General features: G+C 67.0%; 54 protein-coding genes, 1 tRNA gene and 1 pseudogene (1 of these 56 running past the window's edge). 23 read left to right on the top strand and 33 right to left on the bottom strand.

Annotated features, from left to right (window positions below):
- Positions 1–185 carry the 3' end of a pyridoxamine 5'-phosphate oxidase family protein gene (locus ACIA76_RS34390; RefSeq protein WP_397158012.1) on the top strand. 325 nt of this gene lie to the left of the window's left edge, so only the last 185 of its 510 coding nucleotides appear in the window; its start codon lies beyond the left edge, outside the window; its stop codon occupies positions 183–185.
- 36 nt (positions 186–221) lie between these two features.
- Here the strand turns inward: ACIA76_RS34390 and uvrA are convergent, their stop codons facing one another.
- Positions 222–3,158: an excinuclease ABC subunit UvrA gene (gene uvrA / locus ACIA76_RS34385; protein ID WP_397158010.1), complete on the bottom strand. Its 2,937-nt coding sequence runs from the start codon at positions 3,156–3,158 to the stop codon at positions 222–224.
- 403 nt (positions 3,159–3,561) lie between these two features.
- Here uvrA and ACIA76_RS34380 point away from each other — a divergent pair, with 403 nt between their 5' ends.
- Together ACIA76_RS34380 and ACIA76_RS34375 are read left to right on the top strand one after the other, a co-directional pair.
- Complete coding sequence (locus tag ACIA76_RS34380) at positions 3,562–4,902, top strand: diguanylate cyclase domain-containing protein (RefSeq protein WP_397158007.1); 1,341 nt, start codon at positions 3,562–3,564, stop codon at positions 4,900–4,902.
- Positions 4,903–5,272: 370 nt separating this feature from the next.
- On the top strand, positions 5,273–7,576 hold the full coding sequence (locus ACIA76_RS34375) for a HelD family protein (RefSeq protein ID WP_397158005.1): 2,304 nt from the start codon (positions 5,273–5,275) through the stop codon (positions 7,574–7,576).
- A gap of 272 nt (positions 7,577–7,848) precedes the next feature.
- Here ACIA76_RS34375 and ACIA76_RS34370 read toward each other — a convergent pair whose 3' ends face one another.
- The 3 genes from ACIA76_RS34370 to ACIA76_RS34360 all read right to left on the bottom strand — a co-directional run bounded on the left by ACIA76_RS34370 (position 7,849) and on the right by ACIA76_RS34360 (position 10,041).
- Entirely contained in the window at positions 7,849–8,301 is a 453-nt protein-coding gene (locus ACIA76_RS34370) for a universal stress protein (protein ID WP_397158003.1), read from the bottom strand.
- A gap of 394 nt (positions 8,302–8,695) precedes the next feature.
- The gene (locus ACIA76_RS34365; protein ID WP_397158248.1) at positions 8,696–9,112 is read right to left on the bottom strand and encodes a DoxX family protein; all 417 of its coding nucleotides are present in this window, start codon (positions 9,110–9,112) and stop codon (positions 8,696–8,698) included.
- Between the two features lie 56 nt (positions 9,113–9,168).
- Positions 9,169–10,041, bottom strand: a complete 873-nt coding sequence (locus ACIA76_RS34360) for a helix-turn-helix domain-containing protein (protein WP_397158001.1) — start codon at positions 10,039–10,041, stop codon at positions 9,169–9,171.
- Positions 10,042–10,108: 67 nt separating this feature from the next.
- Here ACIA76_RS34360 and ACIA76_RS34355 point away from each other — a divergent pair, with 67 nt between their 5' ends.
- On the top strand, positions 10,109–10,582 hold the full coding sequence (locus tag ACIA76_RS34355; RefSeq protein ID WP_397157999.1) for a VOC family protein: 474 nt from the start codon (positions 10,109–10,111) through the stop codon (positions 10,580–10,582).
- Positions 10,583–10,602: 20 nt separating this feature from the next.
- Here the strand turns inward: ACIA76_RS34355 and uvrB are convergent, their stop codons facing one another.
- Positions 10,603–12,774: an excinuclease ABC subunit UvrB gene (gene uvrB, locus ACIA76_RS34350; protein WP_397157997.1), complete on the bottom strand. Its 2,172-nt coding sequence runs from the start codon at positions 12,772–12,774 to the stop codon at positions 10,603–10,605.
- A gap of 875 nt (positions 12,775–13,649) precedes the next feature.
- Here uvrB and ACIA76_RS34345 point away from each other — a divergent pair.
- Both ACIA76_RS34345 and ACIA76_RS34340 read left to right on the top strand, forming a co-directional pair.
- The gene (locus ACIA76_RS34345; RefSeq protein WP_397157995.1) at positions 13,650–14,213 is read left to right on the top strand and encodes a hypothetical protein; all 564 of its coding nucleotides are present in this window, start codon (positions 13,650–13,652) and stop codon (positions 14,211–14,213) included.
- 134 nt (positions 14,214–14,347) lie between these two features.
- Entirely contained in the window at positions 14,348–14,893 is a 546-nt protein-coding gene (locus ACIA76_RS34340) for a DUF402 domain-containing protein (protein ID WP_397157993.1), read from the top strand.
- On the opposite strand, the gene coaE is transcribed toward ACIA76_RS34340, so the two are convergent.
- On the bottom strand, positions 14,883–16,073 hold the full coding sequence (gene coaE / locus ACIA76_RS34335; protein ID WP_397157991.1) for a dephospho-CoA kinase: 1,191 nt from the start codon (positions 16,071–16,073) through the stop codon (positions 14,883–14,885). The genes ACIA76_RS34340 and coaE overlap by 11 nt on opposite strands.
- 291 nt (positions 16,074–16,364) lie before the next feature.
- Between coaE and ACIA76_RS34330 the strand changes: the two genes are divergently transcribed.
- Positions 16,365–16,574: a hypothetical protein gene (locus tag ACIA76_RS34330; protein ID WP_397157989.1), complete on the top strand. Its 210-nt coding sequence runs from the start codon at positions 16,365–16,367 to the stop codon at positions 16,572–16,574.
- Positions 16,575–16,741: 167 nt separating this feature from the next.
- Positions 16,742–18,439 carry an FAD-dependent oxidoreductase gene (locus ACIA76_RS34325; RefSeq protein WP_397157987.1) on the top strand — a complete coding sequence of 566 codons (1,698 nt, stop codon included), beginning with the start codon at positions 16,742–16,744 and terminating at the stop codon, positions 18,437–18,439.
- Positions 18,440–18,445: 6 nt separating this feature from the next.
- On the opposite strand, the gene ACIA76_RS34320 is transcribed toward ACIA76_RS34325, so the two are convergent.
- Positions 18,446–19,975 (bottom strand): phospholipase C, encoded by a 1,530-nt coding sequence (locus ACIA76_RS34320; protein ID WP_397157985.1) that lies wholly within the window; start codon positions 19,973–19,975, stop codon positions 18,446–18,448.
- A gap of 160 nt (positions 19,976–20,135) precedes the next feature.
- Positions 20,136–21,611 carry a 30S ribosomal protein S1 gene (gene rpsA / locus ACIA76_RS34315; protein WP_397157983.1) on the bottom strand — a complete coding sequence of 492 codons (1,476 nt, stop codon included), beginning with the start codon at positions 21,609–21,611 and terminating at the stop codon, positions 20,136–20,138.
- A gap of 266 nt (positions 21,612–21,877) precedes the next feature.
- On the opposite strand from rpsA, the gene ACIA76_RS34310 reads away from it, so the two are divergent.
- Positions 21,878–22,759, top strand: a complete 882-nt coding sequence (locus ACIA76_RS34310; RefSeq protein WP_397157981.1) for a class I SAM-dependent methyltransferase — start codon at positions 21,878–21,880, stop codon at positions 22,757–22,759.
- Here the strand turns inward: ACIA76_RS34310 and ACIA76_RS34305 are convergent.
- The 4 genes from ACIA76_RS34305 to ACIA76_RS34290 form a co-directional block, all read right to left on the bottom strand.
- Positions 22,746–23,471, bottom strand: a complete 726-nt coding sequence (locus ACIA76_RS34305; RefSeq protein ID WP_397157979.1) for a hypothetical protein — start codon at positions 23,469–23,471, stop codon at positions 22,746–22,748. The two genes, ACIA76_RS34310 and ACIA76_RS34305, sit on opposite strands and share 14 nt — an antisense overlap.
- A gap of 109 nt (positions 23,472–23,580) precedes the next feature.
- Positions 23,581–23,748, bottom strand: coding sequence for a hypothetical protein (locus tag ACIA76_RS34300; RefSeq protein WP_397157977.1), 168 nt, complete (start codon positions 23,746–23,748; stop codon positions 23,581–23,583).
- Complete coding sequence (locus tag ACIA76_RS34295) at positions 23,748–24,629, bottom strand: SPFH domain-containing protein (RefSeq protein WP_397157975.1); 882 nt, start codon at positions 24,627–24,629, stop codon at positions 23,748–23,750. The genes ACIA76_RS34300 and ACIA76_RS34295 overlap by 1 nt, the downstream gene beginning before the upstream one ends.
- Positions 24,630–24,860: 231 nt before the next feature.
- Positions 24,861–25,388, bottom strand: a complete 528-nt coding sequence (locus ACIA76_RS34290; protein WP_397157973.1) for a BBE domain-containing protein — start codon at positions 25,386–25,388, stop codon at positions 24,861–24,863.
- On the opposite strand from ACIA76_RS34290, the gene ACIA76_RS34285 reads away from it, so the two are divergent.
- Positions 25,291–25,521, top strand: a complete 231-nt coding sequence (locus ACIA76_RS34285; protein WP_397157971.1) for a LysR substrate-binding domain-containing protein — start codon at positions 25,291–25,293, stop codon at positions 25,519–25,521. The two genes, ACIA76_RS34290 and ACIA76_RS34285, sit on opposite strands and share 98 nt — an antisense overlap.
- 39 nt (positions 25,522–25,560) lie before the next feature.
- On the opposite strand, the gene ACIA76_RS34280 is transcribed toward ACIA76_RS34285, so the two are convergent.
- The 4 genes from ACIA76_RS34280 to ACIA76_RS34265 form a co-directional block, all read right to left on the bottom strand.
- Positions 25,561–26,325, bottom strand: a complete 765-nt coding sequence (locus ACIA76_RS34280) for an amino acid ABC transporter ATP-binding protein (protein ID WP_397157969.1) — start codon at positions 26,323–26,325, stop codon at positions 25,561–25,563.
- On the bottom strand, positions 26,322–27,251 hold the full coding sequence (locus ACIA76_RS34275; protein WP_397157967.1) for an amino acid ABC transporter permease: 930 nt from the start codon (positions 27,249–27,251) through the stop codon (positions 26,322–26,324). The genes ACIA76_RS34280 and ACIA76_RS34275 overlap by 4 nt, the downstream gene beginning before the upstream one ends.
- A gap of 6 nt (positions 27,252–27,257) precedes the next feature.
- A complete protein-coding gene (locus ACIA76_RS34270; protein ID WP_397157965.1) occupies positions 27,258–28,166 on the bottom strand; it encodes an ABC transporter substrate-binding protein in 909 nt (302 codons plus the stop codon).
- A 150-nt stretch (positions 28,167–28,316) separates the two neighbouring features.
- Positions 28,317–29,369, bottom strand: a complete 1,053-nt coding sequence (locus ACIA76_RS34265) for an isocitrate/isopropylmalate dehydrogenase family protein (protein WP_397158246.1) — start codon at positions 29,367–29,369, stop codon at positions 28,317–28,319.
- A gap of 112 nt (positions 29,370–29,481) precedes the next feature.
- Between ACIA76_RS34265 and ACIA76_RS34260 the strand changes: the two genes are divergently transcribed.
- Positions 29,482–30,003: a 2'-5' RNA ligase family protein gene (locus tag ACIA76_RS34260; RefSeq protein ID WP_397158244.1), complete on the top strand. Its 522-nt coding sequence runs from the start codon at positions 29,482–29,484 to the stop codon at positions 30,001–30,003.
- Positions 30,004–30,049: 46 nt separating this feature from the next.
- Entirely contained in the window at positions 30,050–30,415 is a 366-nt protein-coding gene (gene trxA, locus ACIA76_RS34255) for a thioredoxin (RefSeq protein ID WP_397157963.1), read from the top strand.
- Between the two features lie 57 nt (positions 30,416–30,472).
- Here the strand turns inward: trxA and ACIA76_RS34250 are convergent, their stop codons facing one another.
- A complete protein-coding gene (locus tag ACIA76_RS34250; RefSeq protein WP_397157961.1) occupies positions 30,473–30,910 on the bottom strand; it encodes an alpha-isopropylmalate synthase regulatory domain-containing protein in 438 nt (145 codons plus the stop codon).
- Positions 30,911–31,400: 490 nt separating this feature from the next.
- Between ACIA76_RS34250 and ACIA76_RS34245 the strand changes: the two genes are divergently transcribed.
- Positions 31,401–31,778 (top strand): four-helix bundle copper-binding protein, encoded by a 378-nt coding sequence (locus ACIA76_RS34245; protein WP_397157959.1) that lies wholly within the window; start codon positions 31,401–31,403, stop codon positions 31,776–31,778.
- A 1-nt stretch (position 31,779) separates the two neighbouring features.
- On the opposite strand, the gene ACIA76_RS34240 is transcribed toward ACIA76_RS34245, so the two are convergent.
- On the bottom strand, positions 31,780–32,424 hold the full coding sequence (locus tag ACIA76_RS34240) for a class I SAM-dependent methyltransferase (protein WP_397157957.1): 645 nt from the start codon (positions 32,422–32,424) through the stop codon (positions 31,780–31,782).
- Positions 32,425–32,584: 160 nt separating this feature from the next.
- On the opposite strand from ACIA76_RS34240, the gene ACIA76_RS34235 reads away from it, so the two are divergent.
- From ACIA76_RS34235 to ACIA76_RS34220, 4 genes are all read left to right on the top strand, one after another.
- Positions 32,585–32,998: a hypothetical protein gene (locus tag ACIA76_RS34235; RefSeq protein WP_397157955.1), complete on the top strand. Its 414-nt coding sequence runs from the start codon at positions 32,585–32,587 to the stop codon at positions 32,996–32,998.
- 10 nt (positions 32,999–33,008) lie between these two features.
- The gene (locus ACIA76_RS34230; protein ID WP_397157953.1) at positions 33,009–34,247 is read left to right on the top strand and encodes a sensor histidine kinase; all 1,239 of its coding nucleotides are present in this window, start codon (positions 33,009–33,011) and stop codon (positions 34,245–34,247) included.
- Positions 34,248–34,267: 20 nt separating this feature from the next.
- Entirely contained in the window at positions 34,268–34,918 is a 651-nt protein-coding gene (locus ACIA76_RS34225; RefSeq protein ID WP_397157951.1) for a response regulator, read from the top strand.
- A gap of 115 nt (positions 34,919–35,033) precedes the next feature.
- The gene (locus tag ACIA76_RS34220; protein WP_251918375.1) at positions 35,034–35,180 is read left to right on the top strand and encodes a DUF1059 domain-containing protein; all 147 of its coding nucleotides are present in this window, start codon (positions 35,034–35,036) and stop codon (positions 35,178–35,180) included.
- Here the strand turns inward: ACIA76_RS34220 and ACIA76_RS34215 are convergent.
- The gene (locus tag ACIA76_RS34215) at positions 35,177–35,743 is read right to left on the bottom strand and encodes a hypothetical protein (protein WP_397157949.1); all 567 of its coding nucleotides are present in this window, start codon (positions 35,741–35,743) and stop codon (positions 35,177–35,179) included. The genes ACIA76_RS34220 and ACIA76_RS34215 overlap by 4 nt on opposite strands.
- A gap of 349 nt (positions 35,744–36,092) precedes the next feature.
- On the opposite strand from ACIA76_RS34215, the gene ACIA76_RS34210 reads away from it, so the two are divergent.
- Positions 36,093–37,784 carry an SH3 domain-containing protein gene (locus ACIA76_RS34210; RefSeq protein WP_397157947.1) on the top strand — a complete coding sequence of 564 codons (1,692 nt, stop codon included), beginning with the start codon at positions 36,093–36,095 and terminating at the stop codon, positions 37,782–37,784.
- 15 nt (positions 37,785–37,799) lie between these two features.
- On the opposite strand, the gene polA is transcribed toward ACIA76_RS34210, so the two are convergent.
- The 8 genes and pseudogenes from polA to ACIA76_RS34170 all read right to left on the bottom strand — a co-directional run bounded on the left by polA (position 37,800) and on the right by ACIA76_RS34170 (position 49,168).
- Entirely contained in the window at positions 37,800–40,535 is a 2,736-nt protein-coding gene (polA, locus tag ACIA76_RS34205) for a DNA polymerase I (protein ID WP_397157945.1), read from the bottom strand.
- Positions 40,536–40,589: 54 nt separating this feature from the next.
- A complete protein-coding gene (locus tag ACIA76_RS34200; RefSeq protein WP_397157943.1) occupies positions 40,590–42,572 on the bottom strand; it encodes an ArnT family glycosyltransferase in 1,983 nt (660 codons plus the stop codon).
- A 159-nt stretch (positions 42,573–42,731) separates the two neighbouring features.
- Positions 42,732–43,427, bottom strand: coding sequence for an ABC transporter ATP-binding protein (locus tag ACIA76_RS34195; protein WP_397158242.1), 696 nt, complete (start codon positions 43,425–43,427; stop codon positions 42,732–42,734).
- A 132-nt stretch (positions 43,428–43,559) separates the two neighbouring features.
- A pseudogene (locus ACIA76_RS34190) lies at positions 43,560–44,507 on the bottom strand (ABC transporter ATP-binding protein); the annotation flags it as partial.
- Entirely contained in the window at positions 44,504–45,925 is a 1,422-nt protein-coding gene (locus ACIA76_RS34185; RefSeq protein ID WP_397157941.1) for a branched-chain amino acid ABC transporter permease, read from the bottom strand. The gene ACIA76_RS34185 and the pseudogene ACIA76_RS34190, both read right to left, overlap by 4 nt.
- Positions 45,922–46,959 (bottom strand): branched-chain amino acid ABC transporter permease, encoded by a 1,038-nt coding sequence (locus tag ACIA76_RS34180; protein ID WP_397157939.1) that lies wholly within the window; start codon positions 46,957–46,959, stop codon positions 45,922–45,924. The genes ACIA76_RS34185 and ACIA76_RS34180 overlap by 4 nt, the downstream gene beginning before the upstream one ends.
- A 99-nt stretch (positions 46,960–47,058) precedes the next feature.
- Entirely contained in the window at positions 47,059–48,303 is a 1,245-nt protein-coding gene (locus tag ACIA76_RS34175; RefSeq protein WP_397157937.1) for a branched-chain amino acid ABC transporter substrate-binding protein, read from the bottom strand.
- 250 nt (positions 48,304–48,553) lie between these two features.
- Positions 48,554–49,168, bottom strand: coding sequence for an ANTAR domain-containing response regulator (locus tag ACIA76_RS34170; RefSeq protein WP_397157935.1), 615 nt, complete (start codon positions 49,166–49,168; stop codon positions 48,554–48,556).
- Positions 49,169–49,372: 204 nt separating this feature from the next.
- Here ACIA76_RS34170 and ACIA76_RS34165 point away from each other — a divergent pair.
- Positions 49,373–49,459: transfer RNA gene (locus ACIA76_RS34165), tRNA-Leu, on the top strand.
- Between the two features lie 42 nt (positions 49,460–49,501).
- Here the strand turns inward: ACIA76_RS34165 and ACIA76_RS34160 are convergent.
- Complete coding sequence (locus tag ACIA76_RS34160) at positions 49,502–50,179, bottom strand: hypothetical protein (protein ID WP_397157933.1); 678 nt, start codon at positions 50,177–50,179, stop codon at positions 49,502–49,504.
- Positions 50,180–50,280: 101 nt separating this feature from the next.
- Between ACIA76_RS34160 and bla the strand changes: the two genes are divergently transcribed.
- From bla to ACIA76_RS34140, 4 genes are all read left to right on the top strand, one after another.
- The gene (bla, locus tag ACIA76_RS34155) at positions 50,281–51,189 is read left to right on the top strand and encodes a class A beta-lactamase (RefSeq protein ID WP_397157931.1); all 909 of its coding nucleotides are present in this window, start codon (positions 50,281–50,283) and stop codon (positions 51,187–51,189) included.
- 71 nt (positions 51,190–51,260) lie between these two features.
- On the top strand, positions 51,261–51,773 hold the full coding sequence (locus ACIA76_RS34150; protein ID WP_397157930.1) for a monooxygenase family protein: 513 nt from the start codon (positions 51,261–51,263) through the stop codon (positions 51,771–51,773).
- 154 nt (positions 51,774–51,927) lie between these two features.
- Positions 51,928–52,557, top strand: a complete 630-nt coding sequence (locus ACIA76_RS34145; RefSeq protein ID WP_397157928.1) for a low molecular weight phosphatase family protein — start codon at positions 51,928–51,930, stop codon at positions 52,555–52,557.
- A gap of 118 nt (positions 52,558–52,675) precedes the next feature.
- Positions 52,676–53,077, top strand: coding sequence for a hypothetical protein (locus ACIA76_RS34140; protein ID WP_397157926.1), 402 nt, complete (start codon positions 52,676–52,678; stop codon positions 53,075–53,077).
- Here ACIA76_RS34140 and ACIA76_RS34135 read toward each other — a convergent pair.
- From ACIA76_RS34135 to ACIA76_RS34115, 5 genes are all read right to left on the bottom strand, one after another.
- Entirely contained in the window at positions 53,074–53,976 is a 903-nt protein-coding gene (locus ACIA76_RS34135; protein ID WP_397157924.1) for an acyl-CoA thioesterase, read from the bottom strand. The two genes, ACIA76_RS34140 and ACIA76_RS34135, sit on opposite strands and share 4 nt — an antisense overlap.
- A 1-nt stretch (position 53,977) precedes the next feature.
- Entirely contained in the window at positions 53,978–55,399 is a 1,422-nt protein-coding gene (gene pyk / locus ACIA76_RS34130; RefSeq protein ID WP_397157922.1) for a pyruvate kinase, read from the bottom strand.
- An 80-nt stretch (positions 55,400–55,479) separates the two neighbouring features.
- Entirely contained in the window at positions 55,480–56,148 is a 669-nt protein-coding gene (locus tag ACIA76_RS34125; protein WP_397157920.1) for an amino acid ABC transporter permease, read from the bottom strand.
- A 21-nt stretch (positions 56,149–56,169) separates the two neighbouring features.
- Positions 56,170–56,928, bottom strand: coding sequence for an amino acid ABC transporter substrate-binding protein (locus tag ACIA76_RS34120; RefSeq protein WP_397157919.1), 759 nt, complete (start codon positions 56,926–56,928; stop codon positions 56,170–56,172).
- A gap of 188 nt (positions 56,929–57,116) precedes the next feature.
- The gene (locus ACIA76_RS34115; protein ID WP_397157917.1) at positions 57,117–57,527 is read right to left on the bottom strand and encodes an NINE protein; all 411 of its coding nucleotides are present in this window, start codon (positions 57,525–57,527) and stop codon (positions 57,117–57,119) included.
- Between the last annotated feature and the right edge of the window lie 144 nt (positions 57,528–57,671).

Below are 57,671 nucleotides of genomic sequence, written 5' to 3'. Positions count from 1 at the left end.
GGGTCGCGGCCCGGTATCGCGAACTCGGCTGGCCCGCCACCGTCGAGGACGGCGCCTTCACCGCCCCGTACAGCGCACCGAGCGCCGGGACGCCACCCTGGCAGCTGTATTTCGTCACGCCGAGCACCGCCGTGGGTGTCGCGACCGCCGAACCCTACGGCGCCACCCGCTGGCGGCTGGGCTGACGCTCGCTATCCGGGGCGACGCCGCCGCGTCCGCTCTCAGCCGACGGCGACCTTACTTCTGGCCGTGGGCTTCTTGGCCTTGGTGGTCTTCTTGGCCGGTTTCGGGTCCGTCGCGGGCTTGGCGGCCAGGACCTCGCGGAGGAATTGGCCGGTGTAGCTGTTCGCCACGGCCGCAATGTCTTCCGGGGCGCCCTCGGCGATGACCGAGCCGCCGCCGGAGCCGCCCTCGGGGCCCATATCGATCACCCAGTCGGAGGTCTTGATGACGTCCAGGTTGTGTTCGATGACGATGACCGTATTGCCCTTCTCCACCAATCCGTTGATGACGCCGAGCAGTTTGCGGATGTCCTCGAAGTGCAGGCCCGTGGTCGGCTCGTCGAGGATGTAGACCGTGCGGCCGGTGGACCGCTTCTGCAGTTCGGCCGCGAGCTTGACGCGCTGCGCCTCACCGCCGGACAGGGTCGGCGCGCTCTGGCCCAGGCGGACATAGCCCAGGCCGACGTCGACCAGGGTCCTGAGATAGCGGTGGATCGAGGTGACCGGCTCGAAGAACTCGGCCGCCTCCTCGATGGGCATATCCAGCACCTCGGCGATGGTCTTGCCCTTGTAGTGCACCTCCAGCGTCTCCCGGTTGTAGCGGGCGCCGTGGCAGACCTCGCAGGGCACATACACATCCGGCAGGAAGTTCATCTCGATCTTCAACGTGCCATCACCCGAACACGCCTCGCAGCGGCCGCCTTTCACGTTGAAGGAGAACCGGCCCGGCTGATAGCCGCGCACCTTCGCCTCGGTGGTCGCGGCGAACAGGGTGCGGATCTTGTCGAAGACGCCGGTGTAGGTGGCCGGATTCGAGCGCGGGGTGCGGCCGATCGGCGACTGGTCCACCTGCACCAGCTTGTCCAGCTGGTCGAGACCGTTGATGCGGGTGTGCCGGCCCGGCACCTGGCGGGCGCCGTTGAGCTTGTTGGCCAGCACCGTCGCCAGGATGTCGTTGACGAGCGTGGACTTGCCCGAACCGGAGACGCCCGTCACCGAGGTGAGCACGCCCAGCGGGAAACTCACATCGATGCCCTGCAGATTGTGTTCGTTCGCGCCGACGACGGTGAGCTGCTTCTTCTTGTTCACCGGCCGCCGCACCAGCGGCACCTCGATCCGCTCGCGGCCCGAAAGGTACGCGCCCGTCAGCGAATTGCGGTCGGCCAGCAGACCCGGATAGGGACCGCTGTAGACCACCTGACCGCCGTGCTCACCGGCGAGCGGGCCGATGTCGACCACCCAGTCCGAGGCGTGGATGGTGTCCTCGTCGTGCTCGACCACGATCAGCGTATTGCCCAGATCCCGCAGCCGCGTGAGGGTTTCGATGAGGCGGCGGTTATCGCGCTGATGCAGGCCGATGGACGGCTCGTCGAGCACGTACAGCACGCCGACCAGGCCCGAGCCGATCTGGGTGGCCAGCCGGATGCGCTGCGCCTCACCGCCGGACAGCGTCGCCGCGGCGCGCGAGAGCGTCAGATACTCGAGGCCCACATCGAGCAGGAAGCCCAGCCGGGCCTGAATCTCCTTGAGCACCTGGCCCGCGATCGCCGACTCCCGCTCCCCCAGCGCGAGCGAGTTCAGGAACTTCGAGCAGTCGCGGATGGAGAAGTCACAGACCTCGGCGATGGATCGGCGGCCGCCCTCGGCATTCAATGTGACCGCGAGGATCTCCGGGCGCAGCCGAGCGCCGTCGCAGACCGGGCACGGCACATCGCGCATATACCCGTCGTAATGCTCCTTCATCTGCTCGGATTCGGTGTTCTCCATGCGCCGCTGCAGGAACGGCATCACGCCCTCGAAATCGGCGTAGTAGGACCGTTTGCGGCCGTAGCGGTTGGTGTAGGACACGTGCACCTGATCGGAGCTGCCCTCGAGTACCGCCTTACGGGCCTTGAGCGGCAACTCGTTCCACGGGGTGTCCATGGAGAAGCCCACGGCCTCGGCCAGGCCCGACAGCAGCCGGGTGAAGTATTCGGCCGTCTGCCCGCGCGACCACGGCGCGATCGCGCCGTCGGTCAGGCTCAGCTCCGGATCGGGCACCACCAGATCCGGATCGACCTCCTTGCGGATGCCCAGGCCCGTGCAGTCGGGGCAGGCGCCGTAGGGCGAGTTGAACGAGAACGACCGGGGTTCCAGATCCTCGATATCGAGCGGATGTCCGTTGGGGCAGGCCAACTTCTCGGAGAAGCGGCGCTCCCGGTCGTGGGCGTGCTCGTCGCGGTCGACGAAGTCCAGCACCACGATGCCGTCGGCCAGCCGCAGCGCGGTCTCGATCGAATCGGTCAGGCGCTGTTTGGAACTCGGTTTCACGGTGAGGCGGTCGACCACCACCTCGATATCGTGCTTCTCCTGCTTCTTCAGCTTCGGCGGCTCGGCGAGCGGATACACCACGCCGTCCACCCGCACGCGCGAATAGCCCTGGGTGTTCAACTGGTCGAACAGGTCGACGAATTCGCCCTTGCGCGTGCGCACCACGGGCGCGAGCACCTGAAACTTGGTGCCCTCCTCCATCGCCAGCACCTGGTCCACGATCTGCTGCGGGGTCTGTTTGGCGATCAGCTCACCGCAGACCGGACAGTGCGGCGTGCCCGCGCGGGCGTAGAGCAGGCGCAGATAGTCGTAGACCTCGGTGATGGTGCCGACCGTCGAGCGCGGATTGCGGTTGGTCGACTTCTGATCGATCGACACCGCCGGGGACAGGCCCTCGATGAAGTCCACATCGGGCTTGTCCATCTGACCGAGGAACTGCCGGGCGTATGCCGACAGCGATTCGACATACCGGCGTTGTCCCTCGGCGAAGATGGTGTCGAACGCGAGGCTCGACTTGCCGGACCCGGACAGCCCGGTGAAGACGATGAGGCTGTCGCGGGGCAGGTCGATATCCACCCCCTTGAGGTTGTGCTCCCGCGCTCCGCGCACCGTCAGGCGATCCGCCACAGGCCGTCCCTTCTCGCTCGTCTTCGACGTCCAGATTCATCCCCACCGCCATGCTAGGCACACCCACCGACAAGAATCGGCGGACGGCTGTTCGACCAGGCATGTAACAGGATTTCGGCTGTCGCCGACGGATTGCCGATCGCGCGACGGCGACCGCCCGTCCAGCCTACGTTCTCCGACACGGAAACCGCATGCGGCCGACACGCTCGCCGAAGGAGCGCGAAATCCGCCCTCCGGCACGATGATCGACTTGGGCGAATTCTCCGCTATCTCCGTATTGCCCGGCGCTTGTAATGACCGTCGACCCGGATGCGATGAATTGGCACAACTGTGACCCACACAACAGTGACGGCAGGATCCCCAGCGCCACCGACGCAAGTCTCAACGATCAGGGGGTACGCGAGTGATAGCAGGTGACGATCGGCCCGATGCCCTGGCCGATGCCGAACAGCTTGCCCAGCGGTACCGCACGCTGGTCGAGCACAGCCCCGACGGCGTGCTCGTGCACGAGGGCGGCGTCATCGTCTACGCCAATCCGGCAATGGTTCGGCTACTGGCCGTCGGCACCATCGACGGTCTCGTCGGGCAGCCCCTGATTCGATTCGTCCATCCGGATTGGGTGCCGGATATGCTCACGCGCATCGACCGGCTCACGGCCTCCGGCGACGCCCTGGAACCGGCCGAGCTGACCCTGCTACGCGCCGACGGGCAGACCGTCGAGGTGGAAACCGTTCCGGTGCTCACGGTCTGGCAGGACCGGATGGCCTATCAGGTGGTCATCCACGATCTCACCGCGCAGCGCCGCGCCGAGGCTGCCCAGCGGCGCGCCGAACAGCATTACGCCACGGTCGTCTCGCAGCTCGAGGAGGGCGTGGTGGTGATCGATCGGAACGGGCGCATCGAATCGATCAACCCGGCGGCCCGGCGGATCTTCGGCCACCCCGACGACGAGTTGATCGGACTCCCGCTCGACGCGCTCGCACTGGCACTGCTGGACACGCATGCCCAGCCACTGCCGCCCGCGCGGCATCCGCTGGCGCGCACGCTGGCCACCGGCGAGACCATCTCGCGTCACGTCTTCGGCATCGATCGCCCCGATGGGCAGCGTCGCTGGCTGTCGGCGTCGAGCCGGTTGCTCAATCCCGAGGATCCGGCCTCCTCGGCGGTGGCATCGTTCAACGACATCACCGAATATCGGGCCAGCCGAAGGCAATTGGAATATCAGGCCTCCCATGATCCGCTGACCGGGCTGGCCAATCGGTCGCTGGTGCTGTCGCAGCTGGCGGCCGCGCTGGGCACCCCCGCGGCGCAACCGGTCACGACGGTGCTGTTCATCGACCTGGACGGTTTCAAGGGCATCAACGACACGCTCGGACACGCCGTCGGCGATACGGTGCTGCAGATCGTCGCGCAGCGGTTGCAGCGCGGGCTGCGGCCCGCGGATGTGGTGGGCCGCATCGGCGGCGACGAATTCCTGGCGCTGCTCTCGGGGCGGGCCCTGCCGGTCGATCTGGACGCCCTCGTGACCCGGCTGCGCGCCGCGATGTCCGAACCGATCATCGCCCGCGGCCATCGCATCCATGTGGCCGCCTCGATCGGGGTCACCCCGCTGCGGCCCGGCGACACCCGGACACCGGAGGCCGTGCTGCACGATGCGGATCGGGCGATGTACCGTGCGAAACCGGCCGCCCATCGCGAGGGCGGCGCCCTGGAGCGGCGGCCGAACAGCACCCACGCGTCCTGAAGGACTGGCCGATGATCCTGCCGCAACGCGACCCCGGAATTCGAGGCGGCCCGCACCGCGGCCGATACGATCATCGCGAACGTGCCCGGTTTCCGACGGCCGCGGGCGCCACACCCGATCGAGACTCCGAACACATCTGTGCCCCTCGCGCCAAGGGATCGGCGCGCGGAGCACACCGAAGGCTTTCGCGGCTCACCGCAGCTACGCACCTTTTCCGATCCTCGCGCGCGACATCGCCGTGCGCGAGGCGACACCGCCGGGTCCACCTGCGATTACGGCGAGCACGCCGAACCCTGACTAGACTCGAAAACTCTGTTTTCTGCTCGCGCGCGGCCACGTCCGGCCGGCCGTGGTGACAAGGAGTTCCGTTTTGCCCGACCGCCTCACCGAGGACAGACAGGCGACCGATCACGCGGCCGAACTCGACCGCGAGCAGGTCTACCTCACGCAGCTCTATCAGCGGCTCGACGAGATGCGCGCCTATGCCCAGCGACGGCTCCGCGAGGTGCTTCTCGATACCGGGGGCACCCCGCAGGCGCGCAGCGAACGCGAGTCGTTCACCCAGCTCTACTCCGAGGATCTGTCCAAATACGACGCCGCCGAACACGGCCTGTGCTTCGGGCGAATCGACCTGTCGGAGAACGAGACCGAGGAGCAACGCTACATCGGCCGCCTCGGCATCCTCGACGAGGACCACGACTACGCGACCCTGCTGCTGGACTGGCGCGCGCCCATGGCCCGGCCGTTCTATCTGGCGACCACCGCCCAGCCCGACGGGGTGACCCGGCGTCGGCATATCCGCTCACGCAATCGCGCGGTCACCGCGATCAACGACGAATACCTGAGCCTGGAGGCCGCGCGCCGGGCCGGAGCCATCGACTCCGACGAGGGCGGAGTGGGCAGCGAGAGCGCGCTACTGGCCGCGCTGAACGCCGCCCGCACCGGGCAGATGAGCGACATCGTCGAGACCATCCAGAGCGAACAGGACGCGATCATCCGCTCCGAGCACAAGAGCGTGCTCGTGGTCCAGGGCGGACCGGGCACGGGCAAGACGGCCGTGGCGCTGCATCGGGCGGCGTATCTGCTGTACACCTATCGTCAGCAGCTGGACAAGGCCGGCGTGCTGATCATCGGGCCCAACTCCACCTTCCTCGACTACATCGGCCAGGTACTGCCCTCCCTCGGTGAGACCGGGGTGCTGCTGTCGACGATCGGCAATCTGTATCCGGGAGTCCAAGCGACGCTGGAGGATTCGCTGCGCGCGGGCGAGCTGAAGGGCTCGCTCGAGATGATCGAGGTGTTGAAGAAGGGCGTCCGCGATTGGCAGCAGGCGCCGAGCGAACCGATCCGGCTGCGCTTCGACGGCTACGACCTGTCGCTGGATCGCAGGATCGCCACCCGCGCACGCGGGCGGGCCCGCTCGTCGCGGCGTGCGCACAACCTCGCGCGGCCGGTGTTCGCCGCGTCGGTGGTCGACGCGCTGACCGATCAGCTGGCCGAGACGATGGGTCGCGACCTCTCCGGCGGCCGGAATCTGCTGAGCCAGGCCGATCTCACCGAGATCCGCGACGAGATGCGCGCCGACGCCGAGATCCAGCGCGCGATCGCGGGCCTGTGGCCGATCCTCACCCCGCAGGAGGTGCTGGCCGGGCTGTGGGCCGATCCGAAGCGGCTGGCCCGCGCGGGCGATCAGCTCTCCGCCGCGGATCGCCAGGAGCTGTTCCGGCCCGATGACGGGCATTTCAGCGCCGCGGATACGCCGCTGCTGGACGAGCTGGCCGAACTACTGGGCGTCGACGACACCGAGGAGCGCGAGCGGTCCCGGCGGCGCTGGCGCGCCCAGCTGGCCGAGGCGCAGGATGCGCTGGACATCCTCACCGGCTCCGCGCCGCAGGACATCGAGGACGAGCTGGATCCGGAAATCCTCATGGCCTACGACCTGATCGACGCGGGCCAGCTGGCCGAACGGCAGCAGGTGCGGGCCCGCCAGACCACCGCCGAACGCGCCGCGGGCGACCGCACCTGGACCTACGGGCATGTGATCGTCGATGAGGCACAGGAGCTTTCGGAGATGGCGTGGCGAATGGTCATGCGGCGTATCCCGAATCGCTGGGTCACCGTGGTCGGCGATGTGGCGCAGACCGGCGATCCGGCGGGCGCCTCGTCCTGGCAGCACATGCTGGAACCGTATGTGGCCAAACGCTGGAAGCTCACCGAGCTGACCGTCAACTACCGCACCCCCGCCGAGATCATGACCGTCGCCGCGGATGTGCTCGCGGCCATCGACCCGGCCGCCACCGTACCCCGCTCGGTGCGCGAATCGGGCTATCCCCCACAGGCTTTACGCGTCGAGCCGGTCGACCGCCCCGAACAGATCGCCAAGCTGGTGGCCGAGGAATCCGACCGCCCCGGCATCACCGCGGTCCTCGCCCCCCACGCCCTGATCCACGAATTCACCGACCAGGCAGGCGATTCCGTGCAGGTCCTCACGGTGACAGAGGTCAAGGGCCTGGAATTCGACGCCGTGATCCTGGTCGAACCACAGACGATCCTGAACGAGTCCCCACGGGGCCTCAACGACCTGTACGTAGCACTCACGCGCGCGACGCAACGACTCTCGGTCGTACACAGCGAAGACCTACCGGAGGTACTGAGCGCACTGCAGACGAACTGAGGGCGGTCGTCGCCTCAGGACCGAACCACCGGCCCTCATGCTCCCGCGTCCGGCCTCGAGGCTCTGTCCCCTCGTATCCCCCGGCCGCCCGGCCACTCAGGGCCCGCCCCTTACGTTCTCGTCGCCCAGCCCTAAGCCTGGCCTTCACGCCCCGAGCAGCCCTAAGCCCCTGGCCCTCATGTCCCCCGTCCAGCCCAGGCCTGGGCCCTGATGCTCCTCGTCGCCCCGCCCCCCCGGCCGGGCGACGAGGATATCCGTCGGGACGAACGAGGTCAGCGGACGGTGTGGACGACCAGGACGTCGATGCGGGATTTGCGGGCCACATCCGAGGGGACCGAGCCGAGGAGGCGGCCGGTGAGGGTGTTGAGGCCGCGGTTGCCTACCACCAGCAGGTCGGCCTCGATGTCCTTGACGAGGGTCAGCAGGGATTCGACCGGCTCGCCGACGACGGCGCGCTCGATGATGTTGGTGGCGCCGGCGGCGGTCGCGCGGTCACGGCCCGTCCGCAGGATTTCGTGCGTGGGCGCCGAGCCGCGGACCTGGTAGGCATCGTCCTTGAGCACATCGGCCGCGGCGGCGACATCCCGATCATCGGTCGGGTAGTACGCGCAGACGATGTACAGGGTGGCGCCGGCATCGCCGGCCAGTGCCGCGGCCTTGTCGACGGCGACGTACGACGAGTCCGAGCCATCGGTACCGACGACAATGGTCCGATAGGCGGTCATCTGTCCTCCAAACGTCCAAAAGGGTCGGATGCCGACGCGATTTGCCCGTGACTACGGGTACCGCGTGGCAACTGCGCTAGACGATAACCTTTACGGGGCCGGAAATATCCCGAATCGCAGCACATCACACTCGCGCGGGGAGTAACGAACAGCACACGTTCGCGGGGCGAATGCCATAAAGGGCCTCGGCTACCAGCGCCGATTCGCCGCCTCCGGCGGATACGAGATCTCCGCCACTGAACCGAACGGTCTTGTGTCACTGGGACTTTCGTCACAGCACGGACATTCGGATGCGAACCGCACGGCCGCCCCGCGAGGGCGGAACGGCCGGGTCGGTTCGTGGTTCGCCCGAATATCACCCGCGTATTGCCGTGAATATCGGTGCGATCTCGGCTCAGCCCAGGTGGAAAAGCGGACCGGTGATGGTGAGGCCGAGGTCACTGTTGTGGGCGAAGAAGGCGAACAACATGAGCGCCGCGCCGCCGAGGGCGACATCCTTGTTGAAATGCACCATCTCGCCCTGTTTGGCCTGTGCGTCGGACTCCTTCCAGAACGCGTGCATGAGGAAGGCCGCGGGCAGCACGAATACGAGCAGAATCAGCGAACCCAGATCGGCCCAGACGCCGAGCAGCACGCTCAGACCGCCGACGATCAGCATCACGCCGCTGACGAGCACGCCGGCCTTGGCCGCGGGCACGCCTTTACTCGCGGTATAGGCCGCCATGGCATCGGTCTGGGTCAGATGACCGAAACCCGAACCGAGGAACAACAGAGCGAACAAGATCCGCCCGATGAGCACTACAACATCCATCACCAACGCCTCCTCGCTTGTCGGCAGAACGGCCTACCAGGCCGGTAGTACAGAATTCAACCGGACATTAGCGAGCTACGGGCGTATTCCAGCGGCGCCATTCCGACTTCCTTGGCGAACTCGCGGGAGAAGTGGGCCTGATCGAAGTAGCCGAGACCTACGGCGAGGGCGGCCAGATCGCCGGTCCGGCCGTCGGCCAGCAGTTGGGCGCCGTCCTGGAGGCGATAGCGGCGCAGCACCCATTTCGGCCCGGCGCCGACATAGCGTCGGAACAGGCGTTGCAGCGTGCGGATCGGGAGGTCGAAACGCTCGGTGACCTGGTCGACCCGGGTGAGGTCGCGGTCGGATTCCATGGCCGCGATGATGCGCAGCACCAGGCGATAGGACTCGTCGACGGGCGTATGCCGGGCGGCCTCGGCGAAGAACTCCTCGACGATATCGCGGCGTTCCTCGTCGGTGGTCGCGGACAGCACCTTCTCGGCCAATCCCACCGCATCCGGCAGCACCGCGGTCAATTCGGCCGCCGAATCGCGCAACGATCCGACGTCCAGCCCCGTGAACGCGCCGAAGCCGCCGGGGCGGAACTTCACGCCGAAGGTCTCCCCCAGACCGGACAGCTCGCGGATGTATTTGACCGTGCTGACACCGTTGACCCAGCCGCCGACGCGGGTATGGGTCCGCTCGAAGGTGAGGTTGACGCTCGGGAACGACAGCACCTCGGCCCGGTAGTCGGATTGTCCGCGCAGATCCCAGGCGACCGACCAGTACCACTCGATGAACCGCGCGGTCTCCCCGCGGGCCGGCAGTCGCCCGAGTGTGCGATGCCGCGCCTGTTCCCGGGGATGCAGGATACCCTTGGCCACCTCCGGGGGCGGGACCGGAATCAGTTCGGGCGCAAGGCTTTTCGCCCGGTCTTCAGCGTCGGGCACGACCGCTCCGGCGGGCCTGTCGCGTTCTTACAAGACCCGGGGCGGACATCCGGCAAGGGTGGTCACCATGACGAACACAGTGAATCCGATCGCCGAGGGCTACCACTCCATCACCTGCTTTCTCGCGGTCGCCGACGCCAACAAGGCCATCGAGTTCTACGGCGCCGTCTTCGGTGCGGAGGTATTGAGCCGCAACGACCTTCCCGACGGCCAGGCCGCCCACGCCGAGCTGAGGATCGGCGATTCGACCATCCAGGTCGGCATGCCGGTCGCCGAACACGGCCTGCGCGCCCCCGCCGCGGACTGGGTCCACACGAGCGTCGTGCACTACTGCCCCGACGTCGACGCCGTGGTGACCCTCGCCCGCGAGCACGGCGCCCGCCGCGTCGAGGATCCCGCCACCTTCGTCACCGGCGACCGCTTCGGCGCGGTCATGGACCCTTTCGGCCACCGCTGGATCGTGATGACCCGGGTGGCGGACATCTCCCGCGCAGAGGCCGAGCGCCGGGTGAACGAATGGATGGCCGAACAGCAGGCGTGAGGGGGAGATCCCGGCGCGGGTCATTTCAGCCCTGCGGCGTCCATGCCGCGTAGCTCCTTCTTCAGGTCGGCGATTTCGTCCCGGAGGCGGCCGGCGAGTTCGAATTGAAGTTCGCGGGCCGCGTTCATCATCTGGGCGGTCATCTCCTTGACCAGGTCGGCCAGTTCGGCGCGGGGCATGGATTTGATATCGCGGCCCTCGTAGACCCCGGCGCTCACGGCCCGGCCGGGTTCACCCTGGGCGCGGCGGCCGCGGCTGGCGTTGCGGCCCGAGCCGCCGACCTCCACCTCGGTCTCGTCGGCCTCGCGGTAGACCTGGTCCAGGATGTCGGCGATCTTCTTGCGCAACGGTTTCGGGTCGATGCCGCGGGCCTCGTTGTAGGCGACCTGTTTGGCCCGGCGCCGCTCGGTCTCCTCGATGGCCTGGCGCATCGAGTCGGTGACCTTGTCGGCGTACATGTGCACCTCGCCGGAGACGTTGCGCGCGGCGCGGCCGATGGTCTGGATGAGGCTCGTCGCGCTGCGCAGGAAGCCCTCCTTATCGGCGTCGAGGATGGCCACCAGCGATACCTCGGGCAGGTCCAGACCCTCGCGCAGCAGGTTGATGCCGACCAGCACGTCGTAGTCGCCGAGTCGCAACTGCCGCAACAACTCCACCCGCCGCAGCGTGTCGATCTCCGAATGCAGATACCGCACCCGCACGCCCAGCCCGAGCAGATAGTCGGTGAGGTCCTCGGCCATCTTCTTGGTGAGGGTGGTGACCAGCACTCGCTCGTCGCGCTCGGCGCGCTGGCGGATCTCGTGTACCAGATCGTCGATCTGGCCCTTGGTCGGCTTCACCACCACATGCGGGTCGACCAGGCCGGTCGGGCGGATGACCTGTTCGACGAATTCGCCTCCGGTCTGGCCCAGTTCGTACGGGCCGGGGGTGGCCGACATATAAATGGTCTGGCCGATCCGGTCGGCGAACTCCTCCCAGGTGAGCGGGCGGTTGTCGACCGCGGACGGCAGCCGGAAGCCGTATTCGACCAGGTTGCGCTTGCGCGACATATCCCCCTCGTACATGCCGCCGATCTGCGGAACGGTCACATGCGATTCGTCGATGACCAACAGGAAGTCGTCGGGGAAGTAGTCGAGCAGCGTCGCCGGGGCCGATCCGGCGGGGCGGCCGTCGATATGGCGCGAGTAGTTCTCGATACCCGAACAGAATCCGACCTGGCGGATCATCTCCAGGTCGTATTGGGTGCGCATGCGCAGCCGCTGCGCCTCGAGCAGTTTGCCCTGCCGTTCCAGCTCGGCCAGCCGTTGCTCGAGCTCGATCTCGATATCGTGGACCGCGCGTTCCATCCGCTCCGGCCCGGCGACGTAGTGGGTCGCGGGGAAGATCCGCAGCATATCCACCTGGCGCACCACATCGCCGGTGAGCGGATGCAGATAGTAGAGCGCCTCGATCTCGTCGCCGAAGAATTCGATGCGGATCGCGAGTTCCTCATAGGACGGGATGATCTCGACGGTGTCGCCGCGCACCCGGAACGTGCCGCGGGTGAAGGCCATATCGTTGCGCGTGTACTGGACATCGACCAGCAAGCGCAGCAGCCGATCCCGATCGACCTCGGTCCCGACCTCGAGCGGAATCGAGCGGTCCATATAGGACTGCGGCGTGCCGAGGCCGTAGATGCACGACACCGACGCGACCACCACGACATCGCGGCGTGAGAGCAGGCTGTGGGTCGCCCGGTGGCGCAGCCGCTCGACGTCGTCGTTGATCGAGCTGTCCTTCTCGATGTAGGTGTCGGTCTGGGCGATATACGCCTCGGGCTGGTAGTAGTCGTAATAGGAGACGAAGTATTCGACCGCGTTGTGCGGCAGCATCTCCCGCAGCTCGTTGGCCAGCTGGGCGGCCAACGTCTTGTTCGGCGCCATGATCAGCGTCGGCCGCTGGACGCGCTCGATCAGCCAGGCCGCGGTGGCCGACTTACCGGTGCCGGTGGCGCCCAGCAGCACCACATCGCGCTCGCCCGTCCGCAGGCGGCGCTCCAGCTCGTCGATCGCCGCGGGCTGGTCGCCGGCCGGTTGATGCTCGCTGACCACCTCGAGCCGGCCGTCGGTTCGCTCGATATCACCGATGGGCCGGAACTCCGAATGCGCCAGCGGTGTGTCCCCCTCGGCGGGAACCTCGGTTGCGAAAGCCATACGACCACCCTAGGACGACCCACCGACAACAAACAGGAATGCGCCGCGACCCGACCGGCCAGCAGCGACGCGCCGGGACAGGGCCGTGACTCATCTCACTTCCCATGACCCGCCGGACCCGCGGCAGACCGTCCGGCGCGCCGCCCGCTCCGATCCGCCGCGCGCCTCGCCTCTCGTCCGTCCGGAGACCATCGCTACCGTCCGGCAACCCGCCCTCATCGGCCCCCTCAGAACCGATCGGCACACTTCGAGCCGACCGTCGTCGCGCGCCCGGCGAAATGCACGTCGCGACGAAAGGACCCGAAACTACTGCACAGGAAGGCCTTTCGCCACCCGCACGGAGCACACCGCCCATCGACGCACGCCGCCCCCGCCATCTACGCCGTCGTCAACCACCCTGGCGCACAGCCGAAATCGGCCTCTCCGCCACCATGGCGATTATCGCGATCGCATAGCCGGGCGCCTGGCGACACACCGCACGACCACCCGAATTCGATCAGCACGCACCGTGGCGCGGCAGCGCCCGGGCAATACGGAATCAATGGTTCGGAACAAGGTTGCCGGGCCGGTCGAGCACAGTCGCGGCTACAGCGGGCGAACCGGAAACGATCATCCGTCCAGTGTCCGAATTGTCTGGTGACACAACGACCCTCGTTCGCGATAGCGATTCTGCGGCAGGACAATTCCGGACTGTTCACGTTCACACGCAGGGGGTTGCTGGGGTGTACTCTGACACGGTCCGAGATTCGGCAAGAATCGAGAAGGGCGATGTCATGGCCGGTTTTCACATATCACTTCTCGCGGTACCCGCACTCGCCGGACTCGTGGAACGCGCCCGAGCCTCGCGAAGCACCGCGCCCGATGGAGTAGTACCCATGTTTTCGAAGCGCCCGAGCACCACCGGTTCCAACTCCACCATTTCCGAGGCGACGAGAACCCCACACCGGCCGCGCGTCGAATACTTCGATCTCGCCGATCTCACCAAGACCGACGCGCGCGGCTTCGTCCGCTCGATGGAGAGCCACCGCGCCGAACCGTTCGGTTTGTATCTGGTCTGCGCCGCGGACATTCCGCCGAATCGCTACACCGAGATCTGGCTGCTGCCCGAGCTGTCCATCCAGGTGACGATGCATCACGTCAACGCCGGCCACGATCGCGATCCGGTCTATCACATCTACGTCGGGGAATTCGCCCGGATCGAGCCGAAGCGGTGGCGGGGCTGCTATCACTACATCGATATCGTCGCCCGCAACGGCCGCGTCCCGGAACTGCGCGGGGTCGATGAGCTGTTCGCCGCGCACGCCGCCGGTCACGTCGACGCCGCAACCGCCCAGCAAGCCTTCGAACGCGCGACCGCCGTCGTCGACGGGATCGCCTCGCACGACCACAACTTCGAGCGCTGGCTGACCACTAAGGGAATCGCGCTCAGCTGGCTGTGAACCGGCCGCTCCCGGCCCGGGCCGAGTGCGCGGGGTGGCCGCCGCATCGCAATGGCGCATAATCTCAGGAAAACCTGTGACCAGGGCCGTGCGGCGCAATCCCGTGGCCTGTTGCACCACGAGAGGCGGTGTGGATGACGCGGGCACAAACGGGCCGGGATCGAACGGTCGACCTGCATCGACCGAAGATCGAGTACTTCAACGTCGCCGATCTGACCAATGTCGACCCGAAGGGTTTCGTCCGCGCCGTGGAGCGCTATCGGGTCGAGCCGTGGGGCCTGTACATGGGCCGCTCCGCCGATCACGTCGAGTTCCACTACCTCGAGTCGTGGCTGCTGCCGGCGCTGGGTATCCGCGCGTCGGTGTTCCATGCCAATCCCGGATACGAGCGTCGCCAGGACTACTACGTCGACATCGGCGAATTCGCCGAGGTGGAGCCGGGTCGGTGGCGCTCGATCGACCTGTATCTCGACCTCAGCGTGCGCAACGATCACGACGCCGAACTGCTCGACATCGATGAGCTGCTCGCCGCGCACGCGGCCGGATACCTCGACCTCGCCGTGGCCGAACAGGCCGTCGCCACCGCCACCGCCACCATCGACGGAATCGCCTCCCACGGGCGCAGTTTCGACCGCTGGCTCGCCTCGCGCGGGATCGAGCTGACCTGGCTCAGGAGCTGAGCCGCGCCCATTCGCCCACGCGCGGATAGGCCTCGTCGAACCACGGCGTCTTGATATCGAGATAGGTCTGGATGGCCGCCTCGCCGGTCAGGCCCGCCGCGGCGGCCTCGGCCTTCTGCTTCACCGCCAGATACTCCTCCCGCGCGCCCGGTTCGGCGCGCAGCCAGTCCCGGAAGGCGAGCGCGAATCGCTGATTGGGCCAACCGTCCACGCGCACATGGACATTCGCCCGGCGACCCGGATCGGTGGCGACGTGGATCCGCTTACCCCACTGCGCGGGATCGGTTCCGGGCTTGGGATCGTCGTGGTCGTACTCCACGATGCGGACGAATCCGGCCTGCTCCAACGGTTCCCGCAGTGCGTCGGCGATTCCGAGATCGGCCACGGTGATCTGAATATCGATGATGTCCTTGGCGGGCAGCCCCGGCACCGCCGTCGACCCGATGTGATCGATGCGCCGCGCCGACTCCCCGCAGGCGACGGCCAGCCGAGCGATCAACCGCTGGGCCGCGGCCGCCCAGCCGGGGTCCGCCGCGACCAGGCGCACCTCACCGCGCGCGGGGCGGGTCCGGGTGCGCAGATTGCGCTCGAACGGCACCAGGCGCTCGTCCCACAGCGCCCGCACCCGGGGTTCCAGCGCCTCGGCGGCGCCGTTGTTGTCCAGGAGCACATCCGCGGCCGCGCGACGCTGTTCGTCGGTGGCCTGCGCCCCGATCCGGGCCAGCGCCTCCGCGCGGGAGACACCACGGAATTCCTCGAGGCGGCGCACTCGGGTCTCGACCTCGGCGGCGACCACGACCACGAGATTCATGAAGGCACCGAGTCCGTTTTCGACCAGAAGTGGAACATCCTGCACCACAATCGAATCGGCGGGGGCGGCGGCGATCAACTCGGCGCTGCGCCTACCCACCAACGGGTGCGTGATGGAATTCAGCGTCTTGCGGGACTCGTCATCGGCAAATGCCTTGGCGGCCAGCGCGGGCCGGTCCAGACTGCCGTCGGCGGCCAGAATTCCGGTACCGAAGGCCTCGACCAGCGCCGCCAGCCCCTCGGTGCCGGGTGCGACCACCTCGCGCGCGATGACATCGCTGTCGACGAGTACCGCGCCCCGCTCCACCAGCAGTCGCGCCACCGTCGACTTGCCCGCACCCATTCCTCCGGTGAGACCGATTCGCAACATTCGACCAGTCTCGCATCCCGGGCCCGGCCTCGCTCGGCGCACCCCATGCCGGGGCAATCAGGCTAGTTACCCACAGCGCCAATGACTCTCACCCGATTCCCAGCAAATTACCCATTCCGTGACTCGTGCGATATCAATTCGAAACGTTATCGCCCCTATCCGGACCGTAGGTACACAACTCTCCGACACGCCGGGGCCGAAGTTTCGCAAAATACGAAGCTCCACACTTTTGTTCCGCTACTGTTTCGCCGCAGGCGATCCAGGCCGTCTCGAGCTAGCAAAGGAACACCATTGGGCACCACACACATCCAGAAGGGTCGCCACCGACTGGGTATACCGGGCAGGGTGCACTGCGTCCATCTCCCCGCCGTCGCGGCGGCATTGGCCGAATATCGACGCCCCTGGCTCGCCGCACTGCTCAGCCCCGCCCGGCACAGCTTCGCCACCATGCGCAGGCGCACCCTCATCCCCGCCCGCTGGGTTCCGGCCACCGCGAGCTGATTTCGATCGAATTCGGTTATCCGGTGCACAATCACCCATTTCCCCGCATTCCCGGATCCGTCGTTCGACACTGACTCCTACATCCATTGGTGCTCGCCCGTGCGAAACGGAGGGACGTAGTGGCGGGATGGCCGGAGCGGACGGGGAGACCGAACAGACGACAACTGTTGAGCGGTACCGCCGCCGGTGTGGCGGCACTGGCCCTCGAAATACCGCGGGCCGCGGCCGTGCCGACCGGGCGGCGAGTGGCCGTATTCGGCGGCGGTGTGGCCGGATTGACCGCGGCGCACGAATTGATCGAGCGCGGTTACGACGTCACGGTGTACGAGCCGGTGGCGCTCGGCGGCCGGGCGCGCAGCATCCCGGTGCCCGGCACCGGGGCCGACGGCCGGGCCGATCTGCCGGGTGAACACGGATTCCGCTTCTTCCCCGGCTGCTATCAACACGTGCCCGACACCATGGCTCGAATTCCCTTCCCGGGCAACGCCGACGGCGTAGCCGGCAATCTGGTCCCGGTATCGGTGACCACCCTGGGCTTTCCGGACCGCCCGCCCCTCACGGTGCCCATCGCGACGGCCGGGGCCGGGGCCATCGGCCCGGACGCGATTCGCCGGTCGCTCACGACCCTGCTGGCGTTCCTGCCCGGACTGCCGCCGCAGGAGCTGGCGTACTTCGCCGACCGGATGGTGATGTGGTACACGATGTGCGATGCGCGACGGTTCGGTCAGTGGGAGTACATCTCTTGGCCGGATGCCATTGGCGCACAGGGGAAATCCGAGATCTATCAGAACTATCTGGCGCGGGCGCCGCTGCAACTGATCGCGGCCGCGCGCCCGGAGCTCACCTCGGCGCGGGCCTGGATGACCGCGTCGGAGGTCCTGCTGCTCGCCGTGTCCGGGCTGGCGCCGGCCTACCGCGGCGGCCTGGATCGCATCCTCGCCGGACCGACCAGCGAGCAGTGGATCGATCCGTGGGTGGGGTATCTGCGTTCGCGCGGAGTGCGTTTCGTCTCCGATGCCGCCCTCACGCGATTGGTGCTCGAAGGCGCCCGGATCACGAGTGCGGACGTCGGCGGGCACCAGGTGGACGCCGAATGGTTCGTCTGCGCGATGCCCGCGAACCGGCTGGCACAGGTACTCGGCGACGACATCCTCACGGTGGATCCGCACTTGGCCGGGGTGCGGGAGTTGGTCATGGAGTCGATGATCGGCGTGCAGTTCTATCTGCGCCGCCCCAGCGCGCTGCCGCACGGGCATATCGCCGCGATGGGGACGCCGTGGGCGATCACGGCGATCGCACAGGCACCGATGTGGCGGGGCGATTTCGCATCCCGGTACGGCGACGGGTCGGTGGCCGATTGCCTGTCGGTGGATGTATCGGTCTGGGACGTGCCCGGAATCCTTTACGGCAAGCCCGCCCGGGCATGTTCGAAAGAGGAGTTCGCCCAAGAGGTTTGGGCGCAGCTCGAGCGATGGCTCGACAACGGCACCGAATGGCGGTGCGGGGAGGATGTGCATTCGTGGTTCGTCGATCCCGGCGCGCACTTCGACCCGGCGGGCGTCACCAACGACACTCCCCAATTCGTGAACACCGTCGGCGCCTGGTACCGAAAACCGCAGGCACGGTGCGGAATCGAGAACCTGTTCTTCTGCGGCGAACATGTCCGGACCACCTTCGACCTGGCGTCGATGGAGGCCGCGAACGAGGCGGGGCGGCGCGCGGCCAATGCCGTCCTCGACGCCGCCAGCGACGACGCCCCGCGCGCGCAGGTGTTCGCACTGTTCGAGCCGCCGCAATTCGATCCGCTCAAACGCATCGACGCCGACCGCTACCGGGCCGGATTACCGCATCTACTCGACAGGTGAAGCGGCTCAGACGATTCCGCTGGGCCGGCGGCGGCTACCGGGCTCCTGGGACGGCATATTGTTCGGCGGGACCGGATACGGGATGCCCTTGCCCAGCGAGCCCAGGGCGATATTCGGGCCGCATTGCGCCAGCGCCCCGACGGTGCGGCTGTTCGGATCGGTGACCCGCGGCGGCACGGCGTTCGGGGCGGAGGCGAAATCGAAGGCCGAGGTCATATCGCCGGTGACGCCGCGGCGCCACTTGGTCAGATTGGGGACCTCGACGCCGAAACGGCGCTCCAGCAAACGCAATTGGGACGTGTGGTCGAAGGTCTGCGAGGCGACCAGGCCGCCGCGGGAATACGGCGAGATGACGAAACACGGTACGCGATAACCCAATCCGATCGGCCCGGCGACGCCCTTGGCCGCGGATACGCGGTTCAGGTCCACGGTCAGGTATTCACCCGGTGTGCCCGGCGGTGCGGTGGGCGGGGTGACGTGATCGAAGAATCCGCCGTTCTCGTCGTAGCTGACGATCAGCGCGGTCTTCTCCCACACCTTCGGATTCGAGGTGAGGATGTCGAGCACCTGCATGATGCCGACCGCACCGAGTGCGGGCGGCAGCGCGGGATGTTCGCAATTGAACAGCGGCGGGATCACCCACGACACCGAGGGCAGCCGATCGGCGGCCACATCGGCGGCGAAGTCGTTGGGATACACCGGGGCCTTACCCCGTTTGGCCAATTCGGAATTCGGGTCGGCGGCCTGGGTGAAGCAACCGAGCATGCCGTCCAGGATCACCGACGAGATCGGGCCCACGTCGCGGTTGTTGTAGATCTTCCAGCTGACCCCGGCGTCGGACAGGTTCTCCGGATAGGTGCGCCAGCTGTAGGCGTTCTGCGGGATCAGCGTCGGCGTCTCGACCAGCGGGCCGCCGGCCCGGCCGTCGGGATCGATGGTCGCCGAGATCCAGTACAGGCGGTTCGGATCGGTCGGGCCGAGCACCGAGCAGTGGTAGTGATCGCAGAGGGTGAACGCGTCGGCCAGATCGTGGTGGACCGGGATGTCCTCGCGGGTGTAGTAACCCATTGCGGCGGGCCCGTTTCCGGCTCCGACGCTCGCGATCGACATCGGCATCCAGCGGTCGTTGCGCCCGCCGTTCCACGACTCGTGCATGCCCGCCCAGCTGTGGTCGGGATCGTTGATGCATTCACCGTCCAGGGTCGCGCCCTTGGTGGTGTCCAGGCGGAACGGTTCGATATACCCGTCCGGCGTCGGCCCGACCCCGGGCGCGTATCCGTACTGCCGCCACGCCGCCGACCGATCGTCGAATCCGCGTACGCCCGACAGGGTTCCGAAGTAGTGGTCGAAGGACCGATTCTCCTGCATCAGCAGCACGAAGTGCTCGATATCGCCGAGCCCGCCCATCCCGGCCGGATCGGCCGCATGCGCCCGCTCGATGATCGGATTCGCCCACGACGCCAGCGTCGCGGCCCCGCCGGCGGCCATCGCCTTCGCCAGAAAATCACGCCGGTTGATGCCGTCGAAGAGCCCCATGCAGCCGAACCTTCCGCAGGTATGTGAAACAGCCCAGTGTCAAGGCCGTGGCTGAGGCTACCGGACAAGATCGGTGGCGACCAATCGGGAACACGGGGAGGAGAAAACGGGGAAGGCCCCGGTCCGCAGGACCGGGGCCTTCCCTGTGTTGCTTCGCGAATTACGCGTTGCCGGAGAGCTTCTCGCGCAGCGCGGCGAGCTGCGCGTCGCTGGCCAGCGAACCACCGGCCGGCTCCGACTGCGAGGACGACGACGATGCCGCCGCACGCTCGCCACTCTCGGAGGAGTAGTTGGACGGGGCACCGTTCGCAGCCTCTGCGGCGGCGTCGGCGGCCATCTTCTCCATCTGGGCGGTGTGCATCTTGTGGCGACGCTCCGCCTCGGCGTAGCGGCCTTCCCACTCTTCCCGCTGCTTGTCGAAGCCCTCGAGCCACTCGTTGGTGTCGGGGTCGAAGCCTTCGGGGAAGATGTAGTTGCCCTGGTCGTCGTAGCTGTCGGCCATGCCGTACTTCGACGGGTCGAACTCGGCGTGGTAGTCCTCGTTCGCCTGCTTCAGCGACAGCGAGATCCGGCGACGCTCGAGGTCGATGTCGATGACCTTGACCATCGCGTCGTCGCCGACCTGCACGACCTGATCCGGAACCTCGACGTGGCGCTCGGCCAGCTCGGAGATGTGCACCAGACCCTCGATGCCCTCTTCGACGCGCACGAACGCACCGAACGGAACCAGCTTGGTGACCTTGCCCGGCACGATCTGGCCGATGGCGTGGGTGCGGGCGAACTGACGCCACGGGTCTTCCTGAGTCGCCTTGAGCGACAACGAAACCCGCTCGCGGTCCAGGTCGACGTCGAGAACCTCGACGGTGACCTCCATGCCGACCTCGACGACCTCGGACGGGTGGTCGATGTGCTTCCAGGACAGCTCGGAGACGTGCACCAGACCGTCGACGCCGCCGAGATCGACGAACGCACCGAAGTTGACGATCGAGGACACGACGCCCTTGCGGACCTGGCCCTTCTGCAGCTGGTGCAGGAACTCGCTGCGGACCTCGGACTGGGTCTGCTCGAGCCACGCGCGGCGGGACAGAACGACGTTGTTGCGGTTCTTGTCCAGCTCGATGATCTTGGCCTCGATCTCCTTGCCGACATACGGCTGCAGATCGCGGACGCGGCGCATCTCCACCAGCGACGCGGGGAGGAAGCCACGCAGGCCGATGTCCAGGATCAGACCGCCCTTGACAACCTCGATGACGGTGCCCTTGACGGCCTCGTCCTTCTCCTTGAGCTCCTCGATCGTGCCCCAAGCCCGCTCGTACTGCGCGCGCTTCTTCGACAGGATCAGGCGGCCTTCCTTGTCCTCCTTGGTGAGAACGAGGGCCTCGACCTCATCACCCACGGAAACGACCTCTGCCGGGTCGACATCGTGCTTGATGGAGAGCTCGCGGGAAGGAATGACACCTTCGGTCTTATAGCCGATGTCGAGCAGGACCTCGTCCCTATCGACCTTGACGATGGTGCCTTCGACGATATCTCCGTCGTTGAAGTACTTGATCGTCTTGTCGATTGCGGCGAGGAAGTCCTCGGCGGTGCCGATGTCGTTGACGGCAACCTGCGGCGAGGTGGTCGTGGTGGGCATATGTTGGGGTGCTCCGGACGGATTGTGGTCGGTAGTGGACATTGGTACTTTCGGTTTTGCCGTGCGATCACAGCCAGGGGTCTACGTTGAACATGCACAGCACATCGCTGCCGCATAGCACAACGCTGCACTTGGCGCATGTAACCTCACAGCACGCGCGGCTTCAGTATGCAAGTACTGAAGACACTCGCGGGAGCCAGCGTACGCGACGTGAGTTGCGACAAGCAAACACGGGTCCCCCTGGGCAAAGTGGCTACCCTTACATGATGCCCGATGATCATCCCGTTGCACTGGACGAAGATCGACACGCCCAGGCAAATGCCCTACTCGGCACCACCGGGGTGACCCGCACGACGATCGATGCCGCAGCCAGTCAGCGCGCGAGCCGACGCTGGTGGGACGCCGACGCCACGCAGTATCACGACACGCATGCCGACTTCCTGGGCGTCGACTCCCCCGCTGGCGAATTCATCTGGTGCCCCGAGGGTTTGCACGAGGGCGATTGGCAGCTGCTCGGCGAGATCACCGGCAAACACATCCTGGAGATCGGCTGCGGTTCGGCGCCCTGCTCGCGATGGCTGGCCGCGCACGGCGCACATCCGGTCGGCCTGGATCTGTCGCGCGGAATGCTGGAGCGCGGGCTGGCGGCGATGGATCGCGGCGGGCCGCGCGTCCCGCTGATCCAGGCCGGGGCCGAGGCGCTGCCGTTCGCCGACGAATCCTTCGACCTGGTCTGCTCGGCCTTCGGCGCGGTGCCGTTCGTCGCCGATTCCGCGGGGGTGATGCGCGAGGTGGCGCGGGTGCTGCGGCCTGGCGGGCGGTGGGTGTTCTCGGTGGTTCACCCGATGCGCTGGATCTTCCTGGACGACCCGGGCCCGGAAGGCTTGCGCGCCACCACTTCTTATTTCGATCGCAGCCCCTATGTAGAGGTCGACGCCGAGGGCGAACCGATCTACGTCGAACACCATCGCACGATCGGCGATCGGGTCCGCGAGATCGTGGCCGCGGGACTGGTCCTGCTCGACATCATCGAACCGGACTGGCCCGAGTGGCTCGACCACGAATGGGGCCAGTGGAGCCCCCTGCGCGGCGAGATCTTCCCGGGCACGGCCATTTTCGTCACCGAGCGGCCCGCTATCCCCGCCTGATCCGCACAGTCTCCGCATGCACCGGGCTGGTGGGGATCGCGGTGGTCTCGGCCCGTGCCGCGCCGGTCGGAATCGCCACGGTCTGCGCGGCGGCGGCCGGGACTTCGGGGGCCGCCGGAACCGCCGGACCCGTGAACGGCGGCAGCACGGCGAAGCGTGGATCGACCCGCGCGGTGCGGCTGATATAGGTGATCCAGCCGCGCGCCCGGGTCAGCGGGTGATCGGGGAACTGCGGATCCCAGCGCGCGTCGTCGGCGGCGTTGTAGGGCAGCTTCCCCTTGATCTCGGGGGCGTAGGGATGCGGCGGGAACATGTTCTGGAAGCCGACCCGGGGAACGATCGCCGCCTCCCGCACACCGGACCGACCGGTCTCCATGCACATTATTTTCAAGATCGCGCTGCAGGTCGCCTTCGGCAGTACGAGCCCGGCGGTGAAGCCGAGCCCGGACTGACGGCCCTCCAGCGGGAACTTCTCCAAGCGCAGCAGCGCGGGCTGACCGTCGACCGTGATGGCGTGCGCCTCGATGAGACAACCGAATTCGGCCTGCAGCTCGGTGAGCTGCCGCCGCAACGTCTCCGGGTCGTCCAGCGACGCCGGCAGATCCGGTGCTTGGTCGATGTAGGTCAGGGTCACCACATCACCGGTGACCGGATTACCCCATCTGCTGTGGTCGAACTGCTGTAATCCCTTGGTTTCGAACGCGATCGGCACGCGACCACGCTACCGACTCGTGGCATATTCGCATGTCTATAGGTGTTTTGTGCCCAACACGTGACTTACCGGTAATAATTTTCGGACAAAGCGGGTGCGGGGACTTTTTCTATCCCCGACCCTTAGGAGACCGCCCGGCCTGTTCCAGCGCGGTGCGGAGCGCGTACTCGATCTGGGCGTTGATGCTGCGCAGGTCGTCGGCCGCCCATTTGGCGATCGCCTCGTGGACGGCCGGATCGAGCCGCAGGAGCACCTTCTTCGGCTCGCGCTTGGCCATCAGGAGTAGAGGGTGCCGGTGTTGACGACGGGCTGCGCGGCGCGATCACCACACAGCACGACCAACAGATTCGACACCATCGCGGCCTTGCGCTCCTCGTCGAGTTCGACCATGCCCTCGCTGGCGAGACGGTCCAGCGCCATGCCGACCATGCCGACCGCGCCCTCGACGATGCGACTGCGCGCGGCGACGATCTGGGAGGCCTGCTGACGGACCAGCATGGCCTGGGCGATCTCCGGCGCGTAGGCGAGATGGGTGATGCGGGCCTCGAGGATATCGATGCCCGCCAGGGCCGTGCGCTCACTGAGCTCGGTGGTCAGCTCCTCGGCCACCTCGGTGCCGTTGCGCAGGCTGGTGCGGTTCGGGTCGTCGGAGTCGTAGGGATGCACGGTCGCCAGGTGCCGGACTGCGGCCTCGGACTGGGTCTGCACGTATTCCTCGTAGTCGTCGACGGCGAAGGCGGATTTGAAGCTGTCCACCACGCGGTAGACGACCACCGACGCGATCTCGACCGGATTGCCGTCGGAGTCGTTGACCTTCAGCTTCTGGGTCTCGAAGTTGCGCACCCGCAACGAGATTCGCCGCTTGTTGCTCAGCGGCACCACCCAGAAGAAGCCCGGATCACCGACCGAACCGATATAGCGGCCGAAGAACTGGATCACCTTGGCCTCGTTGGGGCTCACCGTGGTGAGCCCGGTCAGCATCGCCACCGCCAACCCGACGACCACGAACAGGATGACCGCACCCACCGGCGAGCCGCCGTCACCCTCCGATGTGGCGGACGTGACCGCCACTCCCCCGATCAGTCCCGCGCCGCCGACCACCAGCAGGACCAACAACATGAGGAACCCGTTCACGCGAAAGGCCGGACGAAGCTCCATGACATCCTCCCAATATTGAAGTGATATCACGACGATAGTAGGTTCGACCCCTCACGTCCACCACAATGCACCTCCGGATCCCGGCACCCCACCCCTTGGTCCCGGCACTCCAGCCCTCGGTCTCGGCCCCCGCCCCTCGGTCTCGGCCCCTCGGTCCCGGCACTCCACCCCACGGTCTCCGCACACCACCCCTTGGTCCCGGCACCTCACCCCTTGGTCCCGGCGCCCCCGCTACCCCTTGGTCCCGGCACACTTTTCGCCGGGACGGATGTTGCGGTTGGCGCGAAACAGGTTCGCCGGGTCGTAGTTTCGCTTCACTGCCGCCAGGCGGGCATAGGTGTCGGCAGTGAAGCCCGTCCGGGTCTGGTCCTCATCGGCCCAGTCGCCCGCGCCGTAGAGGAAGTTGAGGTGGTGGCCGACAGTCCACGGGGACAACGTCTTCCGGATCAGTTCATGGTGGTCGCGAACCTCGGCGCCGCCGGGTCCGGTGATGAAGCGGGCAACGTACCGCGCGTCCCGATGGTCGACCGCCGCGGGCGCGGGGCGGTGCAGCGCGCCGCCGAGGTGGCGGAATCCGGCGACCACCGGCACCGCCGCGCCGGGCCCGGTCACGTCCAGGAAGGCCTGGGCCGCATCGGCATTCAGCTCCGACAGCAGCGCGTTGGAGGCGCTGCTGCTGCGGCTGGCGGCCCACGGACTGGGTACGGCGGTCGTCCCCGCGCTCACGCGAGAAGAGGCCGCCACCTTCGGGGTCCGCACGATGACGATCGTCGAACCGGAGCTGCGGGGCAGGCTCGCCCTGGCCTGGCATACCGACCGGCTCACCGCACCGGCGGCGAAAGTCCTTCTGGGACAGCTGCGTATCGCCCTGGCGGGACGACAGGCGCACTGACCTCACGTGGGGGCGTCGGCCCCCACGTGAGATGGTGCGTCACAGAATCCGCGACAGGAACGTCTTGGTACGTTCTTCCTGCGGATTGGCCAGCACCTCACGGGGATTGCCGGCCTCCACGACCACACCGGCGTCCATGAACACCAGCTGGTCGGCCACCTCGCGGGCGAAACCCATCTCGTGGGTCACCACGACCATGGTCATACCGGACGAGGCCAGCCCGCGCATGACACCGAGGACCTCGCCGACCAGTTCGGGGTCGAGTGCGGAGGTGGGCTCGTCGAACAGCATGAGCTTGGGATCCATGGCCAGCGCCCGGGCGATCGCGACGCGCTGCTGCTGGCCGCCGGACAGCTGGGCGGGATAGGCCTCGGCCTTGTCCGCCATACCGACCCGGTCCAGCAGTTCCTTGGCACGGACGAGGGCGTCCGCCTTGCGCAGCTTCTTGACCTGAGTCGGCGCCTCGATGATGTTCTCGATCGCCGTGCGATGCGGGAACAGATTGAAATGCTGGAACACCATGCCGATATCGCGGCGCTGGGCGGCGGCCTGCTTGGGGCTCATCTCGTGGAGCTTGTCGCCCCTTTCGCGATAGCCGACCAGCTCGCCGTCGACATACAGCCGCCCGGCGTTGACCTGCTCGAGGTGGTTGATGCAGCGCAGGAAGGTCGACTTACCCGAACCGGACGGACCGATCAGGCACATCACCTCGCCCCGCGACACCTCGAGCGAGATTCCCTTGAGCACCTGCAGCGCACCGAAGTTCTTGCATACCTGCTGGGCACGGATCATCGGAGTAGTCATTTACCCGCCTCCGGGAGCTGGACCTTGGCCAGGGCCTCCAGTTGCTTATCGGTCAGCTGACGGGTGGAACCCTTCGCGAAGTACCGCTCCAGATAGAACTGGCCCACCATCAGCACACTGGTGACCACCAGATACCAAGTGGCACAGACCAACAGCAGCGGAATCGGCTGGAAGTTCACGCCGTAGATATCGCGGGCCCGCCCGTACAGATCGGTGGTCAGCGGGATCGCGGCCACCAGCGAGGTGGTCTTGAGCATGCTGATCAGCTCGTTACCGGTCGGTGGGATGATCACCCGCATCGCCTGCGGCAGTACGGTGCGGCGCATGGTCTGACCCCATGACATACCGAGCGCGGTAGACGCCTCGCGCTGTCCCTCGCCGACGGAATTGATTCCGGCACGGACGATTTCGGCCATATACGCGGCCTCGTTCAGACCCAGGCCGAGCATCGCGAAGAAGAACGCGGCCGACCAGCTCTGAATGTCGAGGTGCACGAATTGCGGTCCGCCGAACGGAATTCCGAGATCGATGGTCTTGTACAGCGACGGGAACAGGCCCCAGAACACCAGCTGCACATATACCGGAGTGCCGCGGAAGATCCACAGATACACCCAACCCACCGAGCGCAGTACCGGATTCGGCGACAGCCGCATGACCGCCAGGATCATGCCCAGTACCACGCCGATCGCCATCGCGAACACCGTCAACTCGAGGGTGACGATGGCGCCGTCGCGGGCAATCCTGGTGTCGAACAGGTACTTCCCGTAGGTGTCCCACCGATAGGCCGGGTTGGTGGCCGCGCCGTAGACGAACAATGCCACCAGCGCCAGGATGATCACCGCGGCGATCCAGCGACCGGGATGCCGCAGCGGCACGGCCTTGATCGGTGCGGGATCTCCGGACTCGTCGAAGTCCTTGGAACTCACCGGCTATCAGGCCTTCGCGCCGTTGATGACCGATTTCGTGAGCGCGCCCTCCTGGACACCCCAGTTCTCGCAGATCTTGCGGTAGTCACCGGAGTCCATCAGGTGTTGCACGGCCTCCTGGAGCACGGGCGCCAGCGGCGACCCCTTCTTCACCGGCCAGCCGTAGGGCGCGGATTCGAACAGGGGTCCGGCCGCCTCGATCTTGTCCTTGTTCTGCTTGACCGCGTACGCGGTCACCGGCGAGTCGGCGGAGAAGGCGTCGACCTGACCCAGCACCAGCGCGGTGGCCGCGGCGCTCTGGTCATCGAAGGGCACCTTCTGGATGGCTGGCTTGCCGGCGTCGGTGCACGCCTTGCTCTTGGCCGGGACCTCGTCGTTGTCCTGGATCGTAGTGCGCTGCACGGCAACCTTCTTGCCGCAGGCGTTGTTCGGGTCGACCGGCTTACCCTTCTGCTCGGCCCACTGGGTGCCCGCGGAGAAGTAGTCGACGAAATCGACGGTCTTCTGGCGCTCGACGTTATCGGTGAACGACGACATGCCCAGGTTGAAGGTGCCCGCCTCGATCGACGGGATGATCTTCTCGAAGTCCGCTTCCTTGTAGTCCGCCGTCACACCCAGGACGGACGCCACCGCGTTCATCAGGTCCACATCGAAGCCGACGATCTGGCCCGTGGTCGGATCCTTGTATTCGTTGGGCTGATAGGGGACGTTGACCCCGACCACGAGCTTGCCCGACTGCTTGATGTCGCTCGGCAGCTCGGCGGCGATCGAGTCGACCTTGGCGACCTGAACCTTGGCGACCTTCGGCGCGTTGTCCTCGGTGTTGGTGGTACAGCCCGTCAACACCAGCGCACTACCAGCGATGACACATGCGGCCCGCAGGATGAACCCGCGGCCGCCGGATCGAACAGACACAGCAGCCCTCCATGTTTGGGTGGGCGACGTCCGGGCGTCGCCCGCCGTTCGAAATCTAGGCGATTCGGACCGACTGTGCCGGTCGGTTACCGAAGGTTAATCCGCGCCGGGTCGGCGCGTGGCCCATTACACGCCGAGTTGGGGACCCTATCACCATCGGTTCAGCCGGCCGCGCACCTGTTCGGTGAACTCCGTGGTCGAGGCCAGTCCGCCGAGATCCGCGGTGGCCACTCCCGCGGCGAGTGTGGCGGCGATCGCGCGGTCGATGCGATCGGCGGCCCGGATCAGGGCGCGGTCGGCGCGGCGTGACCCCAGCCAGCGCAGCAGCATCGCCGCCGACAGTTGCAGCGCTGCGGGATTGGCGCGATTGCGCCCGGCCAGACCTGGTGCGGCACCGTGCACGGCCTGGGCCATCGCCTGGGTGGCCGAGCAGTTCAGGGAGGCGGCCAGGCCCAGCGAGCCGCTCAGCTCACCCGCGAGATCGGACAGGATGTCGCCGAACAGATTCTCGGTGACCAGTACGTCGTAATCGCCCGCGGCGCGGACCAGATGGGCCGCGGCGGCGTCGACATGTTCATCGACGACCGTCAGGCCCGGATACTCGCGCGCCACTTCGTAACACACGTCACGAAACAGGCCCATGGTCATCGGCAGCACATTCGCCTTGTGCACGATGGTCAGTCGCCCGCGCCGGGCGCTCGCCAGGCGGCAGGCCTCATGGGCGATCCGCTCGCTGGCGGCGCGGGTGATCACCCCGACCGACAGTGCCACCTCCTCGGTCGGGCGGAACTCCCCCGATCCGGCGGCCATATTGCGGTCGGCGTAGAAGCCCTCGCTGTTCTCCCGCACGATCACCAGATCCATCTCGGCCGTGGTGGCCCGTACGCCCGAAAATGCCCGTGCCGGACGGATATTCGCGTAGAGGCCGAACCGTTTGCGCACCGCGCCGCCGGGCGGGGCGCCGATGCGGTGCTCGGCGGCGTAGGAGGCGTTGTCGTGCGGGCCGAGGATCCAGCCGTCCAGGCCGGCCAACGCGTCGAGAGTGAATTCCGGTAGCGCGGAGCCGAATTCGTCGATGGCGGCCTGTCCCATGGGCAGCGGCACCCAGTCGACGTCCCCGGCGAGCGCGTCGTCGACCACCGCGCGGGTCGCCCGGACCACCTCCGGGCCGATGCCGTCGCCCTCGATCAACCCCAGTCGCATCGGCATTCGCTCACTCACTTCTTCATCCTGGACGGTCGGCTTCGCCCGGTGTGCGCCGGATGCCGCGAAGGCCCAGCATGCGTACGTGACCTGGCGTATCTTTGCCACAATCATGGTGCAGTCGGTGGAATTGCTGTTGGACGACACGGCCGATGCGGAGATCCGCCGACAATGGGAGCTGCTATCGGAGGCGGGGGTGCACAGTCCCGCGCCCGACCACCGACCGCACATCACGCTCGCGGTGGCACGACAGATCTGGACACGGCTCGACGAGGCGCTGGCCGCACAGGAGTTCCGGCCGTTGCCGATTCGACTCGGCGGACTGGTGATCTTCGGATCGCGCAATCCGATTCTGGCCCGGCTGGTGGTGCCCACCGAATCGCTGCTCGGTCTGCAACGACGGGTCTACGCGGTGATCGCACAATGTCCGGGCGTTCCGGCAACCGTGCGCCCCGATGCCTGGACCCCGCATGTGACGCTGGCGCGGCGGCTGCGACCGCAGCAAGTGGGTGAGGCGCTGCACGTGGTGGCGGGTGATCGCGATTCCCCGGCTACCGTGGTGGGTATAAGACGCTGGGATGGCGATCAGCGCCGCGAATGGCCGGTCGCCCGTGGAACCGCCAGCGGAAGATAACCGAGGTGCACGGCGTTGAACCCGGCACAACCAATGAGAGGACCCCATGGCCACCCAGCATCTGACCGAGCAGAACTTCGACGACATCGTCACCGGTAACGACATCGTGCTGGTCGACTTCTGGGCCGAGTGGTGCGGACCGTGCAAGTCGTTCGGCCCGACATTCGAGAAGTCCTCGGACCAGCACCCCGACGTCGTACACGCCAAGGTCGACACCGAGGCCCAGCAGGGCCTGGCCGCGGCGGCGAACATCCGCTCGATCCCGACCATCATGGCCTTCAAGGAGGGCGTGCTCGTCTTCGCCCAGCCCGGCGCCCTGCCCCCGGCCGCGCTCGAGGACCTGGTCTCCCAGGTGAAGGCCCTCGATATGGAAGAGGTCCGCAAGCAGCTCGCCGAGGCGGATCAGCAGTAAGAGGTAAACATCAAGCGCCGCACCACCTTTCGGTGGTGCGGCGTCGTCGTGCGGCGGCTAGCCGCCGAGCTGGTTGATGCCGGCGATCATGGCGCGGACCGTGGACTCCGGCCCGTCGTCGGCGAGCGCGGCGCCCCAGCCCCGGCGGCCGTTGGACTCGCACTGCACGAAGGTGGCCGTGCCGGAGGCGGTTCGGCGCTGGTGGAACTGCAGGATCTCGACCGGATAGCCCTCGTCGTAGAGGGCCGAGGTCAGCGCCGCGACCGGGCTGCCGGTCGAGACCACCGTCCGCGATCGGCCGGCGAATTCCAGCGTCGCGGTGTAGGTCGCCGTCGGCTGTGGCAGGCCGGCGCACGCCCAGTCGCCGAGCCGGACCGGTCCGATCGGACCGCAGTAGCGGTCGTGGAACTCGGCCGGTGTCAGTCCGGCGCATTCGGCCCGCAGGGCCTTCGGCGCGGCGGAGATGAAGTCATGGGTGTCGATGGTGATCGTCATTGGACTAGGTCTTCCCGAGGCATCGTCGTGTCTGGTGACAGAAAAGGGGACCAGCGCAAACAATCCGAGTACGGCCGCAGCGAGGGGGCCGGTCCGAATCAGACCCCGCTACGGCGAAGTACTACGAGAATTCGACCGGAAGCCACCATCGCGGTCAGCGAGAGTAGCGCTGCGCGGTCGCGGTCGGCGACGTTCTGCGCGGCGCTGTGGCTAGCGGCGGGATTCGGCACGAGATCGAGAATATGGACTCGGACATGCGATGGCAACCACATTCACGCGGAACCGATGAGTAACTTCGTCACAATCGTGCGTAAACGGAACACGAACTGCCGATGACCTGCTAAGCAAATCTCCAGTTGACGCCTTTTCCGGCGCTTGGGATGATTGCGACACGGTTCAGCAAACTCATAGATAACTGGCAGTACTGTCCGTTTTATGCCAATCTGAGCGTGAACCGCGACCCGCCGAGCAACTCGCCGAGGAGCCCGCGATGACCGACCCGATCCTGCAGAACGCGATCAATCATCTGCTCGGCGGTCACCGCCGCTGTGAGCATCAGATTCGGGAATCCCTCGATCTCGGCGGCGAACATGCCACCGCCCATCACATTCAGACCCTCACCGACTGTTCGGATCTGTGCCGGGTCGCCGCGGATCTGCTCGACCGCCGTTCCGAATGGGGGTCGCGGCTGTGCGAATTGACCGCGCGGGTCTGTACCGACACCGCCGAGCGCTGCGATCGCCTCGGCGAGACCGCCTGTGCCGCGGTGTGTCGCGCCGCCGCCGATGCCTGCACCGTCTACAGCGAACACGTTCGCGACACCACCGAGACCGATCTACTGCGCGACGACGAGTGGCTGCGCAGCTGAGCTACACCGGCTTGTGCCACACCAGAAGATAGCGCCAGAACACCAGCCGCCGAACCTGCGCGCCGGGCAACAGTTCCCGGGCCAGCGCACCCACCTGCCGCGTCGTCAGCTCCGGATCGATCACCAGCGGCATCGCGGCGCTCTGCGGATCCGGCGCATACCAGGGTCGATCGGTGATCCGCCGCAGTCCGAGAAACGCCGCGCCGAACACCCGCTGCCCCACCGCCGCGGTGAGTTCCACCGGCAGCTCCCGCGGCAGATCCGGTCGCGGCAGCGCCACGGCGGCGAGCACCCCGCCCGGGCGCAGGGCACGGGCGAGAGCGGGCAGCGCACGATCCAGCGGCATATGGTGCAGCGCGGTCACCGACACGATGGCGTCGTATTCCCGCTGCGGCAGTTCGATATCCAGCACGTCGGCGAGCGTGCAGGTGACATTCGACGGGGCGATCCGCCGGGCCGTCTCGATCATCTCCGGCGATCGGTCGATCGCGTCGACCCGTTGGGCACGGCGGGCCAGCTCCACCGCGAAACCCCCTGCACCACAACCGACATCGAGGACGCGGCGAGGCGAGGGCGGTAGCCGGCGCAGCAGCGTGCGGCGATAGTAGGCGTTGTGATCCCAGCCGAGGGCGCCCATCGCGATCATGCTCCCATGCTCACCCAGCACCACTTTCCTTGTCGCGAGCCAGTTCCGGCCCGCTGGCCCTCGGCCGAACGGCTGGGTCGTTTCAACCGGTCGGTCGATGGTCGCGGGAAGGCTCGTTCGCCAGGCTGAGGAGGTCATCTGCCGAAGGAGAGGGATGAGGATGGACGCGACGATATCGCTGGACCGGTCCGCACGGACCGCGCTGCGCACGGCCGCTCGGCTCGTGGCCGGCTATGTGGTGATCAATGCGGTGACGTTCGGGGCCGTTGTGGCGCTCCGCGATCATGCGGAGGTGGTGAATTCGGCCGTGTGGGTTCGTACGAGCATCGTGCTCGGCACCTCGGCGCTCATGCTGCGCTTCGCGGTGCGTGCCGAAAGCGGCGGGGCGCGAGCGTATCTGAGGTTACGGATCGTGTCGGCGATCATGCTGGTGGCGATCATCGTGATCGTGGCGTCGCCGGGGCCGTTTCCGGGGTGGTTGCGGATCGAGCAGAGCGTCTGCGGGGTCGTGCTGCTCGCCGTGGTCGTCACGGTGAACCGCGCGCGGGTGCGTGCGGCGTTCACCGCCCGCTAGCCTCGTCACCATGACCGGTTCGTTGCCGCGATTGCCCTCGCAGACACCGGAACCGGCCGACTCGCCGGTGGTGACCGTGCTGCCCTACGTACTGCTGGCCGCGCTGGCGGCCTGCACCGCCGTGGTCGAGCGCGCCGCCGGCACCGGTCTGCTGATCGATCTGGGGCTGTGCGCTGCCACCGCGATCTGGATGCTGGCGATGTTCACCCTGCGTCCGAATCGGCGGAACCGGCCGGTGCTCAGGGGCGCCTTCGTCACCGGAATCATCGTGCTGTGGGCGGCGCTGGTGTTGCGCGATCCGTGGTTCGGATGTTTCGCGCCCGCGGCGTATCTGTACTCGTTCCGGTTGCTGTCCTGGCCGGGCATGCTGCCCGGCGTCGCGGCCGTCGCCGTGGTGGCGGGAACGGCCCAGTCCGCCGGGTTACATGTCAGCGGTATCGCCGGAGTCGCCTGCTTCTCGGCGGTGCTGCTGGCCAATGTCGTACCCATGCTCGGATACGCCTGGTATGCCCGCGCCACCGCGCGCCGCCACGACGAGCGCGGACGCATGGTCGATGAGTTGGGTGCCGCGAATCGACGCCTGGCGGCGGCCACGGCCGAAAACGCCGCCCTGCAAACCCAATTGCTGGCACGGGCGCGCGAGGCCGGTCGGCACGACGAACGGCAGCGGATGGCCCGGGAGATCCACGACACGCTGGCGCAGGGACTCATCGGCATCATCACCCAGTTGGAGGCCGCGGAGCGGGGCGACGACTCGGCACGGCGCACGCGGGCGGCCGGTGAGCTTGCGCGCGCGAGTCTGGTGGAGGCCCGGCGGTCGGTACACGCGCTGCGGCCGGAACCGCTGGAATGCGGGGCGCTCGGTGAGGCACTCGACCGGGTTGCGCAACGCTGGGCCGACCTGCATCACATAGCGATTCGGGTGACGACGACCGGTGCGGCGCATGCGATGCCCGAGGAGGCCGAGACGGCGCTGCTGCGGACGGTTCAGGAGGCGCTGGCCAATGTCGCCCGCCACGCCGAGGCCAGGCGGGTCGGGGTGACGCTGTCGTATCTGGACGGACAGGTGGCTCTCGACGTGCGCGACGACGGGCGTGGCTTCGATATCGAACGACGCACCGCCGCAGAGGGATTCGGACTCACGGCGATGCGACAGCGGATAGAGGCACTGGCCGGATCCCTGCATGTCGAGTCCGAACCCGGTGCGGGAACCGCGATTTCGGCCCGGATCCCGGCGGTGACCGCGTGAGCGAGCGAAGCGAGCGAGCAATGAGTACAAGCACGATCAGGGTGTTGATCGTCGACGACCATCCCGTCGTGCGGGACGGATTGATCAGCATGTTCGCCGGCGACCCGGATTTCGAGGTGGTGGCCGATGCCGCCGACGGCGCCGAGGCCGTGCGGCTGGCGCTGGCGCTGCGACCCGATGTGATCCTCCTGGATCTGCGCATGCCCGGCACGGACGGCTTGACCACCCTCGCGACCCTGGCCGCGCGCGGCAGCGCGGCACGAATCCTCGTGCTGACGACCTATGACACCGACAGTCACGTGCTGCCCGCGCTCGAGGCGGGGGCCACCGGTTACCTGTTGAAGGACTCGCCCCGCGAGGAGCTGCTCCGCGCCACCCGCGCCACGGCGCGGGGGCAATCGGTCCTCTCCCCCGCCGTGGCCACGATGCTGGTCGAACGCATGCGGCGCCCCAAGAACGACGCACTGAGCAAGCGCGAACTCGAGATCCTCCGACTGGTCGCCGCGGGCAACACCAATCGAGAGGTTGCCGCCGGGTTGTTCATCAGCGAGGCCACGGTCAAGACGCATCTGCTCAACATCTACGCCAAACTCGGCGTCGGCGACCGAGCGGCGGCCGTGGCCACGGCATTTCAGCGGCGGCTGCTCACTCCCGAACCTCCGGCCCACTGACCTACCGAGGCCGGAAGCCCTGTGCGACAAGTGCGTTGAACGAAACTCGGGGATGCACGAGGGGCGGATCCTGTGCAAGATTGGGTTGTTGTACCGACTGATGGGAAGAGGCACCATGAAGACCAGGCTCAGCTGCCCCTGTGGGGAGTACATCACCGGCGCCGATGAGGATGATCTCGTCGAGAAGACGCAGGCTCATCTCGCGGAGAAGCATCCCGGACACGATTACTCGCGCGACGAGATCCTGTTCATCGCCTACTAGTCGGCGGCCGAAGCGGGCGGGCGCTCCCACAGTTTCCACATGGCGAGGTCGTCGTCGTAGGTGCGGACCCGGTGGGCGGCCTCGCGCAGGGGGCGTCCGCCGGTGAGTTCGTAGAACAGCAGCGAGACGGCCAGGAATGCGGTGTGGCCGTCGGGGTCGGCGGTGGGGGCGAAGTAGGCGGTGGCGCCGGCGTCCAGGAAGGCTTGTGCCAGTGCGGGTTTACCGGTTTCGCAGCCGGTGCTGATGACGGTGTTGCCGGACAGTCGCAGATGTTTGCGGACTCGCTTGGGCCCCATGCGATCGATGAAGGGCTGCTCGGCGGCGATCGCCCGGCCGAGCACGGGGAGCAGGATGCGGCCGTCGTCGCCGTGGCAGTTCACGATCACATACGGCGCGACGGTCCGGACGCCGCCCAGGGCGGCGAGCACGTGCCGGGCCTGGCCGATCGGATGGTAGTTGACCCGAACGCCGAACTCCTCCAGGGCGCCTCGCATCGAATGGGACGAGCCGTCCCCGATGTCGAGCAGGTCCACCTCGGTCCAGGCGAGCTGGCCATCGATCACATCTTCGATCCTCGAACGCGACACCGAACCCACCCTAGCCAACCCCTCCCCCCGGGCCGGTGGGTGCGGGGGCTGCCGAGTCCTTGTCGGACACACTGTTATTGGACTCGAGATAGTTCTGTGATAGGCGATGCACATTCACCGAGGTCGAATCAGGGTTCCGCGGAACGGGATTGATGATCGTTTAACATACCCGACAATCGCCGCGGCCGCTGCGGGAATCCTCCGGACCTGCACCGTTGACCGAACCTTCTGAAGGCCTTTCTTACGTCCCTCGTGCGCCGTTTACCCAGGCTCTACGGTTTCGCACGGAAACGAAAAGGACGATTTCCGAAGGTGATAGAACAGAATGATATTGCGTGGGAATGTGTTCGGACGGCGGAGATCTCTTGCCGCCGCCGTGCTGAGTACGGCGACCGTGATCGGTTGGTCGGCGGGGCTCGGCCCGGTCGGCGCCGCACCGGGTGACGGACTCGACGATGCGGTCAAGGTCACGGTGTCGCAGGAACCGGATCTCGATGCCGCCGAGGATGAGAAGCAGGACACCACGGTGGTGGACCGGCTGCGCAGCGACGGCGATTGGGTGTTCGGCGGTGCGACCCTGCCGTCGGAGGATAAGGATTCACCGCTGTCGACGCTGTATGTGGCCAAGCGCCAAGGCAATCGGAGCTGGCAGGTCGCCCTGCAGGGCACCGAGGAATTCAGCGGGCTGGCCGGGCAGGCGCCCGAATCGGTGGTGAGCCGCGACGAGAAGGCGGCGCTGGGCGCGCAGCCCGCCCGGCCGAACGGCACCGGCCTGGGACTGCCGTGGAAACAGGGCGAGGCATGGTTCATGGGCGGTGGCCCGCACGGCGTCAGCGGCGACAGCAGGCCGTTCAACTCGATCGACTTCGACGGCGGTGACGGCCGCGTGCTGGCCCCGGCCGGCGGGCGAATCTACAAAACCTGTGTGCGCAACGGCAGTGCGGAAGTGAAGATCGTTCACCCGAACGGCTACACCACCTCCTACTACCACATGACGAACCTGGCCGACCTGAAGGACGGCACCGAGATCAAGGCCGGTACCTATCTCGGCCACACCGGCACCCAGCTGCCGTGCGGCGGCAGCGCGACCGGTCCGCATGTGCATATGTCGCTGTATCAGGGCACTCGGCCGGTGCCGGTGGACGGACTGACCATCGGTGGCTGGACCTTCCACGAAGGCGCCGGGCCCTACGGCGGTTTCGCCGAGCACAACGGTCAGCGAGTGGGCCCCGGGGGCAGGCTGAACAACTTCGGCGGCGGCGACGCCCCGGCTCCCGATCCCGGTCCGAAGCCCACACCGCCGAAGCCCACACCGCCGAATCCGAAACCGACTCCGCCCAACCCGAAACCGGGCCCGAAGCCGTCCCCGGTGGCACACGGCACCGTCCGCCCGCATCCGGATCGCTGGCGAGCGGTCAACCTGCGCGCCGAGCCGAGCCTGCGCGGCGAGATCGCCGGCAAGGTCCGCAACGGCGACACCGTGAACATCGTGTGCACCGCCGATGGTGACCGCCTCAACGGCAAATGGGGTCCGACCACGCTGTGGAACAAGCTCGACAACGGCAAGTGGATCAGCGACGGCTTCCTCGACACCGGCAGCAACGACGCGGTGGCGCCCGCATGCGACGACGCCCCGGCGTCGAAGCCCAAGCCGACCGATCCGAAGCCGACCGACCCGAAACCCGCGGATCCGAAACCTGCGGTCCCGAAACCCGCGGATCCGAAGCCGAATCCGCCCGCACCCACACCGGATCCGAAGCCCGCGGCGGGCCGCGGCACCGTCCGCCCGCATCCCGATCGCTCGCGCGGGGTCAACGTGCGCTCCGAACCGCGCCTGCGCGCCTCGGTCGTCGACACGCTCCACGACGGCGACACCGTGACCGTCGCCTGCACGGCGCGCGGCGACCGCCTCAACGGGACGACGTTGTGGAACAAGCTCGACAACGGCTCCTGGATCAGCGACGCCTTCCTCGACACCGGCAGCAACGATCCGGTGGCGCCCGATTGCGGAGGGTGATCCGGCCCGGGTCTCCTAGTGGGCCGCGGCGTCCCAGCTGCGGCCCACGCCCACCGACACCTCGAGCGGCACCGACAGGTCGATCGCCTTCGACATATGTTCGCGGGCAAGGGCTTCCAGGGTCTCGCGCTCACCCGCGGCGACCTCGAAGACGAGTTCGTCGTGGATCTGCAGGAGCATGCGGGATTTCAGCCCGGCCGCGTGGACGGCGTTCTGCACGTTGATCATCGCCACCTTGATGATGTCGGCGGCGGTGCCCTGGATGGGGGCGTTGAGCGCCATGCGCTCGGCGCCCTCGCGGCGCTGGCGGTTGCTGGAATCCAGATCGGGCAGATACCGGCGGCGGCCGAACAGGGTCTCGGTGTAGCCGACCTTGCGGGCCTGGTCCACCGCGTCCTGCAGATAGTCGCGGATGGCACCGAAGCGGTTGAAGTAGACCTCCATCTGGGCCTTGGCCTCCTCCGCGCTGATCTTCAGCTGCTGGGACAGGCCGTAGGCCGACAGTCCGTACGCCAGACCGTAGGACATCGCCTTGATGCGGCGGCGCATCTCCGGATGCACCTCCGAGATCGGGATATCGAAGGCCTTGGACGCGACGAAGGTATGCAGATCCTCACCGGAGTTGAACGCCTCGATCAGGCCCGCGTCCTTGGACAGATGCGCCATGATGCGCATCTCGATCTGGCTGTAGTCGGCGGTCATCAACGATTCGAATCCGGGGCCGACGACGAAGGTGTCGCGGATGCGGCGCCCGGTCTCGGTGCGGATCGGGATGTTCTGCAGATTCGGTTCGGTGGAGGACAACCGGCCCGTCGCGGCGATGGTCTGGTTGAACGTGGTGTGGATGCGGCCGTCGTCGGCGACCGACTTCAGCAGCCCGTCCACAGTCACCTTCAGCCGGGTCGCATCCCGGTGTGCGAGAAGATGTTCCAGGAACGGATGCTGGGTCTTCTCGAACAACGACTCCAGCGCGTCGGCATCGGTGGTGTATCCGGTCTTGGTGCGCTTGGTCTTGGGCATGTCCAGCTCGTCGAACAGCACCACCTGAAGCTGTTTGGGCGAGCCGAGATTGATCTGCTTGCCGATCACCTCGTAGGCGGCGTTGGCGGCATCGGTGACGCGCGTGGCGAATTCGGATTGCAGCTGGTCCAGCGCGTCGGTGTCGACGGCGATACCCGCCTCCTCGAGTTCGGCCAGCACACCCAGCAGCGGCAGCTCCATCTCGGTGAGCAGCTTCGTGGATTCGATGCCCCGCAGCTCCGCGTCGAAGGCCTCGGCCAGATCCGATACCGCACGCGCGCGCAGGATTTCGGCCTGCGCCACCTCGGCGTCGACCTGTTCGGAATCGTCGAGCAGCGACAGCTGGGTCTCCTCGGCGGCCTCCACCCGCAGCTCTCGCGACAGATAGCGCAGTGACAGATCGTCGAGGTTGAAGGTGCGCTGGCCGGGGCGGACCAGATAGGCGGCCAGGGCCGTATCGCTGGCAAGCCCGCCGAGGATCCAGCCGCGGCCGCGCAGCGCGTGCATGGCGGATTTGGCCTCGTGCACCGCCTTCGGCACGGCGGCATCGGCCAGCCAGGCGCCCAATGCCTGCTCGTCCTCGGGCGTCAGGCCGATCACATCGAAGTAGCCGCCCTCGCCGTCGGCCGCCGAGATCGCGATCGCCTTGACGTCGCCCTGTACCGGGGTACCCGTCCCGGCGATCGAAACACCATGGCGCACACCCGCTTTCGCATGCTCGGCGAGCCAGTCGGCGGTCGCGCCCGGTTCGATCGCACCGCCGGAGATCTCGAAACCGGATTCGGCCTCCGGCTCCGGCGGGGCCAGCGTCTCGAACAGCCTGTCGCGCAGCACCCGGAATTCCAGATCGTCGAACAGGCGGTGGATCTTGTCCCGATCCCAGGGCTGCTGGCCGAGCTGGTCGGGGGTGTAGGGCAGCGGGACGTCCTTGACCATCTCGGTGAGCTGGCGGTTGAGCAGCACACTGGACAGGTTGGCGCGCAACGCGTCACCGACCTTGCCCTTGACCTGGTCGACCCGGTCGACCAGGGTGTTCAGATCGCCGAACTCGCGCACCCATTTGGCGGCCGTCTTCTCCCCCACGCCCGGAATGCCGGGCAGGTTGTCGCTCGGGTCGCCGCGCAGCGCCGCGAAATCCGGATACTGCGCCGGGGTGAGGCCGTACTTCTCCTCCACCGCGGCCGGGGTGAAGCGGGTGAGCTCCGAGACGCCCTTGCGCGGATAGAGCACGGTCACATCGTCGGTGACCAGCTGGATGTTGTCCCGGTCGCCGGACACGATCAGCACCCGGAATCCCTGCGGCACGGCCTGAGTCGTGAGGGTGGCGATGATGTCGTCGGCCTCGTAGCCCTCGAGGGCCATCGTCGGGATGCCGAGCGCGGCCAGCACCTCCTGCGTGATCTCGACCTGACCGCGGAATTCGTCGGGCGTGGTGATCCGGTTGGCCTTGTACTCCGGATACGCCTCGGTGCGGAAGGTCTTGCGGCTGACGTCGAATGCCGCGGCCACATGGGTGGGCTTCTCGTCGCGCAGCAGGTTGATCAGCATCGCGGTGAACCCGTACACGGCATTGGTCGTCTGGCCGGTGATGGTTTTGAAGTTCTCCGCGGGTAGCGCGTAGAACGCGCGGTAGGCCAGCGAATGCCCGTCCAGCAAAAGGAGGGTGGGCCGCTCGCCCGGGGTCGCCGCGGGCGCACTGCTCTGACGCTGATCGGTGGTGGCTGGGGTCACGGCACAGAGTCTAGGTACCGGCACCGACAACCTGTGACGCCACCACCGCGGCGGCTAGCGAATCGGTGTGCTGAGATCGTAGACCGCGACCCCGCCGATGTGTTCGACCGCGTAATGCGCGGCCACCCATTGGGCGATACCGCGATGGGAGGCCTGCGACCACGGCGCGGTGACCACCGGCGCGGACGGGTCGTAACGCCAGGTCGGCGGCAGCCGCATCTCCTGGGTCACATAGAAACCGATCCGGTGATCGCGGACCAATTCCTCGAAGCGATCCAGCGAGGGCACCGGATCGTCACCGGCGAATCCGCCGATCGCCATGACGGCGGTATGACTGGCCAGTTCCATCGCCGCGGCGATCGAGGAGCGTTCCACCGCCGCCGACCAGCGGGCGTCGCTGCGGCGCAGCCGGTCGACGATGCGCGCGTCGGTGAAGGCGGCGCCGTCGGCGAAGCTGCGCATCTGCCCCTTGATGATGGCCTGGAAACCGGTCTCCGGCGGAGGCGGCGGACCGACGACCGGACTGCGTCCGGTATGCGCCTGCGGCAGGGTGGCGGCCGCATAGGCGGTGGACCCACCGAGCCCGGCGATCAGCCCGGCCACGATCAGCACCGAGGTCGCGGCCGCGCGCTGTCGGTCGAAGGGCCGCGACACCGCGGCCGCGATCAGGCCCAGGGCCGCGACCACGGCCGCCGCGAGAACGATCCAGCGCAGCTCGGGCTGCCAGTCCGCATTGCGTTGCAGCACAACGAAACTCCACACTCCGGCGGCCAGGATCAGCCCCGCCGCGCCGATCCGGCCGAACGCCTCGCCGCGGCGACGCCACAGCTCGGCCACGCCGACGGCCAGCGTCCCGGCGACCGCGGGCGCCAGCGCCAGCGAGTAGTAGGCGTGCTCGGCGGATTTCATCGCACTCAGCGCGACGCCGACCAGGATCAGCCACGAGCCGAACAGCAGTGCGACGGCGCGGATTTCGTCGGTACGCGGGGCGCGCCACCGCGACGCGAGCACCAGCGCGAACGCCACCAGCGCGGCCGGGACGAGCCAGGAGATCTGGAAGCCGCTCTCCCCCACGAACATTCGAGCCGCTCCGGCCGAGCCGAAGTCGTTGAAGCTGTTGAGCAGCTTCGACGGCACCCGGTAACCCGGCGGCAGCGGCGCCTGCCCACCGATCTGCTGATTGCCGAGGAAACGACCGAAACCGTTGTAGCCCAGCACCAGATCCATGAACGAGTTGTCGTCCGATCCGGCGATATACGGCCGCGAGGAGGCGGGCCACAGCATCGTGAGCAGCACATACCAGCCCGAGGAGACGAGCATCGCCAGCGCCGCGACCATCAGGTGGCATACCCGCCGGCCCAGGGCGATCGGCGCGGCCACGAGATAGACGAGCACCAAGGCCGGGAGCACGAGCAGCCCCTCGAGCATCTTGGCCAGGAATGCGAAGCCCAGCGCGACACCGGCGAGAGCGAGCCACCGCGCGTCGGCCCGCGGCAGCGCGCGGATCGTGCAGTAGGCGGCCGCGGTCATCAGCAGCACCATCGCGGCATCGGGATTGTTGAATCGGAACATCAGCGCGACCACGGGCGTGACCGCCAGCGCCGCGCCCGCGAGCAGGCCCGCGCCCGCATTGCGCGTCACGCGGGTGACCGCCGCGTAGAGCAGCGCGACCGCGGCGACGGCCATGAGCGCCTGCGGAACCAGCATGCTGGCGCTGGAGAATCCGAACAACCGCCCGGACAGGCCCATCACCCACAGCGCCAGCGGCGGCTTGTCGACGGTGATGAAGTTGGCGGGGTCGACCGAGCCGAACAACCAGGCCTTCGGATCGCGGGTGGCCGACCAGACCGCGCCCGCATAGAAGTTGTTGGCCATCCCGCTGCCGGTGATCCGCCACAGATAGATCGCCGCGGTGGCGACGAGCAGGGCGGCGAACCCGATGCGCCGGGTCAGGCGCGCGGGTTCGGAGTTCGCCGACGGCGAACTCGGATCTATCGGAGGTTCGAGTCGGGGTTTCTCGACAACAGAAGCTTCCACTCGGAAAAGTGTCCCAAGGCAACCATGCCCCCGCAACAGCTAACCGCTGGCATTCATATCACCTTGATCACACGTTCAACCTGTTTACATTTCAGTCCTACCGGATAATCGAGTGCGGAGTCCTAATTGCGGCAATTGCCGGACTCCGCACTCGATCGATCACGCCACGCCGAGATAGGCCGATTTCACCGCCGGATCGGTCAGCAGCTCGCGGCCCGAACCGGATTTGGTGATCTCGCCGGTCTCCAGGATGTAGGCGCGATCGCTGCGGACCAGCGCCTGCTGGGCGTTCTGCTCGACCAGCAGCACCGTGGTGCCCAGCGCGTTGATCTCGCTGATGATCCGGAAGATCTGCTGAATCACCATGGGCGCCAACCCCATCGACGGCTCGTCGAGCAGCAGAAGCTTCGGCCGGGCCATCAGGGCCCGCGCGATCGCGAGCATCTGCTGTTCACCGCCCGAGAGCGTGCCACCGACCTGTTTACGCCGCTCGGCCAGGCGCGGGAACAGCTCGAACACCCAGCCGAGGGTTGTGGCGTATTCCGCGCGCTGTTTGAAAGGCCGTGCGTGACAACCCATATCGAGGTTCTCCTGCACCGTCATCCCCGGGAACACCCCGCGACCCTCCGGCGCCTGGATCAGCCCGGCCATCACCCGTTCGTGCGCCTTGACGCGGGTGATGTCGCTGCCCTCGAACAGGATTCGGCCGCGGGTCAGCGGCAGCAGACCGGACAGGGCGCGCATGGTGGTGGTCTTGCCCGCGCCGTTGGCGCCCAGCAGGGTCACCAGCTCGCCCTGGTCGACCCGCAGCGACACCCCGTGCAGGGCCTGGATCCTGCCGTAGTCGACGACCATATCCTCGATGACGAGCAGCGGTTCGCCGCTCGGTTCGGGGACCGGATGCGGCGGGGTGGGCTGGGCGACCGGTTCGGCGACCTCCACCGCGATCTCCTCGACGGCCTCGGTCGTGCTCGCCTCGGCGATCTGCTCGTCGGCCACGCCGAGGTAGGCGGCGATGACGGCCGGATCGTCGCGGATCTCCCCGGGCAGTCCGTCGGCGATCTTGCGGCCGAACTCGAGCACCACGATACGGTCGGTCACGCCCATGACCAGGCGCATATCGTGCTCGATGAGCAGCACCGTGAAGCCGTCGTCGCGGATCTTGCGGATCAGATCCATCAGCGCCAGCTTCTCGTTCGGATTGAATCCGGCGGCCGGTTCGTCCAGGCACAGCAGTTTGGGCTCGGTCGCCAGCGCGCGGGCGATCTCCAGGCGGCGCTGATCGCCGTAGGAGAGGTTGCGCGCCTTCTCCACCGCACGCGGCGCGATGCCCACGAATTCCAGCAGCGCCATCCCGCGCTCGATGGCATCGCGTTCCTCGCGCCGATGCCGCGGCGTACGAAGGATGGCCCCCGGCACCGAGGTTCGATGCCGGGCGTCGGTGCCGACGACCACATTCTCGAGCGCGGTCATCTCGCTGAACAACCGGATGTTCTGGAACGTCCGGGCGATGCCCAACCGGGTGATCTCGTTGCGCTTACTCTTGGTCAGCGGCTTGCCGTCGAAGTACACCGTGCCCGCGGCGGGGCGGTAGACACCGCTGATCGCGTTGAAGCAGGTGGTCTTTCCCGCGCCGTTGGGCCCGATGAGGCCGAGGATCTCGCCGCGACGGATCTCGAAACTCACATCGTCGAGCGCGGTCAGACCGCCGAAACGCACTGTGAGTCCCTCGGTGCGCAGCAGCGACTCGCCCACGGCGGCCTGGATATCGCGTTGCGTGGCAACGACTTCCGCGACCGCCTCGGCATCGGCGAGTTCGGGCAGCACGGCGGTGACGTCCACCTCCCCCGCGGTCCGCACCTGTTCGCTCTCGACGTAGCCCGCGGTGATGTCCTCGTTGTCGAACAGCGCGCCACCCGCGCCCGGCCCGGTCATCGGTCCGCTCCGATCGGTTCGGGTTCGGCCGGTCGCCGAACCGCCTGGAATACCTGTCTGCCGAAGGTGAGCAGCTTCTGCCGCACCGGGAACAGACCCTGGGGTCGCAGAATCATCATCACCACCAGGGCGATACCGAAGTAGAGATACTTCAGGTCGCCCAGCGACTGTGCGCCGCCCTGGCGGAACAGCAGCACGCTACCGAGCAGCAACGCCGCCAGCACGCCGGTGACCACCATGCCGGTGATCACGCCGCGCCGCGGCCAGCTCGACATCCGCGCTCCCCGGAATCGGTAGAGCAGATACAGCCCCACGAAGATCAGCACGTCGACCAGCAGGTAGATATATCCGGTCGTCTCGTCGGAGGCGATCTTCACCGAGGCCAGCCGGGCGGGCAGATAGGCGATGATGAACGCGCCGACCAGCACGCCGAGCTTATTGCCCTGCCCGCCGATCACGACCGCGCACAGGAACAGCATCGAGTTGACGACGTTGAACTGGGTCGGATTCACGAACTGCACCTGCCCGGCGTACATCGCACCGGAGATGCCGCCGACGGCCGCGCCGATGGTGAAGGCCCACAGCTTGTACTTGAAGGTCGGCACGCCCATGATCTCCGCGGCGTCCTCGTCCTCGCGGATGGCCACCCACGCTCGCCCGACGCGGCTGCGCTCGAGATTGCCGACGACCAGCAGCATGATCACGATCAGGATCATGCCGAACCAGTACCAGTAGGTGCCGTATCCGGCCCGGTCCAACGGGTTCAGGCTGGACGAGTCGCCGCCGTTGCCCGCGGAGAACCAGCCCTTCGGCCGCTCCGCCGATTCGCCCAGATGCGGATAGGCGACCTCGGACAGGCCCAGGCTGCCATTGGTGATGTCGTTCAGGTTGTCGGCGAGCAGCCGCACGATCTCGCCGAATCCCAGGGTGACGATGGCCAGATAGTCACCGCGCAGCCGCAGCGTCGGCGAACCGAGGATCAGCCCGGACAGCGCGGTGACCACGACCGCCAGCGGAAGACATGCCAGCCAGGCCCATTTCGGATCCAGCCAGCCGCCCGCGGTCTGATTCCACGGGCTGTTCTTGCTGGTGAGCAGCGCGACGGTATACGCGCCGACGGCGTAGAAGCCGACATAGCCCAGATCGAGCAGACCCGCTTGGCCGACAACCACGTTCAGGCCGATGGCGACCAGGCAGTACATCGCGACCTGGGCCATCACCAGACCGAAGTTGTAACTGGGCGTGTCGATTCCGGGCGGCGGGAACAGCGGCAGCAGCGCCAGCAGAGCCAGCACCGGAACGCCGACGCCCCACTGCGCGGGACGGCTCAGGCCCTCCCACCAGCCGCGCAGGGAATCGCCCAGGCCGTGCCGCGAATGATCCTGTGGTACAGCGGGTTTGGTAACAGTGACACTCATGCCCGCGCCCTTCCGAGACTCTCACCGAGGATGCCGGTCGGGCGCACCATCAGTACCAGTACCAGCACCACGAACGCGACGACGTCGCGCCACTGGGTGCCGAACAGGATCTGGCCGTACTGCTCGACCACGCCCAGCAGGATGCCGCCCAGCAGCGCACCGCGCAGATTGCCGATGCCGCCGAGCACCGCGGCGCTGAACGCCTTGATACCCAGGATGAATCCGCCCAGATAGATGATGCCGTTGGGCACCTTGAGCGTGTAGAGCAGCGCCGCCCCGCCGGCGAGTACGCCGCCGATGAGGAAGGTCAGCATGATGACCTTCTCCCGCGACACACCCATCAGCGTCGCGGTATCCGGATCCTGGGCCACCGCGCGGATGGCCCGGCCGAAGCGGGTCCGGTTGATCACCACCTCGGTGCCCACGGCCAATGCCACCGCCGCGAGCACGATGATGATCGCGACATTGGTGACCGGCGCGCCGAGGAAGCGGAACTGCTCGGTCTGCTCGACCAGCCGGATCGGCTGCTGGGCATTGGTTCCGCCCAGGTTCGGGTCGATCTTCGGCAGGATGAAGTGCACGAATTCCTGCAGCACGAACGACATTCCGATCGCCGTGATGAGGAAGCTCAACGGGCGCGCTCTCCGCTTTCGCAGCGGCCGGTAGGCGATCCGTTCCAGGCCGACGGCCGCGCCGCCGGACACCGCCATTCCGATGATCATCGCCGCCACCAGATACACACAGGTCAGCAGGATTCCCTGCGAATAGGCATCGGGTGCGGCGGCAAAGCCCAGCAGCATCAGTCCGATCAGTTGGCCGAACATGCCGAGCATGAATACCTCGGAATGCGCGAAGTTGATCAATCGCAGAACGCCGTAGACCAGGGTGTAACCCACGGCCACCAACGCATAGATGGAACCGTAGGTCACTCCGTCGACGGTCAATCGCCAGAAGTTATCGATCAGACCGTGATAGTCGAATCCGATCGAGGCGCCGAGTACATGTACCGAGTCGGCCAGCGCGGTTGTGGTCATAACTTTTCAAACCCTCATTCACCAACGCCCGGAAGAAAACAGCACGTGCGGGGCCGAGATAACTCCGGCAGGCCCCCGCACGTGCTGTTTATCGTCGGACTACTTCACCGTGTAGATCCACACCACCGCGTTGGTGAGCTCGCCGGACGGACTCCACTTGTAGTGCCGCCCGCCCGTGCCGTCGCCGCTGTAGTTGCGCACGTAGTCGAGAACATCCGGGCGGGTCACCTTGCCGCCGTCGATCGCCTCGAGCAGGATCGTGGCCAGGTCGTAGGCCTCGACCGAGTAGACGCCGGATTGCTGGCCGTTGAGGGCCACGTACTCCTTCTCGAGCTGATCGGGCGCCGGGCCGCAGGGGCAGCTCAGGATCGCGCCCTTGGCGGCGCTGCCGGCCTGGGCGAGGAACTGCGGATCGTTGACGCCATCGGGCCCGACGAAGGTGGCCTTGACGCCGCCGGACTTCAGCTGCGCGGCGAACGGCGCGCCCTCGGCGTAGTAGCCGGAGTAGAACACGGCATCCGGATTGGCCGCCGCGACCTTGGTGACCGTGGCCGAGAAGTCCTTGTCACCGGTCTTCACCCCGGCCGCGCAGGACGGATCGGCGACCGATCCCAGTCCCGCGGTGATGCTCTTGGCCAGGCCGGTGCCGTAGTCGCTGTCGTCCTGGACGACGCAGACCTTCTTGTAGGTGGCGGCCAGGTACTTACCGACCGAGGTGCCCTGCACATCGTCGTTGGCCAGGCCGCGGAAGAAGGTCTTCCAGCCATTGGTGGACAGCGTGGCGTTGGTGGCCGAGGCGGTCAGCGAGGCCAGGCCGTTATCGGACAGGATCTGCCCGGTCGCCTTGGTCTCGCCGGAGAATGCCGGGCCGACCAGGCCGACGATCGACTTGTCGTCGATGACCTGCGGGATGACCGAGGTCGCCTTCTGCGGATCGCCCTCGGTATCGAAGGGCTTCAGATCGACCTTGCAGTTCGGGTTGGCCTTGTTGTGCTTGTCCACGGCCAGTTTCGCGCCGAAGTAGATATTGATGCCGAGCGCGGCGTTCCCGCCGGTCCGGGCGCCGGCGAAGGCGATGGCCGTGCCGGGGGCGCAGGTGGCCTTGCCGTCACCGGCCGGATCGGCCGCCGCGGCGCTCTGCGTGACGGATCCCAGCTTGCCATTGGCGTCGACCGGCCCGAGAGGCTGAATGGACAGGGCGGCGCTGCCGCCGCTGGTGCCCGACTCCGATCCACCGCCACTGCTGGTCGATTTCGAACTACATCCCGTCAGTACCAGCGTTGCTGCGGCACCGATCACCAGCAGCCCTCGCGTGGTACGACCGCGCCATGTCGAACTGAGCACGTTTCACCTCTAAATCCTGCGCACCCCTCGGTTCACCGAGGGGGAGCCGACCTAAACATCGGCTCGACTGCAGAACTTAGCGGCGTGACGTTAGCTCCGCATCACATTCGGATCATTCGTGTGACTTCGATCCCCAGTATTTACCGCCGCGTGTTGCCGGGACGTTAATTTCCGGCAATCACGCAGGCGTTTCCCGTTGCGCAAGACCCGATAATTTCCGTCTGGGAAAATTGCCCGGGAACTATTCGTCCTACGACTTCGGGGCGAGGTTCTCCAAAACCACCTCGGCGACCGCTTTCATCGTCGTCCGGCGATCCATCGCGGTTCGCTGAATCCACTTGAATGCCTGCGGCTCGGACAAACCCTGGGTCTGCATGAGCACACCCTTGGCCCGTTCGACCAGCTTGCGGGTCTCGAGCCGGTCGGCCAGATTGGCCACCTCGCTCTCGAGGGCGGTGATCTCGTGGTAGCGACTCGCCGCCAGCTCGATCGCCGGAACCAGGTCCGACTTGGTGAACGGCTTCACCAGGTAGGCCATGGCACCCGCGTCACGGGCCCGCTCGACCAGGTCGCGCTGGCTGAAGGCGGTCAGAATCACCACCGGCGCAAGGCGTTTCGAGGCGATCTCGGCCGCCGCGTCGATGCCGTCACGTCGTGGCATCTTGACATCCATGATCACCAGATCGGGCCGCAACTCCTCGGCGAGGTCGACGGCCTGCTGACCATCGCCCGCCTCACCCACTACCTGGTAGCCCTCCTCGGAGAGCATCTCCACCAGGTCCATCCGGATCAGAGCCTCGTCTTCGGCGACCACCACACGCTTGGCGGCCGCATCCTTCTTCGCGCCCCCTGCTGACGTTCCCATAGACAGACCCCTCGTGATTCCGATGCCGACTACTCGCCGCCCACCGCTGACCGACGCCCACCCACGTCGGCCCCGGCATGCACCCGAGTGCCCTAAAGCGTACCGTTCAACCGATCCGCCAACCCATCTACCCAGCGCAAAGCCGCCGACGCCACACCGATTCGTCCCCCGGGCCCCTGACCCGCTATCATTTCCCCCCGGTGCGCCGAGTTGGCGGAACTGGCAGACGCGACGGTCTCAAAAACCGTTGTCCTCACGGACGTGTGGGTTCGAGTCCCACACTCGGCACCATCTGGAGACCGATTCCGGTCATCACCTCGAGTCCCATTGGGTTCAACAGCGGAATGCCTGGCCCACAGTCTCTTTCGGGCCGAGGGTGTGCTCCTCGAGGCAGCCGAAGGGGATCACGCCCGCGTCGTTGATCCGGACTCCCGATTTCGCCGCGGCGTGGACGCACAGCAGGCCGGTCTGGTCGATGCGGCAGGTGTAGTCCTGGACCGTCACGCGATGTCCGTAGGGCAGGACCGCGCCGATACCGCGGGTGAACGGGCCCGGGTCGCCGCGCAGGGAGCCGACGGACAGGGCCGTGCCCGAATAGTCGATCCAGTTGCCGACCCAGTTGCCGTTCGCGCTGCCGGCCGGGCGTGCAGGCGGGTTCTTCAGGTCGACCAGGCAGCTCAGATTCGGCAGGCCGTCCTGGAAGTCGGTGGTGCACTTGATCTTTCCGCTGGGGCTGGTGAAGGAGATATCGCCGCCCAGCGGAGTGGCCGCGCCGTCCGCGGTGGTGGCGGTGCCGTAGCGGGTGGGGTCGGCGGGGGTCGCGGAACGCACCCAGGCGATGACCTCGGCGACGGGCGCGCCCTGCGACGGGGGCGCGGGCGCCGCACTGGTCGGCGAGCTCGGGACGGTGGTCGCCGGGAAGGCGCTGGGGACGGGATGGCCCGGCGTGTCGTTGGCCAGGGAGCATCCGGCGGCGAGCAGAACCAGCGCCGTCAATACCGCGATACGCATGTCGATCACCCTAGGCGGTGCCGATACGATCCCGGCGAAACGGCCACGCTTCCGTGTGGAATGGTGGCTGTCGTAATGGCCTGGTATTGACGGAGGTTCGGGTGCGGTTCGGATGGCGCGGGGTTGTATTGGCCGCGGTGGCGGCTGTCGTGGCGGGCGGATGTTCCGGGGGTGGTTCCACGAGCGCGAGCGAGAAGTCCACGGCGCCGGCGGTTTCCGCGGGCACGGATGCCGCGGGGCGGTTCGCGGGGCTGGAGGCGAAGTTCGGGGCCCGGCTGGGGGTGTTCGCGGTCGAGGTGTCCGGGAAGTCGGTGGGATATCGGCAGGATGAGCGGTTCGCCTTCGATTCGACGGTCAAGACGCTGATATGCGGGGCGTTGCTGCGTGAACATCCTTTGGCGAGTGGGTATTTCGATCAGGTCATTCATTACGCGAAGGCCGATCTCGTGGAGTATTCCCCGGTGACCGAGACCCGGGTCGACACCGGGATGACGGTGTCGGAGCTGTGCGAGGCGGCGATCACCAAGAGCGACAACACGGCCGGGAATCAGCTGCTGAAGCTGGTGGGCGGTCCGGCGGCGCTGACCGGGTTCCTGCGGTCGATCGGCGATACGGTCACGCGGTCGGATCGGTGGGAGACCGAGCTGAACACCTCGATTCCGGGCGATGAGCGCGACACCACGACGCCGTCCGCGATCGCGGGCGACTATCGGGCGCTGGTGACCGGCGAGACGCTCGGCGCGCCCGAGCGGGACCGGCTGAAATCGTGGCTGGTGGCCAATACGACCGGCGGACAACGCATTCGGGCCGGCGTGCCGACCGGGTGGACGGTCGGGGACAAGACCGGAACCGGGGACTACGGGTCGGCCAACGATATCGCCGTCGCGTGGACCGAGCGGGGCACGCCCGTGGTCATCTCGATCCTGACCGTGAAGCCCGCACAGCAGGCGCAGGCCGACAACGCATTGCTCGCCGAGGCGGCCAGGGTCGTGGTCGACGCGCTGAGCTGAACCGGGAGGGCCGTAGCCTGCGTACACACCCGCGTAGGGTGAACTACGGCCCTCGAACGGAGGTCGCGGACATGCGGGTGAATCGGCTGACGGCGGATCTGTCCGAGTATCCGGATCTGGTCGTCATCTATCTCGGCATGCGGGTGCGCAGGCCGAGGGGAATGCTGCGGCTGCTCGGGCTCGGGCCGAAACTCTATCGGTCGCACCAGGATCGGCCCGACGGGCTGCTGTCGCACGAGGATCTCGTCTGGTCGCTGTTCCCGCCGCATTGGGGAGCCCGGCAGTATTGGCGCGATCTCGACAGCCTGGAGCGCTGGACCCGCTCCGCACCGCACCGGGACTGGTGGCAGCAATTTCTGCGCGACTCCGGCGGGACCGGCTTCTGGCATGAGGCCTACTTCGCGCGCGGCGGGATCGACGCGATGTACGACGATATGACCATTCCGACCGGTCTGGCCAGGTTCGCGCCCACGGTCCCCTCCCGCGGCCGGCTGTTCTCCACCCGCAATCGCGTCGAACGAACCGATCCCAAGGTCGCACCGGTGGTCGACGAAACCGCCTACTACCCAGAAGATTTCGGCTGAAAACAGTCGTCCGCAGATGATCTACCCTGTACGGCGACCGGTCGGCTAACGCCCATGCACGGGCCGCTACACCGAAATGAACATCTGACCAAAACAGGGCAATTCGGGCATTGTGCGCTTCTGGTTCGGTGAGCAGCCGCTTACCGTGCTTGCCATGCACGTCCTGTTCGTCTGTACCGGCAACGTCTGCAGGTCGGTCATCGCCGAGCGCCTGACCCGCGCCATGGCTGCCGAACACGGAATGCCCGACCTCACCGCCGAAAGCGCGGGAACGCGGGCCCTCGTCGGATTCGGCGTCGAACCACACGCGGCCCAGACCATCGCCGGCCTCGGCGCCGACGCCGGCGAATTCAAGGCCCGCAAACTCAAGCCGGAGATGATCGAACGCGCCGATCTCGTGCTGACGATGTCCGAACAGATTCGCGACGAGATCATGAAATCGTATCCGGCCGTGGCCGCGCGGACCTTCACGCTGCTCGAGGCGCACCGGATCGCGAAGGTCAGCGGCGCGCGCACGATCGCCGACATCGATCGGGCCCGAAACGATCTCGCACTGGTCGGCCGGGAGAACATCGCCGATCCCGTCGGCCTGTCGGCGGAGAAGTACTGCGAGGTCGGCGACCGCATCGCCGAGGCGCTGGTTCCGCTGTTGCTGGCCTTGCACATTCACGAGGGCCACAGCGGCACCGACGAGCGGGGACGGCCGCGGCTCGTGGTGCTGACGGGCGGGCGCAGCGAGCCGCCGCCGCTCACGACGATGAACCGGCTGGGCCGGCACGCCTGATCATCGCGGAAAAGGTTCGTCAGGACACGCATGTGTCCTCCCCATTCGGGGCAACAAAGGATTACACTCCCCGCGGAACAGTGCGGCCGTTGGTTCGACACAAGAACAGGACTCAGACATGCCGAAACGCATTTCGGATGTTTCGCTCCATGTTTATGTGACACCGGAAACCCTCGAACGCGTCGTGGAAACCGTGCGCCGGGCGGTCGATGATCATGTGGCCGACCGGGACATCTTCGCCTGGCGCTTCACCCTGCCGGTGGACAGCGATCAACCGGACCATACGGTACTGGAAACCCAATGGCGCCTGGATCATCCCGGCGCCGATTCCGGCGGCCGCAGCACCTACGAGATCGCGCTGAGCCTGGTCGGCGACAAGAAACTGCTCACCGCCGCGAATCTGGTGACCCTGGAGCGGAAACTGATCCTCGGCATTTGCACCGAGGATGCCGTCCCGCATTCGATCCACGCCCTGCATCGAGAAAGCTTCGATCTGGAAGAGAATCGAGAATTGATCTAGGTTCGAGCCGGGTAATGGCGAATAACGCCTTCCTGCACGACCGTTGCCAGCAACTCTCCGGCACGCGAATAGAAATGGCCCGTGGCCAGGCCGCGGGAACCCGCGGCGACCGGTGATTGCGTCGCGTAGAGCGCCCAGTCGTCGAAACGGAACGGGCGGTGGAACCAGATCGAATGGTTCACCGTCGCGGCCACGATGCGATCGAAGCCCCAGGACAGGCCGTGGGTGGTGACGATCGAATCGAGCACCGTCGTATCCGACGAATAACCCAGTGTCGCAACGTGAATCAGCGGATCGTCGGGCAGACGGCCGTCCGGCTTCATCCAGACCCGGTTGTAGTCGAGGGTGCCGCCCGTGCCCTTCAGGATCCAGGCCGGGTCGTTGGTGTAGCGCATATCGATCGGATGCGGCGCGTTGATGAACATCGGCAGCCGATCCTCGAGGCCGACGAAGGACTCCTGCACCCGCGGGAGCTGTTCGGGATCGGCGACCTGCGGCTGCGGCGTGGCATGTTCGAGGCCCTTGGCCGAATCCAGGAAGGCCGCCAGCATGACGAACAGCTCCTGATCGTCCTGATAGGCGGTGACCGTGCGGTTGGCGAACGAGCGGCCGTCGCGGTGGCGTTCCACGCGATACTCGATCGGCTTCTTCACATCTCCGCCGCGCACGAAATGCGCGTTGATCGCGTGCACCGGGCGTTCGGGTCCCACCGTGCGACCGGCCGCCATGATCGCCTGCGCCACCAGCTGCCCGCCGAAGGTGCGAGTCCACACCTTCTCGGGATGGTGGCCCAGGAAGCGGTCCTCGCCGAGCTGTTCCAGATCCAATAGCGCGAGCAGGACTTCCAGATCGCTGCGGCCGTGCCCGGTGGAAACCGATTCGCCCAGTGACGCACTCAACTCAGTGGTCCTCCTCGCCGATGCGGTGCACGTGAATCAGGTTGGTGGAACCGATGGTTCCCGGCGGGGAACCGGCCACGATCACCACCAGATCACCCTTCTGATAGCGGTTGAGCGACAACAGCTCCTTGTCCACCTGACCGATCATCTCATCGGTGGTGCCGACCGGCGGCACGATGAAAGTCTCGGTGCCCCAGGTCAAGGAGAGCTGGCTGCGCACCTCCGGCAGCGGCGTGAACGCCAGCAGCGGCAGCGGGGTGTGCAGGCGGGCCAGGCGGCGCACGGTATCGCCGGACTGGGTGAAGGCCACCAGCGCCTTGGCGTTGAGCCGCTCGCCGATATCGCGGGCCGCATACGAGATCACGCCGCGCTTGGTGCGGGGCACATGCGTCAACGGCGGTACGCGCGTGGAGGATTCGGCCTCGACCGCGTGCACGATGCGGGCCATGGTCCGCACCGCCTCGATCGGGTACTGGCCGACCGAGGTCTCGCCCGACAGCATCACCGCGTCGGCGCCGTCGAGCACCGCGTTGGCCACATCGGAGGCCTCGGCGCGGGTCGGGCGGGAGTTGCCGATCATCGACTCGAGCATCTGGGTGGCCACGATGACGGGTTTGGCGTTCTCGCGGGCCATCTGGATCGCGCGCTTCTGCACCAGCGGCACCTGCTCGAGCGGCAGCTCCACGCCGAGATCGCCGCGGGCGACCATGATCGCGTCGAAGGCCAGCACGATCGCCTCGAGGTTATCGATCGCCTCGGGCTTCTCCAGCTTGGCGATCACCGGCACGCGGCGGCCGACGCGATCCATCACGTCGTGCACCAGCTCCACGTCCGACGGGGAGCGCACGAACGACAGTGCGATGAAGTCGACGCCCAGAGCCAGGGCGAATTCCAGGTCTGCGATGTCCTTTTCGGACAGCGCGGGGACCGATACGTCCATGCCGGGCAGCGAGACGCCCTTGTTGTTGGAGACCGGGCCGCCCTCGGTGACCCGGCAGACCACGTCGTTGCCGTCGACGCGGATCACGGTGAGACCGATATTGCCGTCGTCGACCAGCAGGCGGTCGCCGGGGCTGGCGTCCTTGGCCAGTTCCTTGTAGGTGGTGGAGACGCGGTCGTGGGTACCCTCGATGTCATCGACGGTGATCCGCACCTCCTCTCCGGTGGCCCAAGTGGTGCGGCCGTCGATGAAACGGCCGAGGCGAATCTTGGGGCCCTGCAGATCGGCGAGAATGCCGACAGCGCGGCTCATCTGGTCCGCGGCCTTGCGGACCTTGCGGTAATTCTCGGCGTGATCGGCGTGTTCGCCGTGGCTGAAATTCAACCGGGCCACGTCCATGCCGCTTTCGACAAGTTCGCGGATACGGTCCTCGGCGGCTACTGCCGGCCCGAGAGTGCACACAATCTTTGTCCGTCGCATCACGTCTCGAGCCTAGTCCTGTCGAAGATCGAGTGCTCTACGGGCACACCCTTCGCTATCACCGTGTCAAACCATGACGCGCGTCACCTGGCCACATGCCTGGCAAGACGGGTCTCGAGGCGGGTTTGCGCAAATCCGAGTATCAAACAAATTATCCAGTAGTACACCGCCGCGACACCGTAGAGAGCAAAGAAGTCGAAGGTCGGCGCGGCCGCGGTTTGCGCCACCCGCAACAGTTCAGTCACCGTGATCGTGGATGCCAGCGAGGTGTCCTTCACCAAGGAGATGAGCGTGTTCGACAGCGGCGGCACCGCGATGCGCGCGGCCTGCGGCAGGATGATCGAGCTCAGCGTCTGCACATACGACAGACCCAGCGCATTGCTGGCCTCCCATTGGCCGTGCGCCACCGACAGAATCGACGCGCGCACGATCTCCGCGCCGTATCCGCCGACATTGAGGCTGAACGCGATCACCGCCGCCGGGAACGGATCGAACACGATGCCCAGCTGAGGTAGTCCGAAGAAGATGATGAACAGCTGCAACAGCAACGGCGTGCCGCGGATGATCGAGATGTAGAAGCGGGCCGCCGCCGACAGCGGCCACATCGTCGACATCCGCGCCAGCGCGACCAGCAGCGCGATCACCAGGCCGATCACGAAGCTGATCGCGGTCAGCGGCAGCGTCTTGGTGATCGTCGCCTCCAGCATCGGCCAGAGGTTGTGCCGGATCAGTGCCCAGGTGTTGGTGTCCATACCGGTGGACGAGATTACCGGTTACTTGCTGACGTCGGTGCCGAAGTACTTCTCGGAGATCTTGGCCAGCGTGCCGTCGGCGCGCAGCTTGTCCAGCGCGGCGTTGATGTCGTCGATCAGTTTGGTCTCGTTCTTGCGGGTGGCGAAGGCCTGATGGCTGGTCTCGCCGGTCTTGCCGGTGACCTTCACGCCGGAGTCGCTGGTCTTCTTGGTGTATTCGCCGACGGCCAGCGTGTCGTTGACGGTGGCGTCCACCCGGCCCTGCTTGAGCAGCTGGATGGCCTGGACGAAGCCCTCGACGGCCTCGACCTTGCAGCCCGCGCCCGCCGCGACCTTGCTCCAGTTACTGGTCGAGGACTGGGCGCAGGTCTTGCCGGGCAGATCGGCCAGCGTCTTGATCGAACCGTTGTCGGCATTGGTGACCAGGACGCCGTCGGAGGTGGTGTAGGGCTGCGACAGGGCGTACTTGTTCTGCCGGTCCGGGTTGACCGTCACCTGATTGGCGACCAGATCGAAGCGCTTGGACTCCAGGCCCGCGAAGATGGCGTCCCACGGCGTCGGCACGAATTCGACCTTCTTGCCGAGCTTATCGCCCACGGCCTGCGCGACCTCGACGTCATACCCGGTGAGCTTGCCATCGGCGCCCTGGAAGCTGAACGGGGAATAGGTCCCCTCGGTCCCGACCTTCAGCACATTCGGATCACTGCTGCTGCCGCAGGCGGTCAACAGCCCGGTAGCGGCGGTGATGGCGAGCACGGCGGCGAACAGCTTGCGACGCAATGGAGTACCTCTCCGGCAGTATGCGGGCATTTCCCTCATACGAGACACATAGAACCGCCACAGCCTACGACATGCCAGTTCCGGCAGGGAGTAACACGCTCCGAGCCACCTCTGTTCCCGAGCTCCCCTCCGTTCCCGAGCTCCCCTCAGTTCACGAACTCCCCTCAGTTCCCGAGCGAAGCGAGGGATCAACTCTCCTGCAGCGGAAACCCATTCGGGTCTCGGACCTTGCCGGTAAGCATGAGGACGCCGTCGATGATGCCCCAGATATGGCCGACGCCGCAGGTCAGGACGCTGACGACCAGTTGGGCTACGCCGATGGACGGATAGCCGAGGTAGAAGCGGCCCACCCCGGCCCAGCCGAGGAAGATCTGCAGCAGGCCCGCGACGAGTTTGGACTTGTCGGAATACGGCTCGCCGTAGATGTTGCGGCCGTACGGCGCGGTGGGGTCCATGCCGGGCGGGACGGGGGCCGATGGGTAGCCCGGCTGGGGCTGGGCGTAGGGCTGCTGGCCGTAGGCGGGCTGACCCATGCCGGGGCCCGTGCCCGCGGGGCCGTACTGCGGGCCGTAGCCGGGCTGCTGATGGGGATCGGTCACTGCTGGTCCTCCTCGATCGCGGGGCGCCCCCCCCGCGGGGGGGGGGCCGCCGCGCAAATTTTGCCGGGGGCGGGGGGGTTTGGCCCCCGCGGGGCCGCCCCAACCGGGCCGGGGGTTTGGGCCGGGGGGGGGGGGTGGGGGCCC

The sequence above is a fragment of the Nocardia sp. NPDC051570 genome (assembly GCF_044454005.1).
Lineage (GTDB): Bacteria > Actinomycetota > Actinomycetes > Mycobacteriales > Mycobacteriaceae > Nocardia.
The sequence above is the reverse complement of the archived record's forward strand: the minus strand, read 5'-3'. Positions and strand labels throughout refer to the sequence as shown.

Bases quoted from the DNA above. Each gene is read 5' to 3' on its own strand.
- ACIA76_RS34280 (WP_397157969.1), bottom strand. From the start codon at position 26,325: ATGACTACTCCGATGATCCGTGCCCAGCAGGTATGCAAGAACTTCGGT.
- ACIA76_RS34250 (WP_397157961.1), bottom strand. From the start codon at position 30,910: ATGACGATCACCATCGACACCCATGACTTCATCTCCGCCGCGCCGAAG.
- ACIA76_RS34225 (WP_397157951.1), top strand. From the start codon at position 34,268: ATGAGTACAAGCACGATCAGGGTGTTGATCGTCGACGACCATCCCGTC.
- ACIA76_RS34245 (WP_397157959.1), top strand. From the start codon at position 31,401: ATGACCGACCCGATCCTGCAGAACGCGATCAATCATCTGCTCGGCGGT.
- trxA (WP_397157963.1), top strand. From the start codon at position 30,050: ATGGCCACCCAGCATCTGACCGAGCAGAACTTCGACGACATCGTCACC.
- ACIA76_RS34265 (WP_397158246.1), bottom strand. From the start codon at position 29,369: ATGCGACTGGGGTTGATCGAGGGCGACGGCATCGGCCCGGAGGTGGTC.
- ACIA76_RS34310 (WP_397157981.1), top strand. From the start codon at position 21,878: ATGCCCGATGATCATCCCGTTGCACTGGACGAAGATCGACACGCCCAG.
- ACIA76_RS34240 (WP_397157957.1), bottom strand. From the start codon at position 32,424: ATGATCGCGATGGGCGCCCTCGGCTGGGATCACAACGCCTACTATCGC.
- ACIA76_RS34185 (WP_397157941.1), bottom strand. From the start codon at position 45,925: ATGAGTGTCACTGTTACCAAACCCGCTGTACCACAGGATCATTCGCGG.
- ACIA76_RS34195 (WP_397158242.1), bottom strand. From the start codon at position 43,427: ATGGTCGTCGACTACGGCAGGATCCAGGCCCTGCACGGGGTGTCGCTG.
- ACIA76_RS34230 (WP_397157953.1), top strand. From the start codon at position 33,009: ATGACCGGTTCGTTGCCGCGATTGCCCTCGCAGACACCGGAACCGGCC.
- ACIA76_RS34295 (WP_397157975.1), bottom strand. From the start codon at position 24,629: ATGGAGCTTCGTCCGGCCTTTCGCGTGAACGGGTTCCTCATGTTGTTG.
- ACIA76_RS34180 (WP_397157939.1), bottom strand. From the start codon at position 46,959: ATGACCACAACCGCGCTGGCCGACTCGGTACATGTACTCGGCGCCTCG.
- ACIA76_RS34260 (WP_397158244.1), top strand. From the start codon at position 29,482: ATGGTGCAGTCGGTGGAATTGCTGTTGGACGACACGGCCGATGCGGAG.
- ACIA76_RS34340 (WP_397157993.1), top strand. From the start codon at position 14,348: ATGACGCGGGCACAAACGGGCCGGGATCGAACGGTCGACCTGCATCGA.
- coaE (WP_397157991.1), bottom strand. From the start codon at position 16,073: ATGTTGCGAATCGGTCTCACCGGAGGAATGGGTGCGGGCAAGTCGACG.
- ACIA76_RS34300 (WP_397157977.1), bottom strand. From the start codon at position 23,748: ATGGCCAAGCGCGAGCCGAAGAAGGTGCTCCTGCGGCTCGATCCGGCC.
- ACIA76_RS34365 (WP_397158248.1), bottom strand. From the start codon at position 9,112: ATGGATGTTGTAGTGCTCATCGGGCGGATCTTGTTCGCTCTGTTGTTC.
- ACIA76_RS34150 (WP_397157930.1), top strand. From the start codon at position 51,261: ATGCGGGTGAATCGGCTGACGGCGGATCTGTCCGAGTATCCGGATCTG.
- ACIA76_RS34370 (WP_397158003.1), bottom strand. From the start codon at position 8,301: ATGACCGCCTATCGGACCATTGTCGTCGGTACCGATGGCTCGGACTCG.
- ACIA76_RS34170 (WP_397157935.1), bottom strand. From the start codon at position 49,168: ATGGGAACGTCAGCAGGGGGCGCGAAGAAGGATGCGGCCGCCAAGCGT.
- ACIA76_RS34160 (WP_397157933.1), bottom strand. From the start codon at position 50,179: ATGCGTATCGCGGTATTGACGGCGCTGGTTCTGCTCGCCGCCGGATGC.
- uvrB (WP_397157997.1), bottom strand. From the start codon at position 12,774: ATGGCTTTCGCAACCGAGGTTCCCGCCGAGGGGGACACACCGCTGGCG.
- ACIA76_RS34320 (WP_397157985.1), bottom strand. From the start codon at position 19,975: ATGGGGCTCTTCGACGGCATCAACCGGCGTGATTTTCTGGCGAAGGCG.
- ACIA76_RS34140 (WP_397157926.1), top strand. From the start codon at position 52,676: ATGCCGAAACGCATTTCGGATGTTTCGCTCCATGTTTATGTGACACCG.
- ACIA76_RS34125 (WP_397157920.1), bottom strand. From the start codon at position 56,148: ATGGACACCAACACCTGGGCACTGATCCGGCACAACCTCTGGCCGATG.
- ACIA76_RS34145 (WP_397157928.1), top strand. From the start codon at position 51,928: ATGCACGTCCTGTTCGTCTGTACCGGCAACGTCTGCAGGTCGGTCATC.
- ACIA76_RS34210 (WP_397157947.1), top strand. From the start codon at position 36,093: ATGATATTGCGTGGGAATGTGTTCGGACGGCGGAGATCTCTTGCCGCC.
- rpsA (WP_397157983.1), bottom strand. From the start codon at position 21,611: ATGCCCACCACGACCACCTCGCCGCAGGTTGCCGTCAACGACATCGGC.
- ACIA76_RS34345 (WP_397157995.1), top strand. From the start codon at position 13,650: ATGTTTTCGAAGCGCCCGAGCACCACCGGTTCCAACTCCACCATTTCC.
- ACIA76_RS34235 (WP_397157955.1), top strand. From the start codon at position 32,585: ATGGACGCGACGATATCGCTGGACCGGTCCGCACGGACCGCGCTGCGC.
- ACIA76_RS34220 (WP_251918375.1), top strand. From the start codon at position 35,034: ATGAAGACCAGGCTCAGCTGCCCCTGTGGGGAGTACATCACCGGCGCC.
- ACIA76_RS34355 (WP_397157999.1), top strand. From the start codon at position 10,109: ATGACGAACACAGTGAATCCGATCGCCGAGGGCTACCACTCCATCACC.